Source organism: Sciscionella marina DSM 45152 (assembly GCF_000379465.1).
In the GTDB taxonomy this organism is placed as follows: domain Bacteria; phylum Actinomycetota; class Actinomycetes; order Mycobacteriales; family Pseudonocardiaceae; genus Sciscionella; species Sciscionella marina.
The window spans coordinates 57,672-115,342 of sequence record NZ_KB905387.1; the positions used below are offsets into that span (position 1 = coordinate 57,672).

General features: G+C 67.7%; 37 protein-coding genes and 2 pseudogenes (2 of these 39 cut by a window edge). 16 read left to right on the forward strand and 23 right to left on the reverse strand.

The window, feature by feature from the left end:
* Both A37U_RS0114300 and A37U_RS0114305 read right to left on the reverse strand, forming a co-directional pair.
* On the reverse strand, positions 1 to 284 hold the beginning of the coding sequence (locus A37U_RS0114300; RefSeq protein ID WP_020497331.1) for an N-acetylglucosamine-6-phosphate deacetylase. Its footprint begins 883 nt before the window's first position; 284 of the gene's 1,167 nt are visible here — the first part of the coding sequence; it begins with the start codon at positions 282 to 284; its stop codon lies off the left edge, out of view.
* A 127-nt stretch (positions 285 to 411) separates the two neighbouring features.
* Positions 412 to 1,419, reverse strand: coding sequence for a LacI family DNA-binding transcriptional regulator (locus tag A37U_RS0114305; protein ID WP_020497332.1), 1,008 nt, complete (start codon positions 1,417 to 1,419; stop codon positions 412 to 414).
* A gap of 271 nt (positions 1,420 to 1,690) precedes the next feature.
* Here A37U_RS0114305 and A37U_RS0114310 point away from each other — a divergent pair, with 271 nt between their 5' ends.
* Genes A37U_RS0114310 through A37U_RS43720 form a run of 3 tightly spaced genes read left to right on the forward strand, consistent with a single transcriptional unit; the run spans position 1,691 to position 5,243 of the window.
* Positions 1,691 to 3,220: a sodium:solute symporter family protein gene (locus A37U_RS0114310; protein WP_240437586.1), complete on the forward strand. Its 1,530-nt coding sequence runs from the start codon at positions 1,691 to 1,693 to the stop codon at positions 3,218 to 3,220.
* Positions 3,217 to 4,464 carry an AGE family epimerase/isomerase gene (locus A37U_RS0114315; RefSeq protein ID WP_020497334.1) on the forward strand — a complete coding sequence of 416 codons (1,248 nt, stop codon included), beginning with the start codon at positions 3,217 to 3,219 and terminating at the stop codon, positions 4,462 to 4,464. The genes A37U_RS0114310 and A37U_RS0114315 overlap by 4 nt, the downstream gene beginning before the upstream one ends.
* Positions 4,461 to 5,243 carry a 6-phosphogluconolactonase gene (locus A37U_RS43720; protein WP_020497335.1) on the forward strand — a complete coding sequence of 261 codons (783 nt, stop codon included), beginning with the start codon at positions 4,461 to 4,463 and terminating at the stop codon, positions 5,241 to 5,243. The genes A37U_RS0114315 and A37U_RS43720 overlap by 4 nt, the downstream gene beginning before the upstream one ends.
* Here the strand turns inward: A37U_RS43720 and A37U_RS54870 are convergent.
* From A37U_RS54870 to A37U_RS43725, 4 genes and pseudogenes are all read right to left on the reverse strand, one after another.
* Positions 5,163 to 5,531, reverse strand: coding sequence for an oxidoreductase (locus A37U_RS54870; RefSeq protein WP_205622928.1), 369 nt, complete (start codon positions 5,529 to 5,531; stop codon positions 5,163 to 5,165). The genes A37U_RS43720 and A37U_RS54870 overlap by 81 nt on opposite strands.
* A gap of 17 nt (positions 5,532 to 5,548) precedes the next feature.
* Positions 5,549 to 6,073: pseudogene (locus A37U_RS54875) on the reverse strand (oxidoreductase); the annotation flags it as partial.
* Positions 6,033 to 6,548: a nuclear transport factor 2 family protein gene (locus tag A37U_RS0114325; RefSeq protein ID WP_020497336.1), complete on the reverse strand. Its 516-nt coding sequence runs from the start codon at positions 6,546 to 6,548 to the stop codon at positions 6,033 to 6,035. The pseudogene A37U_RS54875 and the gene A37U_RS0114325, both read right to left, overlap by 41 nt.
* 105 nt (positions 6,549 to 6,653) lie before the next feature.
* Positions 6,654 to 7,490 (reverse strand): IclR family transcriptional regulator domain-containing protein, encoded by an 837-nt coding sequence (locus tag A37U_RS43725; RefSeq protein ID WP_020497337.1) that lies wholly within the window; start codon positions 7,488 to 7,490, stop codon positions 6,654 to 6,656.
* Here A37U_RS43725 and A37U_RS0114335 point away from each other — a divergent pair.
* The gene (locus tag A37U_RS0114335; protein WP_338055013.1) at positions 7,440 to 8,843 is read left to right on the forward strand and encodes an NADH:flavin oxidoreductase; all 1,404 of its coding nucleotides are present in this window, start codon (positions 7,440 to 7,442) and stop codon (positions 8,841 to 8,843) included. The two genes, A37U_RS43725 and A37U_RS0114335, sit on opposite strands and share 51 nt — an antisense overlap.
* Positions 8,844 to 8,992: 149 nt before the next feature.
* Here A37U_RS0114335 and A37U_RS48325 read toward each other — a convergent pair whose 3' ends face one another.
* The 4 genes from A37U_RS48325 to A37U_RS0114350 all read right to left on the reverse strand — a co-directional run bounded on the left by A37U_RS48325 (position 8,993) and on the right by A37U_RS0114350 (position 11,633).
* Positions 8,993 to 9,436, reverse strand: coding sequence for an FAD-dependent oxidoreductase (locus tag A37U_RS48325; protein WP_020497339.1), 444 nt, complete (start codon positions 9,434 to 9,436; stop codon positions 8,993 to 8,995).
* A complete protein-coding gene (locus tag A37U_RS52585; RefSeq protein WP_169526872.1) occupies positions 9,382 to 9,717 on the reverse strand; it encodes a hypothetical protein in 336 nt (111 codons plus the stop codon). The genes A37U_RS48325 and A37U_RS52585 overlap by 55 nt, the downstream gene beginning before the upstream one ends.
* 25 nt (positions 9,718 to 9,742) lie before the next feature.
* Entirely contained in the window at positions 9,743 to 9,979 is a 237-nt protein-coding gene (locus A37U_RS48330) for a hypothetical protein (protein WP_020497340.1), read from the reverse strand.
* A gap of 682 nt (positions 9,980 to 10,661) precedes the next feature.
* Positions 10,662 to 11,633, reverse strand: coding sequence for an amidohydrolase family protein (locus A37U_RS0114350; RefSeq protein WP_020497341.1), 972 nt, complete (start codon positions 11,631 to 11,633; stop codon positions 10,662 to 10,664).
* Between the two features lie 180 nt (positions 11,634 to 11,813).
* Between A37U_RS0114350 and A37U_RS0114355 the strand changes: the two genes are divergently transcribed.
* Positions 11,814 to 12,248 carry a MarR family winged helix-turn-helix transcriptional regulator gene (locus tag A37U_RS0114355; RefSeq protein WP_157182828.1) on the forward strand — a complete coding sequence of 145 codons (435 nt, stop codon included), beginning with the start codon at positions 11,814 to 11,816 and terminating at the stop codon, positions 12,246 to 12,248.
* A 409-nt stretch (positions 12,249 to 12,657) separates the two neighbouring features.
* Here A37U_RS0114355 and A37U_RS43735 read toward each other — a convergent pair whose 3' ends face one another.
* The 5 genes from A37U_RS43735 to A37U_RS52915 form a co-directional block, all read right to left on the reverse strand.
* Positions 12,658 to 12,900 (reverse strand): transposase, encoded by a 243-nt coding sequence (locus A37U_RS43735; protein ID WP_205622930.1) that lies wholly within the window; start codon positions 12,898 to 12,900, stop codon positions 12,658 to 12,660.
* 454 nt (positions 12,901 to 13,354) lie between these two features.
* The gene (locus A37U_RS0114365) at positions 13,355 to 14,707 is read right to left on the reverse strand and encodes an FAD-binding oxidoreductase (RefSeq protein ID WP_020497344.1); all 1,353 of its coding nucleotides are present in this window, start codon (positions 14,705 to 14,707) and stop codon (positions 13,355 to 13,357) included.
* 85 nt (positions 14,708 to 14,792) lie between these two features.
* Entirely contained in the window at positions 14,793 to 15,341 is a 549-nt protein-coding gene (aroQ, locus tag A37U_RS0114370; RefSeq protein WP_205622935.1) for a gamma subclass chorismate mutase AroQ, read from the reverse strand.
* A gap of 790 nt (positions 15,342 to 16,131) precedes the next feature.
* Entirely contained in the window at positions 16,132 to 16,347 is a 216-nt protein-coding gene (locus tag A37U_RS52910; RefSeq protein WP_205622931.1) for a hypothetical protein, read from the reverse strand.
* Positions 16,348 to 16,439: 92 nt separating this feature from the next.
* Positions 16,440 to 16,802 carry a hypothetical protein gene (locus A37U_RS52915; protein ID WP_205622932.1) on the reverse strand — a complete coding sequence of 121 codons (363 nt, stop codon included), beginning with the start codon at positions 16,800 to 16,802 and terminating at the stop codon, positions 16,440 to 16,442.
* Between the two features lie 965 nt (positions 16,803 to 17,767).
* On the opposite strand from A37U_RS52915, the gene A37U_RS0114385 reads away from it, so the two are divergent.
* Positions 17,768 to 19,561: a helix-turn-helix domain-containing protein gene (locus A37U_RS0114385; protein WP_020497348.1), complete on the forward strand. Its 1,794-nt coding sequence runs from the start codon at positions 17,768 to 17,770 to the stop codon at positions 19,559 to 19,561.
* A 489-nt stretch (positions 19,562 to 20,050) separates the two neighbouring features.
* The gene (locus tag A37U_RS0114390) at positions 20,051 to 21,115 is read left to right on the forward strand and encodes a glycosyltransferase (RefSeq protein ID WP_205622933.1); all 1,065 of its coding nucleotides are present in this window, start codon (positions 20,051 to 20,053) and stop codon (positions 21,113 to 21,115) included.
* 330 nt (positions 21,116 to 21,445) lie between these two features.
* On the opposite strand, the gene A37U_RS48335 is transcribed toward A37U_RS0114390, so the two are convergent.
* The 5 genes from A37U_RS48335 to A37U_RS0114420 form a co-directional block, all read right to left on the reverse strand.
* Complete coding sequence (locus tag A37U_RS48335) at positions 21,446 to 21,706, reverse strand: hypothetical protein (protein ID WP_020497350.1); 261 nt, start codon at positions 21,704 to 21,706, stop codon at positions 21,446 to 21,448.
* Positions 21,707 to 22,130: 424 nt separating this feature from the next.
* Positions 22,131 to 22,985 (reverse strand): ABC transporter permease, encoded by an 855-nt coding sequence (locus tag A37U_RS0114405; protein ID WP_020497352.1) that lies wholly within the window; start codon positions 22,983 to 22,985, stop codon positions 22,131 to 22,133.
* A 10-nt stretch (positions 22,986 to 22,995) separates the two neighbouring features.
* On the reverse strand, positions 22,996 to 23,976 hold the full coding sequence (locus A37U_RS0114410) for a daunorubicin resistance protein DrrA family ABC transporter ATP-binding protein (protein WP_020497353.1): 981 nt from the start codon (positions 23,974 to 23,976) through the stop codon (positions 22,996 to 22,998).
* Positions 23,973 to 25,121, reverse strand: a complete 1,149-nt coding sequence (locus A37U_RS0114415; protein WP_020497354.1) for a glycosyltransferase — start codon at positions 25,119 to 25,121, stop codon at positions 23,973 to 23,975. Before A37U_RS0114415 ends, A37U_RS0114410 begins: the two co-directional genes overlap by 4 nt.
* A gap of 173 nt (positions 25,122 to 25,294) precedes the next feature.
* The gene (locus tag A37U_RS0114420) at positions 25,295 to 26,074 is read right to left on the reverse strand and encodes a thioesterase II family protein (RefSeq protein ID WP_020497355.1); all 780 of its coding nucleotides are present in this window, start codon (positions 26,072 to 26,074) and stop codon (positions 25,295 to 25,297) included.
* Positions 26,075 to 26,339: 265 nt separating this feature from the next.
* Between A37U_RS0114420 and A37U_RS0114425 the strand changes: the two genes are divergently transcribed.
* The 9 genes from A37U_RS0114425 to A37U_RS43760 all read left to right on the forward strand — a co-directional run bounded on the left by A37U_RS0114425 (position 26,340) and on the right by A37U_RS43760 (position 36,792).
* The gene (locus A37U_RS0114425; protein ID WP_157182830.1) at positions 26,340 to 26,552 is read left to right on the forward strand and encodes a DUF5988 family protein; all 213 of its coding nucleotides are present in this window, start codon (positions 26,340 to 26,342) and stop codon (positions 26,550 to 26,552) included.
* Positions 26,553 to 26,716: 164 nt separating this feature from the next.
* Positions 26,717 to 28,405 carry a flavin monoamine oxidase family protein gene (locus tag A37U_RS0114430; RefSeq protein WP_020497357.1) on the forward strand — a complete coding sequence of 563 codons (1,689 nt, stop codon included), beginning with the start codon at positions 26,717 to 26,719 and terminating at the stop codon, positions 28,403 to 28,405.
* Positions 28,406 to 28,553: 148 nt separating this feature from the next.
* Positions 28,554 to 28,814, forward strand: a complete 261-nt coding sequence (locus A37U_RS43750; protein WP_020497358.1) for a hypothetical protein — start codon at positions 28,554 to 28,556, stop codon at positions 28,812 to 28,814.
* A 17-nt stretch (positions 28,815 to 28,831) separates the two neighbouring features.
* Positions 28,832 to 28,981 carry a hypothetical protein gene (locus A37U_RS51510; RefSeq protein WP_020497359.1) on the forward strand — a complete coding sequence of 50 codons (150 nt, stop codon included), beginning with the start codon at positions 28,832 to 28,834 and terminating at the stop codon, positions 28,979 to 28,981.
* Positions 28,982 to 28,986: 5 nt separating this feature from the next.
* Positions 28,987 to 30,162 carry a sensor histidine kinase gene (locus A37U_RS43755; protein ID WP_020497360.1) on the forward strand — a complete coding sequence of 392 codons (1,176 nt, stop codon included), beginning with the start codon at positions 28,987 to 28,989 and terminating at the stop codon, positions 30,160 to 30,162.
* An 8-nt stretch (positions 30,163 to 30,170) separates the two neighbouring features.
* Positions 30,171 to 30,839 carry a response regulator gene (locus tag A37U_RS0114450; RefSeq protein WP_020497361.1) on the forward strand — a complete coding sequence of 223 codons (669 nt, stop codon included), beginning with the start codon at positions 30,171 to 30,173 and terminating at the stop codon, positions 30,837 to 30,839.
* Between the two features lie 235 nt (positions 30,840 to 31,074).
* Entirely contained in the window at positions 31,075 to 31,797 is a 723-nt protein-coding gene (locus A37U_RS0114455; RefSeq protein ID WP_026197226.1) for a PIG-L deacetylase family protein, read from the forward strand.
* Positions 31,798 to 31,887: 90 nt separating this feature from the next.
* On the forward strand, positions 31,888 to 33,135 hold the full coding sequence (locus A37U_RS0114460) for a nucleotide sugar dehydrogenase (RefSeq protein WP_020497363.1): 1,248 nt from the start codon (positions 31,888 to 31,890) through the stop codon (positions 33,133 to 33,135).
* A gap of 924 nt (positions 33,136 to 34,059) precedes the next feature.
* A complete protein-coding gene (locus A37U_RS43760; RefSeq protein ID WP_169526874.1) occupies positions 34,060 to 36,792 on the forward strand; it encodes an AAA family ATPase in 2,733 nt (910 codons plus the stop codon).
* Between the two features lie 155 nt (positions 36,793 to 36,947).
* Here A37U_RS43760 and A37U_RS0114470 read toward each other — a convergent pair.
* The 3 genes and pseudogenes from A37U_RS0114470 to A37U_RS0114480 form a co-directional block, all read right to left on the reverse strand.
* Positions 36,948 to 43,025, reverse strand: a pseudogene (locus tag A37U_RS0114470) (type I polyketide synthase); the annotation flags it as partial.
* Between the two features lie 5 nt (positions 43,026 to 43,030).
* Positions 43,031 to 53,710: a type I polyketide synthase gene (locus A37U_RS0114475; protein ID WP_020497365.1), complete on the reverse strand. Its 10,680-nt coding sequence runs from the start codon at positions 53,708 to 53,710 to the stop codon at positions 43,031 to 43,033.
* Positions 53,711 to 53,734: 24 nt separating this feature from the next.
* On the reverse strand, positions 53,735 to 57,671 hold the 3' portion of the coding sequence (locus A37U_RS0114480; RefSeq protein WP_476707423.1) for a type I polyketide synthase. Its footprint extends 1,520 nt past the window's final position; only the last 3,937 of its 5,457 coding nucleotides appear in the window; the start codon falls outside the window, past its right edge; the stop codon is at positions 53,735 to 53,737.

Here is a 57,671-nt window from a genome sequence, read left to right on the forward strand (position 1 = left end):
AGAGTCTGCTCCTCGGAGGCGGTGACCACGGTCGGCGCGAACGTGGTGACCCCGGCCGCGCGCAGCGATCCGGTCATCGCCAGCACCGTCTCGGCGTCCACGTCGCGGGCGTTGACGTCGTGGCCCGCATAGCCGTTGACCTGGAGATCGACCAATCCGGGAGTAAGCCAACAGTCTTCGTCACCATCGTGGTCGTACTCGACCGATTCGATGACACCCTCGGCGAAGCGGACGCGCACCGCTCGTCCCGATTCCGGTTCCAGTCCGCTGATCTCCGTGCTCATCCTGCCTCCCGGAGAGATCGGTGATACGGACGACGTCCGCCCGCGCACGTGGCCACACGATGACATGAAAAGCTTTTCAATGCAATGCACGCCGTCCCCGAGTTCCTCGGGCGTGACAGGGCTCTCCTCAGGCCGGGCGCGGTGCCGCGTGGCCTCGCGGGCGACGTCGAACCGCCGGGCCGGTGGAGTCGCGGATCACCAGATTTCCCTGGTAGGACTGCTGACGAACCTCGGTTGCGCCCCCGAGCAGCACCTCGACCGCCGCGCGGCCGAGCCGTGCACAGGGTGCCTTGACCGTGGTCAGCGCCGGACGCGCCATCCCCACCGGCAACACGTCGTCGCAGCCGATCACCGAGACCTGCCCCGGTACATCGATCCCGAGCTCGTGCAGCCGGGACAGCACACCCAGCGCCATCTGATCGTCGAACGCGATCACCGCGCTCGCTCCGGAGGCGAGCACCTCGTCCGCGGCGACCGTTCCCGCGTCGTAACTCGGTGAGAAGGGGCCGCGCACCTCGACACGGAGCCCGAGCCGATCCGCCTGTCTGCGAAGAAAGGACATCCGCCGCTCGTTGGACCAGGACGTGGCCGGTCCGGAAAGGTAGTCGAACCGGGAATGCCCCAGCTCGGCCAAGTGCTCCACGGCTTCCAACATGCCCGGTCCCGTATCGACGACCACCGAGGGAAGCTGCGGCTTCTCGCCGTTGACCAGCACGACAGCGCACTGCGCCGCCAGCTCCGCGACCTCGTCATCGCGGAGTTCGGTTGCGCACAGCACCAGCCCGTCGACCTGCTTGGCCATCTCCCTGGCGACCGTGAGCTCGCGCCGCGGATCCAGTTCGGTGGTGGCAAGAAAGACCGAGAGATCGGCGGCAGCCGCGCGATCGGTCGCCCCCTTGACCACCGGGGGATAAAACGGGTTCACGATGTCCGGAAGCAGGATTCCGATGTTGCCGGTTTTCCCGGTCACCAAGCCCTTTGCCGCCCGGTTCGGGGTGTAACCCAGCCGCTCGGCCGCGGCCAGCACCGCGCCGCGTGTGCGCTCGCTGAGCAGATCCGGCTTGCCGAACGCGCGGGAAACCGTGGCCGGTGACACCCCGGCCAGCTTCGCCACCTCGATGATCGTCGCGGCCATGACGCTCGTCCCGTTCTCTCCGTCTACCTATGCCGCACCACCTTACGGGCGGTGTGCGCGGGATGAGTCCAGCGGAGCGAACCTCGGAATTCGGCGCTTGACTTTGGCGAAACCCGTATGCAAACCTTTTCAATGCTGCCGCACCGCCTCGTACACCTGGCGTTCGCGGCATCCGCACCCCGCCGGTTCGACGCGCGGAGCAGCCCGGCCCCTCATCCCGTTGCCACCGCGAACCGGTCACCATCTGCCCGATCCCGCCGGGAAACCGATCATGGAGTGGAAAATGGTCATCGCCGACTGGTCCGTCCTGACCGTTTATTTCGGTGTCATGCTGGTCATCGGTTGGTGGTCGCGCCGTCGCGTGCATTCGGCGGAGGACTTCTTCACTGCCGGCGGCGCGATGCCGTGGTGGCTTTCGGGCATCTCCCACCACATGTCGGGTTACTCATCAGCGGTGTTCGTCGCCTACGCCGGCCTCGCCTACACCACCGGTTTCGCGGTCTACGTGTGGTGGGCGCTGAGCATCACCTTCGCCTGCGCGATCGGGGCGTTCGTTTTCGCGCCGCGCTGGCCGCGGATCCGCCAACGGCTCGGCGTCATCTCACCGCTCGAGTACCTGACGATCCGGTACAATCTGCCTGCCCAACAGATTCTGGCCTGGTCGGGCGCGGCATTGAAGGTCTTCGACGTCGCCGCGAAATGGGCCGCCAGCTCGGTACTGCTCAACGCATTCACCGGAATCTCCGTTCCGGCGGGCATTCTGCTCGTCGGCGGGGTCACGCTGATCTACTCGACGGTGGGCGGGCTCTGGGCGGACGCGTTGACCGACTTCGGGCAGTTCGTGATTCAACTGATCGCCGCACTCGCCATGCTGGTGGCGGTGTTGGACGAACTCGGCGGGCTCTCGGCGGTGAGTACCGTCTGGGACCGGCTGCCACCTACGCACTCCGCGCCCTTCGCCGGGAGCCTGACCGCCCCGTTCTTCCTCGCCTACTGCCTGATCAATCTCCTGTCCTACAACGGGGGAACCTGGAATCTCGCGCAGCGCTTCATCGCCGCGCCCACCTCGTCAGCCGCCCGCAAGTCGATGGTGCTTTCCGGAGTGCTCTACCTGGTGTGGCCGCTGGTGCTGTTCTTCCCGATGTGGGCGGCGCCGGTCCTGCTCCCCGGTCTGGACAAGCCGGAGCAGTCCTACGCACAACTGGTCACCCACTTGCTGCCGCCGGGGCTCGTCGGTCTGGTGCTCGCCGGTATGTTCGCCCACACCATGGCGATGAGTTCCTCGGATGCGAACGCGATCTCCTCGGTGGTCGTTCGCGACATCGTTCCCGCGTTGCGTGGTTCCCGCGGCCGGCTCGTCGGGCGGACAGAACTGCTCGCGGGGCGCGCGGCGACGTTCCTGTTCATCGCCGCTTCGCTGGCCATCGCGCTGTCGGCGGGTTCGTTCGGCGGCGTACTCGGCCTGCTGGTGCTGTGGTTCGGCGCGCTGGTCGGCCCCATCGCGGTGCCCATGCTGCTCGGTATGCTCCCCCTGTTCCGCAGGTGCGGTCCCGCGGCGGCGCTGGTGTCGTGGACCGCCGGGATCGTGGTGTTCGCACTCACCAGGTATGCCTTCGCCGATGCACTCGCCGCACTGTCGAAGGGAACCGCCCAGTCGATCACCGTGGCGGGCCCGGTCGTCGCTTCGGTACTCGTCTACTGCGCATGTGGGTGGTTGTTTCCCTGGCGGGACAACGATTCCGATGAACTGGTCGATGCCATCCGCGCAGATTCTCCCGTCACGGCGGTGGTGTCACGATGACGCCACGTGCCCGCGCCCTGCTTGAGACGAGCATTCTCCCGTGGTGGGAGGACAACGGCGCCGACGACGAACTCGGCGGGGTACGCACCTGCTTCTCCAACGACGGGACGCTTCTCACCACCGACAAGTACACCTGGTCGCAAGGGCGGTGGGCATGGCTGTGCGCCCACATCGCCCGTGACGGCCGCGCGGGGATGCTCAGCCTCGATCCGGAGCCGTGGGCTCGGCGCTCTCGCGCCACCAGTAGGTTCCTCGTCGAGCATGTGCTGCTCGACGGTCCGGTGACTGCGTTTCGTGCGGCGGCGGACGGATCCGCTCCCACGGGTGCGGGCAGCAGCGTCCTGGCGGACTTGTTCGCGGCGCTCGGGCTGATCGGCGGCGCCGCCGTGGCGGAAGGGCAGTCGGAGCGCGCCCTGTGGACGGATACGGCGACGGCACTGCTGTGTCACGCCGAGCGGCGGATCGTCGACCGGGTCGCCCCTTCCGAGCCATACCCTGTTCGTCCCGGCTTCGCCGCCGCAGCCCCGCTGATGCTGTTGCTCAACGTCGGGACCGAACTCCACGAGATCACCGGATGCCGCGACAGTGCTGCCGTCGTCGACAGGGCGCTGACCGGATTTCTCGGCGACGCACAGCACACGGGCCTGTGGCAACGCGATCGTTGGTGGGAGCTACGGCCCGACCGGGCCGAGGACCGTGACACCCTGCTCGCCCGGCACGTCACTCCAGGGCACCTGCTCGAAGCGCTCTGGATGGCCGTGCACGCGGCGCGAGCGCGGGGGGACCGGGCACTGCCCGAGTGGCTCCCGGATCTGGCGGTGCGATGCCTGGAACTCGGCTGGGACAACTCGTACGGCGGAGTGTTCCGCTACGTCGACGGCCACCCCGCGCGCACCCCGCACCGTCCGGTCGGCCGTCTTTTCGGCGACGATCATTACGAAACGCTGGTTCAGCAGTCCTGGGACGTCAAGCTGTGGTGGGTGCACGTCGAGGCCCTCTACGCCACGCGGCTACTCGCGCTGTGTTCCGGGCGCCGTGACCTGGCCGAGTGGTACCGGCGTATTCGCGACTACACCCTCGCGACCTTTCCCAGCCCGGATGGGCAGGAGTGGCTTCAGGTCCGGGATCGACAAGGGCTTCCGCTGGATCAGGTGGTCGCACTTCCGGTCAAGGATCCGTTCCACATCGCACGAGCACTGCTGTTACTCAACCGTATCGACGCACACCTCAAGGAAACCGGATGAACTCGTTCACCATCGACGACAGCGCTCTCGAAACCACGGTGTGCACCACCGCGGCCGAAGCGGGCTCGGCGGCAGGAACGAAGGCTGCACATCTGCTCCGCCACCTGCTCGGCACCCAACCGGTCGCCCGCGTCGCCTTCGCGGCGGCCCCGTCGCAGGACTTCTGCCTCCGGCAACTGCGCACCACCGAGGGAATCGACTGGGACCGCGTCGTCGCGTTCCAGCTCGACGACTACGTCGGCCTCCGCCCTGGGGCTCCGGGAACGTTCGCCGAGTACCTCGACAACCACCTGTTCGGCTTCGTGCGCCCTGGCACGGTGCACCGGATGCGGCTCGACGGCGACCCACGCTCCGGAGAACGGCACTACGCGGACCTCGTCGCCGAACGGCCTCTCGATCTCGTCCTGCTGGGCATCGGGGAAAACGGCCATCTCGCGTTCAACGATCCCCCGCATGCCCAGCGACACGATCCGCAACCGACCCGCCTGGTCACCCTCGACGAGACCTCCCGAGTACAGCAGGTCAACGACGGCTGTTTCCCGACCCTCGAAAGCGTTCCGCCCGAGGCGTTGACCTTGACCCTGCCGAGCCTGCTGTCCGCGCGTTCGCTGGTCTGCACGGTCGTGGGCGAACGGAAGAAACCCGCCATCGAGCGAACGCTGTTCGGCCCGATCTCCACCGAATGCCCGGCTTCCTACCTACGCGAGCACCCCGCAGCCCACCTCTATCTCGACGCCGGATCCGCGCCATCGGATCACCCACCGTCCACAGTGGACTAATTTCTGCGCGGATGTATCCTGTTCTTGTGCTCGATCACCGCACCGCGCGGTCAACGTCGCACTCGTCGCCACGGATGGTATCTGCGCACGAGTAAGTCGCCTCTGTGCGAACGAGCAGCGGTGGAAGATGGGCAGGCAGGGCCCGATCTTGCCGCGGGTCGCGCGGACGACTTCGACGGGGAAGCGGGTACGTCGCCGCAGATCGCCGCCCCAGTCGTCGGTGCGCCGATTGGTTTCCTTCCACAAGAAGGCGTCGATGAGGTAATCGTGTCCGGCGTGGCTCGCCACGCCTCGAACCCGATGCCGACGGCATGGCGAGCCGCACGCGCGTAAGCGCCGATGACTTCCTGAATGCCCCGCTCGGTCGTCGCCGCGGTCGGAACACTCGCCCGTGCGAGGTAGTCCTCGGGGTACCCGGTGCGCCCCACCTGGCCCGACAGGCCGGACGGCCGCATCGGCACGAGTGCCGAGTCGACAGGTGCCATTGCCCCCCACAACGGCCCGACGTGCCACAGCTGCGGGATGACCCGGCCGGCGGCATGAACCTCGTCGGCGACGGTGCGCCAGCCGGCCAATGCCCTGTCATCGTGCAGGCGCGGTAGGGACGGACTGTCTGCCGCGGTCGGGTGGTCGATCGCGGCCCTCCCGGTGACGATCAGACCAGTGCCGCGCGCCGCCTGTAGCAGGCAGCAACATCCGCGCCGGGCGAGTGCTCCCTGGCCATCGGGGACACGACGATTCGATTCGGCAACTGCCGTGAGCGGATTCCCTGCGGCGTGAACAGGGTGCTCACAGTGGGGCCAGATAGTCGAAGAAGCGTTCGGTCTGATCGACCCGCAGCCGGGTCAGCTTGCGATAGCTGATCAGCCAGCGGCCGTTCGTTTTCCGGTACTCCTCGTGGTAGTGGCCATAACCGTGGAGGTGTTCCTCGTGGTCACCGTTTTTCCACCACAGCTTGTCCTCCATCGCCCAGATTCCCCGCGCCGTGGTGTCCGAGGTGAGTTCGATCTCCGGGGTGTGACCGTGGTGCACGGTCGTCACTGCCGTCGGCCCGCCGAGCACGGCGCTGATCGCGCGGGTCAGCTTCTCCTTGCCTACCACGCGATTGGAGGTGTTCTCGGTCCGGGGCTGTTTGTCGTCCGGCAGCCCGCTCCAAGTCTCGGACACGACATCGTCGGCGTGGAGCCTCGGATAGACCTCCCACTGTTTGGTGTCCAAGCAGTGTAGCCGAGCCGCGAAGGTGCGCTTGATCTCCTCGATCGCCGACAGTTGCTCGGCCACGGTGAGACTGAGTTCGGATGGCATAGCCATAAGCTGGCAGCCCCGGCGAGCCGCCGCAACGACCGCGTCCGGTGATCGGACCTGCCCCAGTTCAGGACCACGACATCGCAGGGTCTTCGGACACTCCTGTCACACGGATCGATGATTCGTCGGTCCTGGGGCCGACTGTGCCGAGGTGAGATACTGCGCGATGGCGGCGGCCGCTATCTGAACGGGCGCCGCATAGCGCTGATCGAACCGCAGGCGGTCCGCCGGCCCGGTCACCGACACGCCCACAGCTGTACCGCCCAGATCCCCGACCTGAACACCGATGCAGCCGAATCCGGCACCACATTCGACGAAGACAGTTTCCGGCTGGGGCCGGGCACCTCGGGAAGGCGCACCGTGGGCGCCAGGGGGTCGTCGAGCAGCAGCAAGCAGCGCCTTCCCGATCGCCGACGACTGGGCAGGGATACATGCTCCGGCCCAGGTAGCGGCAACCCCGGCCCAGTCCGGAGACACTCCGACCTTCTCGAGATAGCGGACCTTGTCGCCTTCGAGCGCGCCGAGGTGCACGACACACCCGGTAACGCGATGCAGTTCCCGGAGCAGAGGCGCCACCACCAAATCGAACTTGCTGCGATACAGGGCGAGCGCTCCGAGTTCGGCGAGGGCATCGCCCAGCTCGTACTCGGCGCCACGACGCCGGAGCCAGCCGATCCGAACCAGGTGGTCGAGCATGCGAAGGGTGCTGGTGCGCGGGATACCCGTTCCGCGGGAGACGTCGGTCAGGGTCAGCCGCGGGCGATCACGGAAGAGATCCATCACGAGCGAGAGTCGACCGAGAGTCGATGGAGGAGTGACGCTGCGCGGTTCGTCCTTGATTGAGATCGCCACCTCTTCGACAGTCGCGGACGGCCACGGGTGCCCGCGGCCGTGGACACGACTCAGCAAAACCTTCTCCGAGGTCTCCGCGCCAGCGGCCATCCCGGTCAGTGGGAAACCACGCCTGAGCGTTCGACCTGGCCCGATGCCGCTGAGCGGAAACGATCCTGGTTTCCGTCGGCACGGCGCCGGAAGGATCACCGGAACTCACACAGCGCCCGGCCCGGGGCGTGGGCCGAGGTGTCCTCCCGGAGGTTGACGAACATGACACAGGTTGATCCGTTTGCCCCTGCCACCCTTGGCCCGGTGACGCTTCGCAACCGGTTCGTCAAGGCTGCCACCTCGGAAGGTCGTTCGCCGGAGGGACTGGTCACCGATGACCTCATCGACTTCCACGTGAACTTTGCCCGCGGCGGCGTCGGCATGACCACAGTCGCCTACTGTTGCGTGACGCCGGAGGGAGCGAGCGCACCCGGGCAGCTCGTGATGAACCGCGCTACGCTCCCAGGGCTGCGGAAGCTGACCGACGCGGTCCACGACGCCGGCAGCGCGATCTCGGCGCAGCTCGGACACGCCGGGGTCGTCGCGTCGAAACGGATCACGGGTGTCACCGCCCTCGGGCCGAGCCGCTTCCTCAACCCGTCGACATTCGCTCTGTGCCGGGCAATCACGCGATCGCAGATCGGGCAGGTGATCGATCAGTTCAGCGAGGCGGCACAGGTTGCCGTCGACGCCGGTTTCGACGCGGTCGAGCTCCACTTCGGTCATCTGTATCTGCCGAGTTCGTTCCTGAGCCCGTGGATCAACCGGCGTAAGGACGAATACGGCGGCAGCATCGAGAATCGCACCCGGCTTGCCGTCGAGATCGCACAGCGCGTGCGCGAGGTCGTGGGACAGCGGATAGCGGTGACCGCCAAGCTGAGCATGGACGACGGCATCCGCGGCAGCATCAGGCTCGACGAGTCGATCCAGGCCGCGCGGATCCTCGACCGGGATCGCCGCCTCGACGCCATCGAACTCACCCAGGGCTCGTCAGTCCTGCACCAGATGTACCTGTTCCGCGGCGACATACCGGTCCACGAATTCGCGTCGGTTATGAAGCAGCCGTTCAGGACCGGCATCAAACTATTCGGGAAGAAGATCCTCGGCGAGTACCCCTATCGGGACCTGTACATGCTCGAGTCGGCGCGACAGTTCGTCCCGGCGGTCGCGAACACGAGACTGATCCTGCTCGGCGGGATCAATAGTCTCGATCACGTCCGCACGGGATTGGCCGAGGGGTTCGACTTCGTGGCGATGGGCCGCGCTCTGCTGCGCGAACCCGACCTGATCAAGCGGATGCAGTCCGACAACTCCGCACGCGGCCGCTGCAACCACAACAACAAATGCATGTTCACCGTTTACGGCCGAACACATTGCGTGCTCGACCCGGTCCAGGCGCTCGAGTCCAGATGATTCCCGGTCCGGTACGGCTCGCAGCGCCCCGGCTGAAGCGGGCCGCCTAAGGGATGTCTCGTAACCCGGTGCGGGATTGGCCTGTCCGGTAGTTGATCACGGTGTGGTGCAGGTGATCTCGGCGTCGGGGCCGGAGTGGATTGCCCCGTTCACGGGGTTGGAACCGGGTGGGTCGACGAGCGTTGGATCATGGTCACGTCGGCCCCTGCTGACGCCAGGGCCGCACTCACATCGTGCGCAGAAACACCGGAACCAACGACGACCACCCTCGTGCCTCCCACACCCTCGGAGTCCACGAATTGTGAAGAGTGCAACTGGTCACCCTGGAACAGCCCTTGCCCCGGGAAGTCGGGCAGTTGCGGCTTTTCGCCGAACGCCCCGTTGACCAGGACCAGGTGGTGTGGGTGGAGCTCCGCCGTCTCGCCGTCTCGCCGTCTCGCCGTCTCGCCGTCTCGTTCAACGGAGACCGTCCATGCCTCGACGGCGGGGTCGTACGTCGCGGACGTCGCAGGGGCTGAGCCCCAGAAGTTGAGCCTCATCAACCGCGTATAGGTCTCCAGCCACTCTGCGTACTGCTCCTTGGGCAGGAACACCGGCCAGTCCTGGGGAAGTCGAGATACGGGAACCGGTTCTCCCAGATCGGATTGTGCAGCACCAACGTCTTGTAGCGCTTGCGCCAACCGTCGCCCGGGCGTTCGTTCTTGTCGACGATCAGGGTCGGCACGGCGAGCTGACGCAGCCGAGCGGCCAGCATGATGCCGCCCTGCCCACCGCCGAGGATCAGTACGTACGGCTGTCTGTCCGAGCCGAAATCCTCGCCGTGCCCGGGGCCCGCTCCGTCTCCGACGGCATGGGAGGGGCGGAGTTGACCCAAAGCCTCCTCGTGGCCCTTCGAACTGCTAATCGCGGTCCTCAACCGTCCAGATCCGCCCATTCCTGATCCTGACGTAGCCATGGCCTCGAGCAACCGCGGTGCCAAAGCGAATAAGCCCTTCCACGACGCCATCGGAGTCCTGCGAAAGCTCGGCGTTGCCACCGACCCCATCATCGGGGCGGACACGGTCCAGCCGCTCCTCCAGCATGGCTTGGATCTCCGGCTTGCCCTCAGGCGTCTTGATATTCCAGGTGAAAGTCACCAGGTCGCGCCAGTAGCAGTCGGCGTCGAACAGCTCGAGCGCGGCTTCGACGTCACCAAAGCGTAATTTCCGCTACAGTGCCGAGAGGATTTCTTCAATTTGGGCAGTCGGGTTCGCGCTCATCATCTCTTCTTGATCACCTCATTGTGGTTGAAGACAAGACCGCGCAGACCCGAGCGGTTGCCGCAGCCCCATCCGGTTATGCGTCGAGGCTGGCGACGACCTTCGGCGGCTTCATTCAGGAGCAGAATTGATCACCGCTCGCGTGGGGCAATCAACGACTCCCGCTGTCGAAAGCCCGTCACTGTCGTCTTGTTGGGACCGCGCATGAAGTATCTATCGGCGAACCCTTGGCCGCGAATACTAATGCGATGGCTATCCCATAGGGCACAACTACATGCGGGGTCGTATTCGTAGATCCAGCCATTCACGACCAGCGAGTCTTCCCCGGCGAACGCGGCGTCGCAGGCCCGCTATTGCGGGCCGTCGGGAAGGTGGTTGACCTGGGAGCGGCCGCGGCTGACGGTCTGGAGCCGGGTGGTGCGGGGAATGCACAGTTCCTCGTAACGCTGGAGCGCGCGGCATCGCCGAGGAGCGTCGCGCCGCCTTCGGATCAGCGAGCCGGTGGTACGCGTCCGTCTTTCACAAAGATGGCTGTGCGGGAATCATCCGGAGATCAGCACTACGAGTTGAGCCGTAGTATGCGTTCGGCATTACCATGCGCGATTCGTGCTTTATCAGCCATGGCAAGGGGCGCGGCACGCAGGAACTCGACTGCTTGACCGGTCGACTCATACGGGTAGTCGATCGAGAACATGACATTATCGATACCGATCATCTGTATCGCGTCCATCAACGCCGGGCTCGAGAAGACCCCGGATGTCGTGATCGCGATGTTCGTGCCGAAGTACTCAGAAGGGAGTTTCTTGAGCGGGGGCTGATACTCGGGCTCGAGATCGCGGTAGCGGGTATCGATACGAAACAACTGAGCGGGCAGGAATTCCCCCATGTGCCCCAGGATGATCCGGACACCGGGAAACCGGTCGAAAACCCCACCGAAGATCAGCCGCAGCGCATGTCCACCAGTCCGGTGGTTCCAGCCCCAGGTGGCGTGATCCAGACCCGAATGTCCTTGCAGGACAGTCCAATCGTCCGACGGCACAGGATTCGGGTGAACATAGAGCGGGACTCCGAGATCCTGCAACGCCTCCCAGAACGGCACATACTGCGGTTCGTCCAGGAAATGCCCCAGTGTGTGATCGTTGACCAGAGCCCCGCACAAGCCAAGCTCCGTCACAGCACGCCGCAGCTCGACGGCTGCCTGATGCGGATCCTGCAGCGCAACAGCGGCCAAACCCTGAAACCTACCCGGATACTCACCGACCACCGTGGCGAGGAAATCATTCGCCACGCGAGCATCAGCGACCGCGATCCGCGAATCCGGCTGCCCCTGGACCCCGGGCGCGGTCAGCGACAGCACCTGCATATCGACACCGTGCTCGTCCATCTCCGGGAGCCTGTACTCGGTGAAATCGACCAGCCTCCGCCGCCAGTCAGCCAGCACCTCGGACTTCACCGGAATATGCCCCATCGGTGTACCCTCGGTCGACAATTCGTCGCACCAAAACGCTTCCTCCAAAGCGATCAACTTCATAAGACTACCTTTCATCGTAGATGGGTCGCCGACCAGTGATCCTCACCGGAAAACCCACTGACATCACCGTCGGTGCGCCCGAAACCCTCGGGCCACTCGACGGGATCCTCCTGCGGCACGCCGCATCAGCCATGCCATAGACTATTAAGTAACCTAATGGTTGGCTGCTACAGTAGCACGGTGCCAACGAAAGACAAACCCTCCGAAGAACCACTCGCCAAACTACTGTGGAAAGCACACACTTGGTTTCGCGGTGCCGTGACAGCAGGCCTCGAAAACGACACCGGCGAAGTAAGCCCGGCGAACGTGACGCTGCTGAGTCAGCTTGACCCAGACGGCATGCCGATGTCCGAGCTCGCCCGGCTGATCGGCATAAGCACCCCGGCAATCCATCAAATGGTCCACCGCCTGGTCACCCTCGGACTCCTCGAAGTCACACCAGACCCACACTCAGCACGATCGAAACTGGTCGTACTGACACAGAAAGGCCTCACCCGCCGCCGAGAAGCCCTGAAACTGCTCGCCGACCTGGAAACCGAACTGGCCGACCGCATCGGACAACGACGCGTAACAATGCTACGTGACGCACTCGAACAGAACTGGGGCGAACCCTGACAAACACACCCGACCGCCCACAGACACTCAAGAACACGGCCATGAAGACGTGCTCATGACCCACGATCATCGACTGGCCACGCCCGAGCACACCCACAGACCATCGATCCCGACGCCAACCGAACGAAATCGGCCCCAAGACCGCCCGCGAGTCCCTCACCGAGAAGGCATCTGTCGCGATCACCGGCCACTCGCAGGAAAACTCGATGAAGCCGCCCGGCGATCGCAGGATCCACTACCGACCATCGCCAGCGAGCACCCGTCCACCTCGCCTCGGACGAATCCGCCCACACCACAGGCATCGTGCTACGCACCGACGGCGGAATCGGAGAACTCGCCTATTAGTGTGTCACGGATTTGAAGTTGTTGGACGGTTGGCCTTGGCCAGGATCTGGTCGGCGGTCTTTGTTCACACGAACGGATGGGCGCGGTCGTGCCAGCCGTCGATGAAGGCGCGGATCTTGGTGTTGAGGTCTTTGACGGACTTGAACACGCCTCGCCGGATTGCTTGTCGTTCGACGATGCCGAACCAGACTTCGACGAGGTTCATCCAGGAGGCGTGGGTCGGGGTGAAGTGCACCGTGAACCGCGGGTGGCTGGCCAGCCAGGTCTTGACGGCGGGGTGCTTGTGCGCGGCGTAGTTGTCCATCACCAGGTGCAGCGCGACCGAGCGGCTGGTCCAGCGGCACGAACGGCAGGTAGTGCACGCGGTCGCCGGACTGCGGGGCGGCGAAGACCGGGATTGCGCACCGAAAGCCCGACCGTCGCGAGCACGTTGACGTCCTGGCCGGTCACCGCCGAGACAGTCGCGGCGAGCTGCTCCGGGTCGGAGAAGATGTGCCCAGAGTGGCCAGCACCGTCGGCTTGCCGGGCCCGGCGAAGGCGGGCGGGTGAACTGCACCGGCTCCCGGCGGCGGCAGAACGTGCCCGTACGCGGGGGTGGCACTGAACAACAGAAGCATACAACTTCCTCTCACCAAAGGAAATCTGATCAACTGTAGTGCGCGTTCAGGGCTTCGTCGATTCGAAGTCGCCCCCGGCCTCCCCTACGAACCGGCCCTGCACGACGAGTCCCGCGTCGGTTGGCCACGCGGAATCGTGACGAGTCAATCCGATGTGGTCGGCAGCGGAATCGCGGTGAACACCCCTTCGGGGTCGTACTGGGCCTTGAGTTGTACGAGCCGCTCGGTGTTGATTCCGTAGGCATCCTGCACACGGTGATCACCTGGCGCCATGAGGTTCGCCCAGCCACCGGGAACCGCGTGGGTCCCGAGCTGTTTTTCGGTGTCGTGTACCCACGCCGATTCGATCGCGCCGTCACCGTCCGGCCAGGCCCCGATGATCTCGACCACCAGATGTTCGTCCCGGTACGGGTACGCGGTTTCAGTGGCGGGCACGCGCGTGGCCGCGCCGTGCGAATGATGCACGTTCAGACAACAGGTGGCCGGCATCGCTTCGGCTGCTGCGATGAACGAATCAATAGCCGCATCGGTCAGCCCGGGAAGGGTCCTCGAACTGAGCTGATAGTTGCCGCCATACGGGAACAGCTCATCCAGCGAATGGACGGCATCGGCGAGCGCATGGTCGCCGACATCATCGATCATCGGTTCACCGAGTGCCCGCACCGCGTCCATTTGCTCGACACCAAGGACGGGATCACCCGACCAGGTCGGGCTGGTGAAAACGACCTTGCCGGCCGGTGTGGTCATGGCACCGAACATCACATCAAGCGAATCGCTGGCCGAGGCCACGAGGTCTCGCCAGCCGCGCAGCACCGATCGTGCCTGGTCCATCGGGAACGCGATCATTCCCGTGGTCACGACCGCCAGCGGATGCAAGCGCGTGCGAAGTTCCGTCACGATCCCGAAGTTCGCCCCACCGCCGCGGAGCGCCCAGAACAGCTCCGGCTCATGATACGAATCGGCAGTGACGACCCGGCCATCTGCGAGAACCACCTCGGCAGAGAGCAGATTGTCGACACCGAGCCCGACAACACCGATCAAGGTTCCGTAACCACCGCCGAGTGTCAGCCCAGCGAACCCCACCGAGCCGACAGTGCCGACGGCGGCCGCACCACCGTACGGGCGTGCCGCGTCGAGGACATCGCTGACCGTGGCACCACCGGCGACACAGGCGACCCTGCCCTCAATGCGGACCTGACGCATCCCGCGCAGATCGATGAGCACGCCACCGTCCACGATGGCACTGCCCGTCCAATCATGACCGCCACCCAGCACCGAGACCGGCACACCTACCGCACCGACCGCGCGCACGACAGCCTGAACATCGGCGACCCCACGGCAACGCACCAACACCGCGGGCAGCCCGTTCACCCGGGCATTCCACAGGTGGCACTGCGCGGCGACTTCGGTCGGTTCGGTGACGATTGCCGCTACCGGCAACCGCTCGTGCAGGAGCTTCACAACAGTGTCGATCCCGGGATGCACAGCGGAAGACATGGTGGCTTTACTCCTTTGTATCGCGTTTTTCGTACCGGTTCCGTTTCCCGCTCTCAGGGTTGATTCCGGCCAGACTGCCCGCGCTTCAGAAGCTGCACACCGTCGACGTCGCCCCATGCAGCGCCCGCGTGTGCAACCAATCCAAGCCATAGCCGACGATGGCCTTCGCCTCGGCCGGTGCAAGCAAGACCTCACAACCCAGGGCGGGGCGACGCAGTTTCACGGTCGCCGCAAGCTGGTCGATGAACTCGACGGTGATCCGGTCCAGTTCTGGCCGCACCTCTTTCCCCAAATCGGGCCGCCGAGTCGGAGCCAGCTCGGGATGCCGTGTCCACAGGTCGTAAAGCCCACGCTGAACGACCTTGCTCTGCTCGATCTGAACACGGAAAAACTCGACCGTCCGCTTCCTGTCGATTCCCGCTTTCTCGGCACGCGCGGCCGCATCATCAAGCACCTGCCGTTCACGCTCCGGGTCCTCAATCGGCGTACTCGTACCGAACTTGGCGGCAGCCACCTTGTCCGCCAACAGGATCCGCTCCGCCACAAGCCCAACCAGCGGTGTGAACCCGGCATGCCCGGAAGGCGCGACCGTCACCGTTGGGGCCGTCGCGCCAGCAGCCGACGGCACCACCACAACCGCCAACCCACACACCGCCACAACACTAACCAAACCCTTCCGAACAATAGTCGCGAGCACAAAAACCTACCTTTCAAAAAAGAGCCACTGTCTTAGAATCATCTGGAGATCAGCACTACACGTTGAACCACAGCACGCGTTCGGCGTCACCGTTCGCGACTCGCGCTTTATCAGCCATGGCAAGGAGCGCGGCACGCAGGAACTCGACCGCTCGCAATTTCCGGCGGTGGCTCTCGAAAGCCAGTCGACAAGAAACGATGTGCCCCGCGTGAACAAGCGCCTCAGGAGAGACGGAACTGAGGGCCCGTCGCTGATCGCCGTCGCCCACCACGTCCGATAGCGGTATCGCAGGCAGAGTTCACTGACGAGCGCGATCGACTCCTCTCGGTTGTCCCGGGGCCGAGCTGCACTGCCAGGAAGGCCGGAGGCCGGTCGCGTAAGCGATCCTCTGAAGATCCACCTACTTTCCTCCTCACCGGTTGCCGGAACCGCCCCGGATCCTGCACCGACGTTCCCGATGGGTGGAGCCCGTCCGAGAGACAGCGCGCCTCTGGACCCGGCACTCCGTCGTGCATCGGTCCCTGGCATCACTATGCCGCAGACGACAGGCTCACGCCTGCGTCGCCGTCACCACAGATTTTTCGCGATGAATGTCTCTGGCGACATTGCCCCGTCCCACCCCTCGATGAGATGATCACGTCTTTTGGGCCCTCGCAGCGTGATCTGCGGGTTGCCGGTCTCAGCTGTCCCCGAGCGGCCCCCGGAACCGCGCTGATCCGACCGGCCCTCAGATCGCCAGCGGCGTGCCGGAGGGCTTGGCTGCCAATTGGCGAAGCCCGGCCTCGACCGGTTCGCCGAACGCGCTCCGCATGACCCTCGCGAGGCCCGGATACCGAGTCCTGCTGCCTTCTCTGATGTTCCGCTCAGCGCGTGCGGAATGCTCGCCCACCACGTTCTCCAACCACGACATCGTCCCGGCAGCGCCCTGCGTGATACCACCCATCAGACAGTGGGTCGAGCCGCCCTCCTCTTCGGTGAAGACGTAGTCTCGCAATAGCTCGGGGCGTCCGCGAAGAACCCGAGCATCCGGCTGGCCTATCCCGTGATGTTGTGACCACCTGTGAACCCGGCGAATTCCGATTCGCCGAAGATGCTCAGAAAGGGACGGTCGAAACGTTCGACATGCTCGAACAGCGTGTACTCATTCCAGATGTCGAGAAAGCTGGACGGCCTGCCGAGTCCGAGTGCCCACTGCCCGTGGTCGAAAGTCCACGCAGTGCCTGGGTTCGACTTCGCGGTCTCAGTGAACGCGGCATCGAACGCATCACCACTCAACTCGGTCAACGACCGCAGCCACACCCCCGTCCACGGCTCGAAGACCGACGGCAGGAACGAGTTCGCAATACAAGCCCGGATGCGACTGTCGAAAGCGAACGCCCCGGGGGGCGAGGTAACCACCGAGGGAATAGCCCACGAGCGCGATCCGCTCCGAGTCAACCTCCGGTAGCGCGCAAGCGAAGTCCAAGGCGGCCGAGACCGGATCTCTCGTAGTCCGGGATCATGATCAGTCCCAGGCTGTCGTACAGCGCGCCCCACTGTCCCGGTCCCTCGAAATCGAGACAGTTCCAACCGTGTTCCTGCGCCGCCAACCCAATCCACGTCGCCACCTCCTCGGCGGTGGAATCGAACCCGCCGATCGCAAGCAGAGTCGGCCGGTCACCGGCCCCCGCGGAGAAAAATAGCCAGGCAGCCTGGCATCCTCGAACGGAATGCTCACAGTCCGAACAGGTACCCGGCGCAGTTCCATCGCACGACCGAAGCAATCCTGGCTAACCCGCCAATATTCCGCACGTCGCGGATCCGAGGTCAAAACATAAAAAATCGAGGCACGGTAAAGGTTGCTCGCACGCATGAACGCACGTGAAGCGCTCGCGGACAAGGATTCGCTTCGCGGTCTTGCTGAAACTACCCAACCCACTCTCGGTGTCACCCTCCTTGATCCGATACGGTCGTCCCGAAAATCGATCTTCGACTTACGGTCCTTTCTCGACACTGCTACTGGGTGCGATGCGCTAGTCGAGCGGATTACGGTCCGGCCAAGGGACATCCGGTCATAGGCGGAAACACCTGATCGGAAGGCGCGGCGTCACCGGCATGTCGCACTCCGAGACCAGCACGACCGCCGTTGGCTCCGCCTACTACAACGCCTCGTGCGCCAACGCCTGGGGCCGACACCGACGATTCGAGCGAACAAGCCCGCTAGTGGCGGTCTGCTGAACGCCACTGCGTTCTGGCATCGTGCGAGGGCGTCATCAGGAACCGGCCAAGGTCATATCACGAAGGTCTCAGGACCAAGGACGTCTGCACAATGTCGACGGAGCCATGGATTGTGCTGATCCCCTGTCGCGGGCCACACTCATCAGGTGAACGTCGCCAACGAACCAGACCTCACAAAGTGGGTCGGACAGCTTGGATCGCTGACCGCGGCGGTCAACGCCGGCTATGACTTGAAGGCCCTACTGGACCTGGTCGGTGCGGCCGCCCGTGACCTGCTGGGGCTGGACGTGTGCGCCGTCATGATGCCCTCCGCCGACGGGGAAAGCCTGGAAATCGTGGGAGCGAGCGGAATCCCAGACGAGTACGTCGAACGCGTGAACACTCATCATCGCATCCGGATCGAGGCGGACGCCAGCTCAGGAGCGCCAGCGAGCAGGGCCTTCCTCGGCGGCGTCCCGTGCAGCGCAAGTGATGTACACGAGGAGCCGGACTCGGAGTGGACCCGCACCGCCACAATGCAGGGCTACCGCTCGATCCTGGCGGTGCCCCTCACCACATCGGAGGGTGTGCTGGGCACGCTGGGCAGCTATCGCAGCGTCGCTCACCGGTTCGCCACCGACGAGGTCGAGCAGATGAAGCTGCTCGCCGAACACGCCGCGATCGCAGTGACGTCTTGTCGCATCCGAGATGACCTGCGGGCACAACACAAGCTCATCGTCCGGTCCGAGGAAATCCACGGCAAGCTGCTCGATGCGGCGGTACGATCCGGCGGCTTCAAGGGCATCGCAACCACATTGCGCGGTCTTCTCGAATGTAGCGTCGTCATCCGGGACACGAACGGGGAAACGCTTGCCAAGTCGGAAGGTGCTTCGCCCCCGTCCGCACGCGACGCCATCTCCAGCTCAGTGGCCGTTCCAACACGCCGAGTACCCCGGACACTCGGCGAACGCGAACTGGTGCACGACGACGGCCAGCACGTCATCGTCAACGTCCTCCTCGACGGTGCGGTGGTCGCGACCGCGTTGCTGCTGCACATGTCGGCGGAACTGGACGCGCTCGGGGTTCGTGCCGCCGAGCACGCGTCCGTGGTGCTCTCGCTCGAGATGTTGCGACAGCGCACGGCCGCCCAGGCCGAGCAGGGGGTACGCGGCGAGTTGCTGGCGGACCTGATCTCGGGGGCCGACCTCGCCTCGCCGCAGATTCGCGAGCGGGCGAGTTTACTGGGCCACGACCTTCACAAGCCCCACCGGCTGCTGGTCGCGGCCGCGTGCGAAACTCCAGGAAACACAGCGGTCCGCGCCACGAGCAACGGGGTTCCGCACAACGAACGAGCGATTCAACGTGCCGCGTCCGCGGCAGTCCGCTCAAGCTCACACGCGCGCCCGCGTCCGCTGATAGCGGCGGTGCGTGATCTGGTGGTTGCCCTGTGGCCGACGAGCCTCGATGCCCCATCGGGAGAAGAGACGCTGCGACGTGCGGTGGTCGGACACGCCGGGTCCAGTGCACTCGTGATGAAATCGGAGATCGAGGACAGCGTCCAGGAGACGTACACAGCCATCGTGGGTGCACTACGGCTGGCCATCGCTGAAGGCATGACCACAGGCACGGTAGCTCTCGACGATCTGGGGGCCGCTGCGCTGCTGTTGAAATACGCGGATCCCGCGCACCTCAGGAGGTACGCCGAACGGACCCTTGGCGCCGTCACACGCTACGACACCAGCCATGACGCCAAACTCCTTCATACGTTGCGCACCTATCTCGACTGCGATCTTGACCGGACTGCCACGGCCAAGCTGCTGACACTGCACACCAACACCGTCAGCCAGAGGTTGCGACGGATCGAGACGCTCAGCGGCCTCAATCTGCGCTCGCCGCGGCAGGTCATCGAAGCCAGGACCTCGCTGCTGCTGATGGACATCGTCGGAGACAGCTCGCCCTGAAGGATGTCTCGTGACGGTGTGTCCGGTTGGCCGGTCTACTGATTTCGGTGCGGATGTTGCGGTGCAGCACCTGCACAACACGCTCCGCACCAACCGAGAGCAACACCCGACAAGCACCGACCACAACACGAGTCACGAGATGCCCCTTGTCACAGTTGTTGTGTGAATTGGATTTGCATTACTCGGCCTCTGCCGTTTCGACTCGCCCAGACAAGTAAGGCCGGTATGTGCCGAGTTCCCCATCGCGGCCAAAGGGCTTTGGCGCGCCCACCTACCTGATCTCGGTGCGACGCTGAACCTTGGCAACCGGAGTCGACGCGGTATCATCGGCAACATTTCCCGGACCGTCGCTGAGCCGCCGCGCCCGCGCGTCAGGGATACAAACGGAGCGAGGAGACCATGAGGTTCCTATTCAGCGCGACACCTGCCTACGGCCATATCCTCCCCTTGGTGGACTTGATGAGGGCCGCCACCCAGGAGGGGCACACCGTGGCCTTGCTGACCGGTGGTGGTATCCAGTCGGACATCACGCCAGAGTTGCCGACCGACGTCGAGTTTCTCGCGGCGGGTGCCATGCCTGCCGAGTTCTCCGGCGACGCGGCGCGTCGAACCGGGCTGGATATGTTCCAGCCGACGCCTGGGCTCATCGGGGAAATCTTCGGTGGCTCGCGCCTGGATCTCGGCGCTGCCGACGCAATCGAAGTGGCGCGGATGTGGGGCCCGGATTTGGTCGTGGCCGAGGCTTTCGACTCGATCGGTCCGATGGTCGCCGCGGCGCTGGGACTGGCCTGGCACCAGGTTGGCATCGGTCCTGGGGTACCGGTCGCGGTCACCGACGAGATCGACCGCCTCGCTGCACACCGTTACCTCCAGGTCGGGCTCGTGCCTGTCGCGGCGTCGAGTTATCTCGACCCATGTCCGTCGTTGTTGCAGGATCCGGATTGGACAAGCAGGTATCCGGTGCACCCACTGCGGGCACAAGCTCACCGGCGTTCCGGCGACGTAGAGTTCGACCTGGCGCCGTTCACTGATCGGTCGAATCCGACCGTACTGGTCACCCTCGGCACGATCTTCTCCGATCCGGACACGCTCGCCGCCGCCGTCGCTGCGGTGGCCGGTCCGCATGTCAACGTGATCGCGACAATCGGATCCTCGATGCGTGCGGGGTCGGCAAGTGCGCCGACGGCCGGAACAACAGAGATCAACGGCGGCGAAGTGCGTTACGTACCGTTCATACCGCTGGCATTTCTGCTCGATCGCGCCGATCTTCTGGTTGGTTGCGGCGGAGCGGGTACGGTTCTCGGTTCGATCGTCAACGGCGTGCCGATGGTGCTGTGGCCGCTGGGCGCCGAGCAGCCGATCAACGCTGCGCGCGCCGCGGCCGCCGGAGTGTCGATCACCGTCGAGTCGGCTCAGGAGCTTCCGGTGGCGGTCAAGCAAGCGCTGGCAGACGAGCGCTACCGTCGCCTAGCGCACACGGCTGCCGCCGAGAACGCGAGACGCCCGAGCGCCACGGACGCGATCCGGCACATCGCCAGTCGGGGAATCGTCTAACGATCAGGTGGTGAACGTCTTATCCACTACCTCCGTCAACACGCACTCGCTACGGTCGTACAGCCCCGGTCGGAACAACCGCTGCCACCCGTTCACCTGGACCAAAGCCGCCGACCAAGCCCGTACCACACCACCTGTCAACGAACCTCCGGCGCGCTACACCAGCGGCGCTGTTCGTCTGTCCTGAGCGCCTGCCTACTTTCGGGCATGCCTCAATGGAAAGATCGGTTCAGGAGCGCCGTTCGGCGCAGAGCTGAGGTGAAACGCCGCCGTTGTCGGCCACTGTCTGTGAGGCCGAACCCAGGAGCGTGAGCCCGTCCATTCCACTGATCACGAGACGCTCGCGGTGCAACCGGACTTGCTGACGCAGCGCTCGACGAGAGTGCGACCGCGACAGCGGAGGCGTTGCTCATCGCCGAAGCCGATCGGGCGGCCCTGGTTCTTGCGGCGGTGGCGGATCTGGTCGAGCGCGCCGATGAGCAAGCGCGTCGGCTGCACCTTCTCGACCGCCCGCGCCCACACGCCCTGCTCGGCCCAGCGACTGAAGTTCTTGTGGATCGTGTTCCCATTTCCCGAACCGCTCCAGAACATCCCGCCATTGCCTCCACCACCGTGCGAGGTTCCACCGGAGGCAGACCGGTCACTCTCGGCGCCCGGAACAACGGGCCGATCACGGCCCGGACTTCATTCGAAATCTCAGTTCGAGACAGGCATCAAGACTCGCTCACTCGCCGCGAATCACCCTTGGGCAACACGCACCAGGGCTCTTCGTCTGATGTACCGGCCAGCTTCGCTACCACCGCAGCAACCGACCGGGCGAGCATTGGCCATGCCCGCCCGGGCTGTTCAGCGGTTGTTCTTGCGTTCCTTTTCCAGTGACCGCTCCCGGTCACGCCGGTCACGCTCGACACCGCTCTTCTTGCCACCGGTCACCGCGCCGGCCAGCCTGGATAACAAACCCATCGTTCTCCTCCAGTCGTTCGATCTTATTTCGAGCCTACCAAAATCGGCACGCTCAGTGCTTGGTTCGATACAGCCGCATGGTCAGCGGGGCGAACACACCGACCAGTCCCGCGCACCAGAGCAGCACCACGCCGGTCTGCCCGGACGTCAGGGTGCCCTGCATCGCGGCGCGCACTGCAGCGGTCAGGTGGGTGATGGGATTGCAGCCCACCACGGATTCCAGCCAGCCGGGCATGGTCTTGGGGTCGACGAAGATGTTGCTGGCGAAGGTAAGTGGGAGCATCACGAACATGCTGAGGCTGGTGACCGACTGCGGGGTGCGCAGCAGCAGCCCGAGCATCGTCCACAGCCAGCCGAGACTGAACGAGAAGATCAGCACCAGCGCGACCCCGGCGAGCACGCCGAGGAATCCACCTTCGGGACGGAAGCCCAGGATCAGGCTCAGCACCAGCACGATGACCGCGCCGAGCAGGTACCGGACGGCGTCCCCGATCAGCGCGCCGACCAGCACCGCGGGCTGCCAAATGGACAGTGAACGGAACCGGTCGAACACTCCGGAGACAACATCGCTGTTCAACGAGCTCCCGGTGGTCATCGTGATCATCACGATGGTCTGCACCAGGATGCCCGGTTGCAGGAACTGGACGTATTCGGTCGTGGATCCGGCGATCGCACCGCCGAACAGGAACGTGAACATCAGCGTGAGCATGATCGGGAACGCGGTCACGTCGATCATCTGCTCGGGCAGATGCTTGATTCTGAGTAGCGTGCGCCAGCCGAACACCAGCGATGTGGTCAGCGGTCCGGGCCGCGGTGGGCGAGGCCGCGCGGTCAGTACCGTGCGCAGCTGCGCCAGGGCTGGGTCATCCGCGTCCGGCCGGCCGAGGGTCGGCGACCTGTTGTCCATCATGGCTCCTTCAGGCAGCCTGGTCCACTGCCGGTTTTCCGGTCAGGCTAAGGAAAACCTCGTCCAGGCTCGGGTAGGCGAGTCCAAAGGTGGCCACACCGATGTCCGCCTGGGACAGCCGCTGCAGCGCGGCGCACGCCTGGTCGGCCGCGGATGCGCCGTGCTCGGCGATGTGCACGGTCAGCGTTCCCGGCTCGGCGCCGGGATGCACCGCAACGCCGACACCGGCCAGCAACCGTTGCGCCGCCTCACGTTCGGCCGGATCGGCGAGGTGCACATGCACCGCGCCCGTGCCCACCGACGCTTTCAGTTCCACCGAACTGCCCTGGGCGATCACCTTGCCGTGATCGATCACCGCGATCCGATCGGCGAGCTGGTCGGCCTCATCCAGATACTGCGTGGTGAGCAGCACCGTGGTACCCCCGTTCACCAGGGCACGGACGATGTTCCACACCTGCTTACGGCTGCGCGGATCCAGTCCGGTCGTGGGTTCGTCGAGGAACATCAGCTCCGGGGCGACCACCAGTCCCGCGGCGATATCGATCCGGCGCCGCATCCCGCCCGAATAGGTCTTGACCGGCCGCGAGCCCGCTTCGGTGAGTTCGAAAACCGTGAGCAGTTCCTCGGCGCGGTCCTGGGCATCGCGCCCGCGGAACCCGAAGAGCCGGGCCAGCAGCACCAGATTCTCCCGTCCGGTGAGGTCCTGGTCCACCGAGGCGAACTGACCGGTGAGGCTGATCCGGCCGCGCACCTTGCCGGGCTCGGTGAGCAGATCGTGCCCGAGCACCCGCGCGGTCCCGCTGTCCGGGCGCAGCAGAGTGGAGAGCATCCGCACCGTGGTGGTCTTTCCCGCCCCGTTCGGACCGAGGATCGCGTACACCTCGCCGGTGCGCACCGCGAGATCCACGCCGTCCACCGCTGTAGCCGGACCGAAGGCCTTGCTCAGCCCGGTGGCCTCGATGACGAATTCACCGCAGGATCGCTGGTTCATGTCGACGCGGCCACCACGTGCTCGAGGTGCTCGACGACGCCGTCCACCCCGGGCAGGGCGAGCATTTCCCGATGCGCCCGGCGCATTTCCGCGCGCACCTGAGTATCGGCGAGCAGCGCAGTGACGGTTTCCGCGATAGCTTCCCCAGATTCCTCGGGCACTTTCCTGCCAAGACTCATCCGCTCGGCACGGTCCGCGTGGTATTCCTGATCGCCCATCAGCGGCAGCCCGGCCATCGGTACCCCGGCACCGACCGCTTCCCGGGTGCTGTTGTAACCGCAGTGGGTCAGGAATGCCTGCGCGCACTGCAACAGCAGCGGCTGCGGGATCCAGTCGTAGAGGTGCACGTTGTCCCCGACCGGAACCTCGACAGGATAACCACCGGTCGCGACAACCGCATGACAGTCCACTTCGGACAGACCGCGAACGATAGCGGCCAGCGGGGTCGCTGCTTCCGGTGAATGTTCATCGGCTTCCACGCCCTGTTCACGGATGGTCTTGACCATGCCGAGCGTGGTGCCGATCGAGGCGATCACCAGTGGCTTGTCCCCGGAGAGCCGCGCGACCTCATCGGGAAGCGCTAAATTGCGCTTGATGTCCAGGGGCTGGCGATAGGCGAATGCCTGCGGCGGCGCGTAGTCGGCGAAGGAATACCGGTGCGGCATGCAGTCGATCCGGCCATTGCGATAAATCGCGTTGCGGTCGGCGCTCTCCGGCAGTCCGACCTCGGCGCGGCGCCGGTTCAGCAATTCCAGCAGCCCGTCGGGATCAAGCGTGTTGCCCGCCCCGGACGGCACGGAAAGCAGCGGCACGTCAAGCGCCTCGGAAATGAGCGCGCCCGCCAACTCGGAACCGTCGCGCAACACGAGATCCGGAGCAAACTCTCGGGCGATCGGAATCGTCTTCTCGAAGGCGGCCGTGACATGTTCGCCCCCACCGAACGCGATCATATCCAGCCGCTCGTCCGGCGCTCCGCCATTATGTTCCGCGGAGTATTCCCGAATATTCAGGATGATCTCGCCGAGATCGGGCATGGTGACCTGAACTTCGACCGGTTCCCCGTCGAAAACGGCCACCAGGTAGCTCGAGGTAGCCACCAGGATCTGGTGCCCCGCCTCGGCAAGCCCCCGCGCGATCGGGAGCATCGCCCTTGCATGCGAGGGCGAGCCGGTAACAGTACATAAAACTCGCACGGTCTGCACCTTCCGTTGTGAATCGCCGACGAATTCCAGGTGATCTCGCCGGGACGTTTTTCGCGGCACGGCAAGGGATGCGATACCGCCGAGGCTAGGCCCGCCGCGCCGGAAGCAACAACCCCTTAGCCACCCCTAGGCCGAGTCACCCCTACCGCGGGCCGCGCCCAGTCGAGCCGCTCGGCAAGCAGATCGACGATCGCGGGCAGGTGATGACCGAGGTAGAAGTGCCCGCCCCGGAACCGATGCAGCTCGAAGCGGTCGATGCTGTGCCGTTCCCAGGCGGCAACCTCGTCTTCGGTGACCCTGGGATCCTCGGTGCCGGTCAGCGCGATGATCGGCACCTCGAGTGCCGCGCCGAGAGGTGGGCGGTAGGTCTCGATCGCGCGGTAGTCGCTGCGAATCGCCGGCAACACCATGCGCACCAGCTCGTCATCGCCGAACAGGGCCGCGTCCGTGCCGGCAAGCGCCCGAACCTCCCGGATCAGCTGTTCATCGCCGAGCAGATGCTTCTCCCCGGGCCGCTGCACGGATGGAGCGGCACGCCCGGAGACGACAACGGCGGTCACCCTGCCCGGCATCCGCAGGGCGACCTCGAAGGCGAGGGTGGCGCCCATGCTGTGCCCGAACAAGACCAGCGGTTGCCCGTCCACACCGGTCAGCGCCTCGGCGATCCGATCGGCCAGCTGCTCGATGGTTTCCACGAACGGTTCGCTGCGCCGATCCTGACGGCCGGGGTACTGCACGGCGAGCACTTCCGCTGGGCCGGTTTCCCGCTCCGCGAAGGCTTTCGACAGCGGAAAGAAGAAGCTGGCGGACCCACCGGCGTGCGGGAAGCACACCAGCCGAGGACCGTCCTGCGCCCGGCGATGGAACATCCGGAGCCAGTCGCTCTGCTCGTCCAAAACGCTCCCCTCCTCGACGTTACGAGAAGAGGATTCCAGTTCGCCGACACCACGGACAACCCCTACCGGCACCCGAAGAACCCCTGTTCACAGTGTTGTCCGAATAGGAGGTGCACAGCTTGACATGGCAATATCATCGCGGCATCGTAAGGAGACGTAAGACACATTAATTCGGTACCTGGTCTCTCATTCAACCACAGCAACCAGAGTAACCGGATCCGATTCGGTAATTCGGATGACACACGCGAACATACGGAGAATGATCATGTCCGAAATCAAGGTCAAACTGTACGGTGGCCCTGCCGAGCTGATCAGTCAGCACGGCGAGTGCACGGTCAAGGACATCAACGACACCGCCAAGGTCAGTTACGGCGCCGGTTACGAGCATTTCGCCCATGGCGGGGAGTTCACCACCAGCAGCGACGGAGCCAGGGTTCCGGTGTTCACCTGGTGTGGACGCACCAAGGTCGCTGAGTAACAGGCACCGCGCATTACCGAATTAGGGGTATCCAAGGGTTTCCGGATCGCCTCGCGCTCGAATATTTTCACCCTCGGGCACGAGGTCCACGTCTCCATTTCCGGCCACTTTCGAATCGTGCTCGGCAACCGAATCTCCGGCTCGCGGAAAGGCACGAGACGATCATGACAACCTTCCATCCCGAACGCTCGGAGAACGGGGCAATTTCCGCGCCGCTGACCATGTTCGGACCGGATTTCCCGTTCCCCTACGACGATTGGCTCGCTCACCCCGGCGGCCTTGGGCGGGTTCCCGCCGAGGCGCACGGCACCGAGGTCGCCGTGATCGGCGGCGGTATCGCAGGCATGGTGGCCGCGCACGAACTGCTCCGGCTGGGCCTGCGGCCGGTCGTCTACGAAGCGGAACAGGACCTCGGGGGCCGGATGTGCTCCCCCTCCTTCGACGGTCACCCGGAGGCGATCGCCGAACTCGGCGCCATGCGCTTTCCTACCGCCGCCACCACGCTGTTCCACTACATCCGCGAGGCGGGACTGGAAACGAAGCCGTTCCCGAATCCGCTCAGCCCTTCGGCCCCGAGCACGGTGATCGACTTGGAGGGCCGGGAGCACTGGGCGCGCACCGCGGCCGAGCTGCCCTCGATCTACCAGCAGGTCTCCGATGCCTGGGACAAGGCGCTGCAGGAGAACGCGGAACGCTCGGCGATCGAGGACGCCATCCGCCGCCGGGATGTGCGCAGCATGAAGGCGATCTGGAATGGCCTTGTCGCGCGCCTCGACGATCAGTCCTTCTACGAGTTCCTGGCGAACGCGCCGTCGTTTTCCGCCTTCCGCTACCGCGAGATCTTCGGTCAGGTGGGATTCGGTACCGGCGGCTGGGACACCGACTTCCCCAATTCGATCCTGGAGATCCTGCGCGTGGTGTTCGGCCGCGCGGACGACGATCACCACACGATCGTCGGCGGCAGCCGGCAACTCCCCGAAGGACTCTGGAGGCACCGGCACCACGATCTGGCGTACTGGCCGGACGGTACTTCGCTCGCCGCGCTGCACGAGGGCCACCCGCGCCCCGCGGTATCGCACATCGACCGCTGCGGCACCGGGATCACGGTGCGGGACATCGGCGGTGGCAGCCGAGTGTATCCGGCCGCGATCTTCACCCCGAACGTGCGGCTGCTGCTCACCAAGGTGCGCACCGATGAGCGGCTGCTCCCCCGGCAATGCTGGACCGCGGTGGAGCGCACCCACTACATGGGCGCTTCCAAGGTATTCGTGCTCACCGATCGCCCGTTCTGGCAGGACAAGGACCCGGTCACCGGGCGGGACATGCTCAGCATGACCTTGACCGATCGGGCACCGCGCAGCGTGTACCTGCTCGATGACGGCCCAGACCGGCCCGGGGTGATCTGCCTGTCTTACACCTGGAACGACGACTCGCTCAAACAGCTCCCGCTCACCGACGAGGAGCGGATGGACAGCATCCTGCCCGCGCTGGAACGCATCTATCCCGGGGCCCCTATCCGCGAGCACGTGATCGGCAAGCCGATCACCGTGACGTGGGAACGGGAACCGAACTTCAACGGTGCCTTCAAGGCCAATCTGCCCGGCCACTACCGCTACCAGCGGCGGCTGTACACGCACTTCATGCAGCAGGACCTGAACGCGGACCAGCGCGGATTCTTCCTCGCCGGTGATGACGTCTCATGGACCGGAGGATTCGCCGAGGGCGCGGTGACCACGGCGCTCAACGCGGTGTGGGGCGTACTGCGGCAGTTCGGCGGCACCACCTGCGCGGGCAACCCGGGACCGGGTGACCTCTTCGCCGATTTGGCCCCGGTCGAATTGCCGATGGACTGAGAGCTCCACCTCCACCCGGATCTCCACCGCGTGGAGGTGCTACTCCACCCGGTCCGGGCAATAGTGTGTTCGGTATCGGGTCGGCTCGGGCCGGGGAACGCAAAGGCTCGTCGCGAGTGCGGCGGCAGTTATACGGAGGTGACCTTCCATGGGTGAAGTAGTCGGATTCATGCTACTTCGATTCGCCATGATCGGTGGCGGCATCATCGTGTTGCTCCTGATTCTGGGTGGAGTCGTGCTCATGCTGAAAAAGACCGGCCGATTCGAGCAGGCCAAGAAGATGGTCGAGCCCGCCGTGCGCAGCAAGCTGAGCAAGAGCAACGGTTACAAGAGCGCCCTTGGCAGCAAGGCGCTGGATTACCTGAGCGAGCGCGAGAAGAGCGGCCACCAGGGCAAGGACTCCGAGTAACCCCGAGGGGGTACGGAATGAACACGGCAACCACGATCGCCAACATCGGCCTCGGCCATGTCATGAGCGTCATGCTCAGGCAATACCCGGTCATCGGCGGAGTCGCGCTGCTCGCGGTCGCCCTCCTGGGCACCAGCCTTTTCCTGGTGTCGCGGGAGAAGAGCTGACGGCCATGGGCAGATGTGGCGACGAGGACACCGAACTGGGACTGGCGGAGCGGATCGCGCCAGGATGGCTTGTCGTCCAGGTCTTCGGCACCCTGCTGCTGCTCGTCGCCCTGCTCACCGCGTCGGCCTCGGCGCTGGTCTGGGTGATCTGCGCGGCCGGTTTTCTGTGCTGGTTGTTCTTCGCGGTTTTCGACCGGACGCTGCCACGGCCCGCGACCGTGACCCTCGCCCTGGCCTCTGTGCTGCCCACGCTGGTGACCGGGCTCAGCGCGGACGGCACCGCGATCCTGATGGCCGGGGTACCGCTGGGGATTTTCGCGGCACTGCCCTGGGTCAGCGCCAATCTCATCATCGTCTTCGCCGGTTTGCACATCGCGGTGGAAGTGGCCAGTTGCGCGATCGCCGACAAATCCTGGGTGACGATGCTCGGCTACGCGGTCGTACTGCTGGTCTCGACGCTGTTCGGCTTGAATCGCCGTCAGTATCAGGTTCAGGCACTGCAGACGGAACTGCTGCTCGAACAAACCCACCTGAAAAACGATGAACACGCGAAAGCCGCTGCACTGCGCGAGCGTGCCCGCATCGCACGGGAGATCCACGACGTCCTGGCCCATTCGCTCGGCGCGCTGAGCGTGCAGCTCGACGTCGCCGAGGGGCTGCTGAGTGTGAAAGACGACCACGCGGGGGCCCTGGAGCGGTTGCGCCGATCCCGGCGGCTGGCCAACGAAGGGCTGGCCGAGGCTCGCCGTGCGGTGGCTGCGCTACGTGGCAACGCCCCGCCGCTTTCGGTTTCCCTACAGCGAATGGCCGCCGAACACCAACGCGATCATGGGGTGCAGGTCACTTACCAGACGAACGGAACCCCACGCCCGATCAGCCCGGGGGCCACGATCTCCTTGCTGCGCGCCGCGCGCGAAGCGCTGACCAACGCCGCGAAGCACGCGCCTGGCTCCCCGGTGACCGTGCTTGTCGAATACGCGCCGACCAAGCTCGTGCTGCGCGTCTCCAACGAAGAGATGCCCAGTTCCCCCGCACCGGAGGAATCCGGGGCACAGCCACCCGGCTACGGACTCGTCGGGATGGGGGAACGACTCGCGCTGGTGAGCGGGACCCTGGTGGCCGGGCAACCCGCGGGCCCGGGCCGCGCAGGCTGGCTGGTGACCGCTGAGGTGCCGGAATGAGGAACACGATGATCCGGGTGATTGTGGCCGATGACCAGCAGATCATCCGGGAGGGCCTGGTCGCGGTGCTCGATCTGATGGACGACATCGAGGTCGTCGGCAGCGTCTGCAACGGCGAGGAAGTCCTGGCCATGATCGCCGAGGCCGCCCCCGACGCGGTGCTGATGGACCTGCGCATGCCGGTACTCGACGGCATCGAATGCACAAAACGCATCACCGCCGAGCACCCCGGGATCACGGTGCTGGTTCTCACCACCTACGTCGACGACGAATCCATCGCTGCCGCGCTGCACGCCGGGGCCAAGGGATACGTGACCAAGGACGCCGGGCGGGACCAGATCGCGGCCGCGCTACGGGCCACCGCCGCGGGCCAGGCCACCTTCGACACCGCGGTGTCCGAGCGGTTGGTCGCCGCCTTCGCCGCGGGCTGCGCGGACGGGCCCGCCCAGCCGCACGAGCAGAACTGGCCGCGCGCCGGCGGCGCCGAGCTGACCGCACGGGAAGCCCAGGCGCTGGAGTTGATCGCGCAGGGCATGAGCAACGCCGAGATCGCCACCGCGATGCTGATCGGCGAGGCCACGGTGAAAACGCACACCACCAATTTATTCGGGAAATTAGGGGTGCGCAACCGAAGCGAAGCAGTACGCTACTACTACCGGCACGGTCTCGCCGACTGATTCCCGACCACCCCTATTGACCGGGTTTCCGGTCCAGGGGGACACTAGGGGTCGCCGGAGCAGGACAAGGGGTTGCCCGGCCCGCACCGCCTTATTAGCCTTCGACTCAACAGTTCTCGGGATTCTCCGAAATCGGCCGCTCGAGGTTTGTACAGAATCATCGTAATCGCGCACGGAATTCTGCGTCACGGATTCGACGAAGACGCGCGGCCATAAGACGAAAGAGTCGGCGCTGATGATCAACGAGAGTGCACGAAATCCCTTTGGTATGCGGGCGGGTGAACAAGTTCTCCTCGTCGCACCGCACCCGGATGATGAGACCATCGGCCCGGGTGGCACCGCCGCCCGGCTGGCCGCGGCAGGTATCGGCGTGCACGTCCTGTGTGTGACCGTGCGTTCCGCGCGAATGTGGGGCGGACACAGCGATCCGCACACCCGGCTCACCGAATTCGAGGCCGCGTGCAAGGCTCTCGGCGCCACTTCGCAGACGATCGCCTGGGTGGACGAAACCGGCGAGCTCGATATCACCGCCAAACAGCGCGACCTGGTGAACCTTATCGAGACCCACGAGGAATGCTCCCTGTCCTCGGTGCGCCCGGATACGTTGATCATCCCCGCCGCGGGCGGCTACCACCAGGATCACCAGGCGGTATTCCGGGCCGCCTTCGCCGCCGCGCGAATCCACGGCCCCGGGCTGAAACCGACCCCGCGCCTGGTGCTCGGCTACCGCGGAGTCGAGGACCGCTGGTCCGCCGACCGGGAACCGTGGTGGGTACACGTCGACACATCCGCGCACTGGGCGGACAAAGAAGAAGCCCTGCGCGCGTACGGCACCCAAATGCGCCCGGGAAATCAGCCCCGTTCACTGGAACATATTCAGACCATCGACGCGGCAACGGGCGGATCGCATTGCTGGGAATACGGCGAATCCTTTGTCCCGTACCGGATGTCCTGGTAACCACCGGCTCGTCGGCAATCGCCGGAGTCACGAAACCCATACAAGACCGGAACTGCGGTCCAGTCCGATCAGAATCCGAGGATTATCGCCATGGCTGACACCGATCGGCATATCGTCATCGTGGGGATCGGGTACACCGGTCTGCCGTTGGCCGTCGCGCAGGCGCGCCTCGGCCGTCAGGTCACCGGCTTCGATATCAGCACCGAGCGCGTCGATGCGGTGAAGGCACTGCGTTCCCCGGTCGACACCGTCGCGGATACCGAACTGGCCGAGGTGGCCGAGCGGCTCAGCGCCACCCGCGACCCCGCGGTGCTCGGCACGGCCGACATCGTGGTGGTCTGTGCCCCGACCCCGGTCAAAGAGGACGACCAGCCCGACCTGACCCCACTGCGGTCCGCGGTGGCTACCGTGCGGGATCACCTGCGGCCGGGCCAGCTGGTGATCGTGGAATCCACCACCTATCCGGGCACCACCGATGCCTTGCTGTTGCCCATTCTGGAGGAATCGGGCCTGCGGGCCGGGGCGGATTTCGACCTCGCATACTCACCGGAGCGCATAGATCCCGGCAACGCTCGGTTCGACCTGAGCAACACACCCCGGCTGGTCGGCGGGCTCACCGAGCGCTCGCGGGACCGCACCGCCGAATTCTACCGCGGGGTCACCCAGGTGCACCTGACCAAGGGCATGCGTGAGGCGGAGGCGGCCAAGATCTTGGAGAACACCTTCCGCCAGGTGAACATCGCACTGGTCAACGAGTTCGCCCAGCTGTGCCACAGCATGGAGCTGGACGTGTGGGACACGATCCGCGCCGCGGCCACCAAGCCCTACGGTTTCAAGGTGTTCTGGCCGGGTTCCGGAGTCGGCGGGCACTGCATCCCGGCTGATCCGCTCTATCTCGTGCACCACGCCACCACACTCGGGCTGCGGTTCAGGATGGCCGAGACCGCACACCGGGTGAACAAGGGCATGCCGCTGTGGGTGTCCGACCGGGTGTGCAAGCACCTGGAGAACAGCTCGATCGCGGTCACCGGCACCAAAATCCTGGTCCTCGGGGTCACCTATAAGCCGGATGTGGCGGACACCAGGGAAACCCCCGCCGAACCGATCATCGGGCAGTTCGCCGAGCGTGGGGCAGACGTGTCCTTCCACGACCCGTACATCGACGTGTTCGCGGATCTGCAGTGCGTTCCGGACTTGGACGCCGCGATCGTCGAGGCCGATATGGTCGTGCTGCTGCAGCCGCATCAGGAGTACACCCCCGAGGTGCTTGGCAACGCGCGCCGGCTGTTCGACACCACCGGCAGCGCGTCGAGCTCCACCGGCGTGACCAGCCTGTAGCTCCCATCTCCGCAGCGGTACCCGAAGGCCGCCTTGACGATACGTTCGCCGAGGCGGCCTTCGGGTGTGTCCGGATGCCGTCCACGGGTACCTCGAGCCGTCCGGGTCCGCCGTCGCGGGCAGACCGCATCGGCCTGACTCCGAGGCAAATTCGCGGTCCGATCCCCTAAGCAACCCCTATTGCCCACACCTTTTTCGAGATCTGGACGACAATCACCGGCACCCACGAGGGTGGAGAACCCGGGCACCCCCGGTGGATCGGGTGGAGCCCGAATCAAGGCCGAATGGGTGCGGCCACAGGGCCTGACGGTGGACCGAAATTCACTGATAGCAATCCTGCCGTAGCCCGCTGACCTGGTAATCGTCCCGCGACCGCGGAGCAAGGCCGGGTTTCGGGAGCACACCCGGGCCAAGGTTTCAATACTCTGAGTAGTTTCATGTGAGCGACCCGGTACATATCGTTATCGGTTTAGACAGAATGGCGTAAACCCACTCGAACACCACTTCCTTGATCGTTTTGACCGGTTCATGCCGCCGGCTCCACGGAACACGGTTTGCACCTACCGGTGACAGCATTGATACCAAGGGCGAAAAACATGGCTACAGTAACGCTCCGAGAGAAGATTTCCACCCATATAGCGGATTGCGGCCGCAAGCGAACCTGTACTCGGAGACAAGCTCCGGACCATTCATCTGTCGTCGACCCAGTAACGAACAGTAGCGATTTACTCACTGGAGTGCTGCGACCAGGCGCTTGTCATCGCGTTAGCTGCCAGCTACGTTAGCCATTGCCGAAGAAGCTTACGAAGATCGTTACCGCTCCTTCGTCGACCACGATTCACTGATAGTAAGCATGTTCCGCCGAAGAAGGTCACCGAGATGGGGGCACCTCTCCGGTGGGGAAATCACTGGGGTGATACGCGCATGGCTTTGGTTGAACGGGAACAAGTACTAGCCAATTTGATGGAGCTGCTCGACGACAGTCGGCAGGGTAGGGGGACCGTCACCCTGCTGACCGGCGGCATCGCCGGCGGGAAGATCAGCCTGCTGCGCCGGTTCGCCGAGCAGGCGAATGACTCCGGCGCACTGGTGCTCAGTGCCTATGGCGCCGCCGCGGAGGAGGACGTCCCGCTCGGCATCCTCGATCAGCTTTTCGGTTCCCCCTTACTACCCCCGGAAACGGCCGCGCAGGGCAGGCGGATCATCAGCTCCGGTACCCAGGCGGACTCCGGCAACGGCCTGCGCTTCGACGCCCGCGTCGCGCACGGGATCTGTGTGACACTGCTGGAGTTGAGCAGAGAACGGCCGCTGGTCGTGGTGGTCAACGACATGCAGTTCGCGGACCGCGCCTCGATGCGCGCCCTGCTCTACGTCCAGCGCCGCATCGGTGCTTCCCGGATCCTGATGATCCTGGCCGAGTGCGCCAGCGCCCGGCCCGTCCGCTCCCGGCTGCACTCGGAGATCATCCGGCAACCACACGCGCGCCTGCTCCGGGTTCCCCCGCTGTCGGTCAGCGGGGTCGCGAAGGTGCTCGCCGAACAGCTCGGCCCGGACGTGGCCAGCAGGCTCGCCGCGGCGGGCCACCGGCTCACCGGTGGCAATCCCCTGCTCACTCACGCTCTCGCGGACGACTGCGAGACGGCCGGTGGCACCGAGCTGACCGTGGGCATCGCCTACGAGCAGGCGGTGCTGGACTGCCTGCACCGGAGTCCGGCGATCCTGGTACGCATCGCCCACGTGATGGCCGCGCTCGATGGCAAGGGCGACCTCGAGGACCTGGCACAGATCCTGCAACGGGACCAGGGCACCGTGAGCGCGGCGGCCGACATCCTGGAACACAGCGGGCTGATCGAGCACAACCGATACCGTCACCCGCGCGCGGGCGCGGTGGTGCGCCGCGAACTTCCCGAGGGCCGGGCACGGGCACTCAACCTCGATATCGCCCTGCGCCTGCACCAAACGGGCAAGCCGGACACGGTGGTCGCGGATTTCCTGCTCCGCGCCGAGGAGGCCGGCGCGTGGTCGCTTCCGGTGCTGTGGAACGCCGCGCACGAAGCGCTGCGGGAGAACCGCCCGGCGGACGCGGTCGCCTACCTGAGCCTGCCGAAACGGGAGAACATGCCCGCCTTCGATGCCACGGCCTTCACCGCCCGGCTGGCGCAGGTCCACAGCCGGACGAATCCACCGGCCGCGGCGGACCAGCTCGGTCCGCTCGGCGAATCCTTCGAGCGTGGTCAGCTCAACGGCCAGCACACCGCCGACTACCTCCACTCGCTGCTCTGGCACGGCAGGCTCGACCAGGCCTGCACCGTGCTGAGCTCCCCCGCGGCGGCGCACCTCGCGCGCAGCCCGTGGGTGCGGGCGTGGTTCCCCGAGGTGGCACTGGAAAGCGAACGCCGCACGGCCGAAGGCCAGGACGCGCATTCGGTGCAGCCACCGCCGCTTGCGCAGTTCGCAGAGCACCGGGAAAAGACCCTGATCGGCGCCGAGCAGGTGCTGGAGAGCTGCTGGCTGATCGAGGCACCGCAGCTGGAGAAGGTCCTTCCCGCACTGCAAGCGCTGACCACGGCCGGTCAGCCGCACCGGGCAGCTCGCTGGTGCGAGGAGCTGCTCGGCATGCCCGCGGTGCAGTCCGCACCCACCCTGCACGCGGTGATCACCGATGCGCTCGCCGCGATCGCGCTGCGGCTCGGTGATCTTCCCGAAGCCGAACGGTACGCCCGGCAGGCGCTGACCATCCTGCCCGCGCAGAGCTGGGGAACGTTGATCGGCATGCCGGTCGCGCACCTGGTGGACGCGCTGACCAGGATGGCCCGGTATGAGGAGGCCGCCGCCGAGCTCAAGCGCGACCTCCCGAGCAGCATCCGGCAGACCGGATTCTGGTTGCAGTACCTCAACGCCCGCGCCAACCACGACCTTGCCACCGGTCGGCTGCACGCCGCGCTGGAGGACTTCGCCACCGTGCGCAGGCTGGCCCAGCACTGGGGCCTGGACCACCCGGAACTCGTCCCGTGGCGCCTCGGTGCCGCGAAGGCGAACTCCCGGCTCGGGCGCACCGATCGGGCCCGCGCCCTGCTGCGCGAACAACTCGAACTCTGCGGGGAACACGACGTTCGCGCCCATGCCGCCTGCCTGCGCGCCCTCGCGGAGGTCAGCGAATTCAAAGAGCGGATGGCGATGCTCCACACGGCCGCGGACGAACTGCAGAACTGCGACGACCGCTACGAACTCGCACACGTGCTCGCCACGCTCAGCGAAAGCGCCCAGATGCTCGGCGATTACAACCGGGCCCGGACCACGCAACGGCGCGCCGTGCAGCTGGCCAAGGCCTGCGGCGCCGAACCACTGTGGCGCAACCTGACCCCGGCCGGTACCGCACCGATCGCCCCCGAGTACCCGGCCGAGGACACCGCCGTCAACCCGTCCGCGCTCAGCGCCGCCGAGCAGCGGGTGGCCTCTCTTGCCTCGCTCGGGCACACCAACCGCGAGATCTCCCGCAAGCTCTATATCACGGTCAGCACCGTGGAACAGCACCTCACCAGGGTGTACCGGAAGCTGAATATCCAGCGCCGCACCGAATTGCCGAGCGGACACCGGTGGCTCCCTGGCACAAGTGAGAGGGAGCAGCTGCCGCGTCCTCAAGCGGTGTCCTGGTAGCAGCCCGCTGAATCAGCGCATCCGCGCGCGAGCACGGCGCTGGATCGTCATGGCGCGCATCCACCACGCCAACGGCGGACTCACCGCGCCGGACGACCATGATCCGCGCTCGGCGGACCGCATCCTCGAACGATGTCCGGCCGCGGTCCCGACATCTACCGCTGCGCCAGCCAGTCGTGCACCCGCTGCGCGGTCTGCGCCACGTGCTCACGCATCATCGTGAAGTGGTCGCCGGGGGTATCCTCGGTGTCGGCGGCTAGCTCCCAGCTCGTCTGCCAGCCTTCGGTTCCTTCCCACGACGGCAGTGGGTCGGTGGCACGCAGCAGCAGCGTGCGGGTCTGGATCGGTTGCGGTGTCCAGCCGTCGAACACCTGCAGGTAGCCGCCCATGGCGGTGAGCCGGGCATCACTGAGCGAAACCCCGGCCGCACCGGACATTTCGCCGGCCAGTTCGCCTTGCACATCGGCGAGGACATCGGCGTTCTGCAGATAGGTGTCCAGCAGGATCAGTCCACGCGGGGCGGTGCCGTGGTTTTCCAGATACCGCGCCAGTTCGTGCGCGACCGGTCCGCCGGAGGAATGCGCGGCGAGGGCGAACGGCCTGCCTTCGAGATGCGGCAACAGCACTTCGGCCAGGGCCCGCACCAGCGCCGCCACCGACTCGGGCAGTGGCTCGGATGCGTGATAGCCGGGAATGGGAAGTGCGGACACGTCCCGCATATCGCGCAGTGCGGCGGCGAATCTGGCGTATTCCTGCGGTCCGGACATGGCGAGCACCGAGGGCACGCAGATCAGTTCGGTGTCCGCGTTGCCCTTGGCCAGCCGCACCACGTCGATGCCATCCGGCTGTTCCTCCGGCTCGAACCTGGGCCGGAAACGCGCGGCCCGGGCGAGCAGTTCCACGAATTCGCCGAACCGCCCGGTGCGCGCGGCCCGGGCGAGCATCGGGGCGAACAGTCCCGCCGGTTCGCTCGGCTCGGCTTGCGGTGCGGCGGTGTCCCCAGCTCCACACAGTTCTCCGTGCACCGTCTTCGCCACGTCCAGAACGGTGGGATGTTCGAACACCAGGGTGGCGGGCAGCATGAGCCCGGTGGCCCCGTTGATCCGGTTGCGCAATTCGACCCCGGTCAGCGAGTCCACCCCGAGTTCCAGGAACCGGGTGCCCGCATCGATCTCGGCGGCATCCTCGGCGCTGTACCCGAGAACATTCCCGAGGTGCCCGCGGACCAGCTCGACAAGTACCCGCTGTGCCCCGGCCTCGTCCGCTTCCGCGATCCGGGCGCGCAGGCGCTGTGCGGTATCCGCGCCCTCGCGCGCCGTTCGCTTGGCGGGCAACCGAACCAGGCCGCGCAGCATCGGCGGAACGCTGCCCCGGTCGGGCTGGGACCGCAGCACGGCGCCCACATCCAGGCGCATCGGCACGGACAGCGTCCGCCGCCCGGCCAGCGCGGTGTCGAACAGGGCGAGCCCGGCCTCGGTGGACAGTCCGCCCATGGCGTCCTCGGCGACCGCGGCGGTGGATTCCCCGCGCAGCTCCCATAGGCCCCACGCCATCGAGTGCGCGGGCAGCCCCTGTGCCCTGCGGTGTTCGGCGAAGGCATCCAGGAAGACATTGGCCGCGGCGTAGGCGCCCTGCCCCGGATTACCGAAGATCCCCGCCGCGGAGGAGAACAGGACGAACGCGGCAAGCTCGGCCCCGGCAGTCAGCTCGTGCAGCGCCACCGCGGCATCCACCTTCGGCCGCAGCACTCGCTCCAGCCGCTCCGGATCGAGCCCGCTGATCATCCCGTCGTCGAGCACCACCGCGGAATGCAGCACCGCGGTGAGCGGGTGTGCCTCGGGAATCGCGGCCAGCAGCTCGGCGAGCGCGCCCCGGTCGGCGATATCGCAGGCGGCCAGCGTCACCACGGCACCGAGCTCGGTGAGTTCGGCGCGCAGCGCGTCCGCTCCGGGCGCATCCGGCCCGCGCCTGCTGACCAGCAGCAGGCGGCGCGCGCCGTGTTCGGTGACCAGGTGCCGGGCGATCAAGCCTGCCACCGCCCCGGTGCCCCCGGTGATCAGCACGGTGCCTTCGGGATCGAGGCGCGGCCCGGTCTCCTCGACAGCAGTGCTCTTGCCCAATCGCGGAGCGAGCAGGGCCCCCTCGCGCACGGCGAGTTCGGGCTCCTCGGTAGCCAGCGCCATTCCGAGCGCGCGCAGCGAATCCGGGCCGTGGTCGAGGTCGATCAGCCGGAATCGACCGGGTTCCTCCGCCGACGCCGAGCGCAGCAGCCCGCGCGCGGTGGCCGCGGCCAGATCGGGCACCTGTTCGACTTCGGTTGCCGCGAGCGCCCCTCGGGTGAGCAGCACCAGGGTGCTCGCCGCCGGGGCTTCGGCCAGCCAGCGCTGGGTCAGCTCGAGCGCCGAACGCGCCGCCTCGTGCGCGGCCTCGGACACGTCCGCACCCGAGGAATCCACCGTGACCAGCAGGGTGGCGGGCGCTTCGGCCATGGATTCCAGCACCGGGATCCCCAGCGCGGCGCCGACGCCGAACCGGTCCGGCCCGAGCACCGCGATGTCCGCGGCACCGGCCTCCGGTACCGGAACCGGGGTCCAGTCCACCTGGTACAGCGGATCGGCGCCGAGCCCGGCCGGGGACAGCTCCCGGGTGCGCAGCGCGTCCACCGAAACCACCGGCGCACCATCGGGATCGGTGGCCAGCAACCGCAAACCGTTCGCACCACGGGAAAGCCTCACCCGCAGCGCGGTGGACCCGGTGCCCCGCAACCGCACCCCGGTGAAGGCGAACGGCAATCCGGGCCGTCCATTGTGGACGTCCCCGTCGCCGAGCATCCCGCCGAGTAGCGCACCGTGCAGGGCCGCGTCCAACAGCGCCGGGTGCGCCGTGAACCCGCTTTCGGCTCCGTCTGTTTCCACCTCGGCGAAGATCTCCGCACCACGGCGCCAGGCGGACCGCAATCCCTGAAAGGCCGGTCCGTAACCGAGACCCTGCGCGGCAAGGTCCAGGTAGAGGTGTTCGATGTCCACCGGTTCGGCGTCCGCGGGCGGCCACGGTCCGTGCTCGGTCACCGGTCCCCCGGTCGGCGGTTCCTCGGTCGGCGATAGCGATCCGGTGGCGTGCAGGGTCCACGGGCTCGCCTCGTCCTCGGGGCGGGAGTAGATGTCCACCGAACGGCTCTCCGCGACCTCTCCGCCGAGCACCAGGTGCAGCCGCACCGCATGTTCGGCGGGCAGCACAAGCGGGGCGGCCAGGGTGAGGTCGGCGAGGGTTCCGTAGCCGCACTCGGCACCGGCGTGCACCGCCATCTCCACGAACGCGGTCCCGGGTAGCAGCACGGTGTCCATCGCGGCGTGATCGGCAAGCCAGGGATGGGTGCGCAACGAGAGGCGGCCGGTGTAGCGCACCGCGTCCGAGTCCGGAAGCGCGATGGCGGCCCCGAGCAGCGGGTGCCCGGTCCCGGTCAACCCGGCCGCGGTCACGTCCCCGGCGCCCGAGGTGGTGCCGCCGAGCCAGAACCGCTGCCGCTGGAACCGGTAGGTGGGCACCTCGGCGAGCCGGGCACCGGTGCACACCGTCGCCCAGTCCACCGGCGCGCCGTGCACGTGCGCCTCGGCCAGCGCGGCGAACCAGCGCTGCGGGCCGCCGTCCGCGCGGCGCAGCGAGCCGACAACGGCCGCCTCGGAACCGTGCGCTTCGAGGGTCTGCCTTGTCGGCATCGCGATCACCGGGTGCGGGCTGCACTCCACGAAGACCGCGTGCCGATCCTGGGCCAGCGCGGTGATGGCGGGCTGATAGAGCACGGGTTGGCGCAGGTTCTGATACCAGTATTCGGCGTCGAACTCGGCGGTGTCACGCACCGCACCGGTGACGGTGGAATACATCGGGATCGTGGACCGGCGCGGCCGGATCGGGGCCAGCTCACGCACCAGGTCGTCGTGCAGCGCGTCGACCTGGGCCGAATGCGCCGCGGTGTCCAGTCCGGGCACCCGCTTCGCCCACACGCCGTCTTTCTCGCACTGCGCCAGTAATTCGGTCAGCGCCTCCGGATCCCCGGAAACCCCGCAGGAGGATGCGCTGTTCACTGTGGACACCGAAAGCCGATCACCCCAGGGTTCGAGCCGCCGTGCCAGCTGTTCCCGGCCGAGCGAGACGGTGGCCATCGCGCCATGCCCGGAGAGCCGGGCCGAGGCCCTGCTGCGCGCGGCGACGATCAGCGCGGCGTCGGCGAGTTCGAGTCCACCGGCCACGTAGGCCGCGGCCACCTCGCCCTGGGAATGCCCGACGACCGCCGCCGGATGCACCCCGTGCGCCCGCCACAACGCCGCGAGAGAGACCATCATGGTGAACAGCACCGGTTGGATCACGTCGATGCGATCGCACTCGGGTGCACCCGGCTCCGCGCGCAGCACGGCGAGCACCGACCAGTCCAGGTGTGCATCGAAGGCCCGCGCGCAGTCGGCCGCCGCCTCGGCGAACGCGGGCGAGTAAGCCAGCAGTTCGCGAGCCATACCCGGCCACTGCGAACCCTGGCCGGGAAACACGAGGGCCACCTTGGCCTGCGCCGGGGCGGTGCCACACAGCACGAGATCGCTCGGCTGGTCTTCGGTAACGGCGTCCAGGGCGGCGCGCACTTGTTCGGGCGTCGTGCCGAGGATCGCCGCGCGGTGGGCGAGCCCGGCGCGGCCGGTGGCGAGGGTATAGGCCACATCCGCATGCGACAGCTCGGGATTCGCGTCCAGGTGCGCACGCAGGGCACCTGCCTGCGCGCGCAACGCGGAGCCGGTGCGACCGGAAAGCACGAGCGGGAAGGCCGGACTGTCCAGTGCTGGACCGTCCGAGGGCTGTTCTTGCTCCGGTGCCTGCTCCAGAATGACGTGCGCATTGGTGCCACTGATCCCGAAGGAGGACACCGCGGCGCGGCGCGGGTGCTCCGAATCGGGCCAGTCCAGGTTGTCCGGAATCAGGGCCACCGCACCGGAACTCCAGTCCACGTGCGAGGTGGGCTGCTCGGCGTGCAGGGTACGGGGAACCATGCCGCGCTGCAGCGCGAGCACCATCTTGATCACGCCCGCGACCCCGGCAGCAGCCTGAGTATGCCCCACATTCGACTTCACCGAACCCAAATACAGCGGCCGATCCACACCACGACCCCGGCCATACGTCGCCAACAACGCCTGCGCCTCAATGGGGTCACCGAGCGAAGTCCCCGTACCATGCGCCTCGATCACATCCACCTGATCGGCCGGTACCCCCGCGGAATCCAAAGCCTGCCGAATCACCCGCTGCTGCGAAGGACCATTCGGCGCAGTCAAACCATTACTGGCACCATCGGAATTCACCGCCGAACCACACACCACCGCAAGCACCGGATGCCCCGACCGCCGCGCATCCGAAAGCCGCTCCATCAACAGCATCCCGGCACCCTCGGACATCCCGAACCCATCCGCCCCCTCGGCGAACGGTTTGCACCGGCCATCCCGGGACAGCGCACCCTGCTGACTGAAGCTCAGGAACGACTCCGGCTGGGACATCACGGTCGCGCCCCCGGCAAGCGCCAGTGAGCACTCGCCGCTACGCAGCGCCTGCGCGGCCAGGTGCAAGGTCACCAGGGACGAGGAGCATGCGGTGTCCACGCTGACCGAGGGGCCCTCGAAGCCGAAGGTGTAGGAAATCCGCCCGGAGGCGATACTGGACGAGTTGCCCAGTGCCGCGTGTGCCTCGGTCTCCGCGGGAATCTCCGTGGTGCCGCTGGCATAGCTGCTGTTCATCAGCCCGACGAACACCCCGACCTTCGCCCGCCGCAGGGACTGCGGGTCGATGCCGCCGCGTTCCAGTGCCTCCCAGGACGTTTCCAGCAGCAGCCGCTGCTGCGGATCCATACCAAGCGCCTCGTGCGGCGAGATGCCGAACAGTGCGGGGTCGAAATCCGTTGCGCCGTCGAGGAAACCGCCGTTGCAGGTGTACGAGGCGGCCCCGTCGGCGGCCTCCGGGTCGTAGAGCCGATCGAGATCCCAGCCACGGTCGGCGGGGAATTCACCGATCGCGTCGATGCCCTCGGTTACCAAGTGCCACAACGATTCCGGGGAATCCACCCCGCCGGGGAACCGGCAGGCCATCCCGACGATCGCGAGCGGCTCGCGATCGGTCTCCTCGGCCTTGGCCAGCCGCTGCCGGGTCTGATGCAGCTCGGCGGTGACCTGCTTGAGGTAGTGCCGCAGCTTGTCTGCAGTAGCAGTCATCAAGAGATCCCCAGTTCTTTGCCGATGAACTCGAACATTTCCTCGTCGCTTGCCGCGGAGATCCGGCCGGCGACGTCGTCCTCGCCCACCTGCTCGATATCAGAGCCGGCGAGCAGGGCGGTGAGCCGCTCGCGGATCTGCCCGCGCAGCTCTCCGCCGGCCGCGGTGAGCGTGGCCTCCAGCCGGTCCAGCTCGGCCAGCACCGGGTGCATCGCCGCTTCTTCCGGCGCCAGCTCGGTATCCAGGTACTCCACCAACGCGTTCGCCGTGGGGTAGTCGAAGACCAAGGTGGCGGGCAGCCGGATCCCGGTCGCCGCGCCCAGCCGGTTGCGCATGTCCACCGCGGTCAGCGAATCGAAGCCGAGCTCGGTGAACGCCGCGCCCGGGTCGATGTCGGTTCCCGGGGCGAAGCCGAGCACCCTGGCCACCTCGGTGAGCACCAGATCGGTGAGCAACCGGGTGCGCTCGGCGACGGTCATCGGGGCCAGGCGCTGGCGCAGTTCCCCGGCCACGGCCGCCGAGGCGGACGCCGCGGATCGCAGTGCGGTGCTCGGCCGGATCAGCCCGCGCAGCAGGGCCGGGACCTCGGCGGAACGGGACCGCAGCCCGGCGAGGTCGAGCTTCGCGGGCACCAGCACCGCCGCACCATGCGCGCGGGCCGTGTCGAACAGCGCGAGCCCCTCGGTGGCGCTCAGCCCGGCCCCGGAGGCGGCCAGCCGCGCCCGGTCGCTCGTGCCGAGGTCCTCGGTGAGCGTGCTGGTCTGCGCCCACAGTCCCCACGCCATCGAGCATGCGGGCAGCCCGTTCGCCGCGCGATGGCGGGCCAGCGCGTCCAGGAAGGTGTTGGCCGCGGCGTAGTTGGCCTGGCCGGGCGCGCCGAACACGCCACCGGCCGAGGAGAACAGGATGAACTCGGCCAGGTCGTGATCCTTGGTGAGCTCGTGCAGGTTCCACGCCGCGTCCACCTTCGGCGCCAGCACCCGGGCCAGCTGGTCCTGGGTCAGGTTGGTGACCACGGCATCCTCGAGCACCCCTGCGGTGTGCAGCACCGCGGTCAGCGGGTGTGCGGTGGGCAGGTCACCGAGCAGCGCGGCAAGTGCCTCCCGATCGGCGGTGTCGCACGCGGACACGGTCACCGTGGCCCCGAGCGCGGTGAGCTCGGCGCGCAGATCCTGCGCACCGGGTGCCGCGAGCCCGGAGCGGGATGTGAGCAGCAGGTGCCGCGCCCCGGAAGCGACCAGGTGCCGGGCGACGAGCGCACCGAGCACACCGGTGCCGCCAGTGATAAGCACGGTGCCATCCGGATCGAACTCCCGCGGCACGGTGTCCGGTTCCGGGGTCCTGGTCAGCCGGGGAGCCAGCGCGGAACCCTTGCGCAGCACCAGTTCCGGTTCGGCGCTGGACAGGAACGCAGGCAGCGCGCCCAGTGATTCGGCGGTACCGTCCAGGTCGATCAGCGCGAACCGGTCCTCGTGTTCGGACTGCGCGGACCGGGCGAGGCCCCAGACCGGGGCGGTGGCCAGGTCGGCCGCATCCGGCCCGGCGGCCAAGCTGGTGATCAGCACCAGCTTGGCGGCAGTCAATTCCTCGGCGGCCAGCCAGGACTGGATCAGCTCCAGCGCGTCCCCGGTCGCGGATCCATGCGCCGCTCCCGGGGTGGCCAGCACCAGCTCGGGGGCGGGTGTCCCGTCCCGCACCGCCTCGGCGAGGGCGGCGACGTCGGCATACCCGGTGCTGTCCGGGAAGGCGTCCGCCACCGCGTGACGGACAGGGCCGAGCAGCGCAACGGTGCCCGGTGTTGCCGTCGACGGTGCGACCTTCGCCCAGTCCAGCCCGAACAACGTGTCGTTGGCGGCGACCACGGCCGCGCCGAGGGACCCGGGGTCCACCTCCGCGGATTCCAGCGCCTCGATCTCGGCCACCGGAGCCCCGGTCGGATCAGCGAGCCGCACCGCGACGATGTTCTTCGCCGCAGGGGTGAGCTTGGCGCGCACCGTGCTCGCGCCGACCGCGTGCAACCGCACCCCGCCCCACGAGAACGGCAGCCGCATCAGGTCCGGGTTCTCGCTCGGGGTGACGAACTCACCGAGGGACATGGCATGCAGCACCGCGTCCAGCAGGGCCGGATGCACCCCGAAACCTTCGGTGTCCTCGCGCACCGGCTCAGGCAGCGTGACCTCGGCATAGATGTCGGTGCCGTCCCGCCACGCGGCGCGCAGCCCCTGGAACGCCGGGCCGTAGTCGAAGCCGGTCTCGGCGAGCTCAGCGTAGAGTCCGTCCAGCTCGATCGACTCGGCACCGGGCGGTGGCCAGACGGACAGCGCGAAGTCGGCCGCGGGCACGCTCGAGCGCAGCATGCCGGTGGCGTGCTGCTGCCATTCGCCCGCGCTCTGTTCCTCGGCGCTGCGCGAGCGAATGTCCACCCGCCGCGTCCCCGGCTCCCCGGTCTCGGCGACCACCACCTGCAGCGCCACGGTGCCGCGGGCGGGCAGCATCAGCGGGCTCTGCATGGTCAGCTCGTCCAGGTGCGGGTGTCCAGTGTGCGCCCCGGCGTACAGCGCGAGCTCCAGCAGCGCCGTGCCGGGAAGCAGCGGATCCCCGTGCACCGCGTGATCGGCCAGCCAGGGGTGCTCGTGCAGCGAGAGCCGTCCGGTGAACAGGTGCAGGCCGCTGTCGGGCACATCGGTGGTTCCGGTCAGGATCGGGTGCGTGGTGTGGTCGAGCCCGAGCCGCGCGCCCGTGGCCGCCGGAGGACCGGGGGTCAGCCAGTACGACTGGTGCTGGAACGCATAGGTGGGCAGGGCAAGCTTGCGCGCGCCGTGACGCTGGTAGAACGCCGACCAATCCACCCTGCCGCCGTGCGCCGCGAGCTCGGCAGCGGAGGTGAGGAACCGCCGCTGACCGCCGTCCCTGGCCAGGGTGGTCAGCACCGGGACCGCGCGCTGCTCGACGGTGGCCGCCGCGTCGGCGAGCGGTCCGCTGAGCATCGGGTGCGGGCTGACCTCGACCAGATGCGTGAAGCCCTGTTCGAGGGTGGCGAGCACGGTGGGATAGAAGCGCACCGGGTTCTTCGTGTTCGCGAACCAGTACTCACCGGTGAGCATTGCGGTATCGATCGCCTCGCCGAGCATCGAGGAGTAGAACGGCAGCTCGGTGCTGACCGGGCTGATCGAGGTCAACGCGGTGGTGATCTCCTGCTCACAGGACAACACGCTCGGGTGGTGTGAGGCGAAGGTGACGTCGACCCGCCGGTAGTGCACCTCCTCGCGTTCGCAGACCGCGCCCAGTTCGTCCAGCGACGCACCGTCCCCGGCCACGATCACCTGGGACGGGCCGTTGTACACCGCGACCGTCAGCTTCGGCTGCCACGGTTCGAGCAGCTCGGCGGCCCGCTCCGGGGGCACCAGCAGCGAGGCCATCCCGCCGGTGCCTTCCAGCGCGCGCAGCGCCTTGGCGCGCAGGGCGACCACTCTGGCGCTGTCCGCAAGGGACAGCGCCCCGGCCACGGTGGCCGCGGCGATCTCACCCTGGGAATGGCCGATCACCCCGGCGGGCTCCACCCCGTAGTCGCGCCACAACTCGGCAAGGGAAACCATCATCGCCCACAGCGCGGGCTGCACCACGTCCACTCGCTGGAGCGCGGATTCGTCGTCGAGCACGTCGAATACGGACCAGTCCACGAACTCGGAAAGCGCCGCATCGCAGTCGCGCAGCCGGGCGGCGAACGCCGGTTCCCGCTCGGCGAGCTCACGGCCCATCCCGAGCCACTGACCGCCCTGGCCGGGGAACACCATCAACACCCGAGGGGTCCCCGAACCGGTGCCGGTCACCACGTTCTGGTCGGCGCCCTCGGCCAGTTCGGTCAGTCCGGCGAGCAGTTCGTCCCGGTCCTCGGCGAGCACCGCGCCCCGGCTGGCGAAGGCGCTGCGCCCGGACACCAGCGAGTGACCGAGGTCCACCAGCCGCAGCTTCGGATCGGCGAGCACCCGTTCGTGCAGCCGCCGGGCCTGGTCCCGTAGCGCTTGCGGAGTTTTCCCGGACAGCAGCGCCGCGACGATCGGGGCATCCTCGGCGGCCTCGTCCGCGGCCGTGCTTTCCGGGGCCTGTTCCAGGACCACGTGCGCGTTCGTTCCGCTGATCCCGAAGGAGGACACCGCGGCGCGGCGCGGAGCTCCGGTTTCCGGCCAGGCCAGGGATTCCTGCAGCAGCCGCACGCCTCCGTCCGCCCAGTCCACCTTGCCGCTGGGCTCATGCGCGTGCAGCGTCTTCGGCAGCACACCGGCCCGCAACGCCTGCACTGTCTTGATCAGCCCGCCGATTCCCGCCGCACCCTGTGCGTGGCCGATATTGGACTTCAGCGAGCCGAGCCACAGCGGCCGGTCCCCGGGACGGTCGGCGCCGTACGTGGCCTGCAGCGCCTGCACCTCGATCGGGTCGCCGAGCGGGGTTCCGGTGCCATGCGCTTCCACGGTATCCACCTCGGCACCAGTGAGCCCGGCATTGGCCAGCGCTTGCCGGATCACCCGCTGCTGGGAGGGGCCGTTCGGCGCGGAGATCCCGTTCGAGGCCCCATCCTGGTTCACCGCCGAGCCCCGGACAAGCGCCAGCACCGGGTGCCCGAGCCGGCGCGCCTCGGAGAGCCGTTCCAGCACCACGACCCCGGCTCCCTCGGCCGCGCCGAACCCGTCGGCGTGCTCGGAGAACGCCTTGCAGCGCCCGTCCACCGCAAGGGCGCGCTGGCGGCTGAAGAACACGAAGGCGTCCGGGGTCGGCGTGACGTGCACCCCGGCGGCAAGCGCGAGCGAGCACTCGCCCGCGCTCAGCGCCCGCGCGGCCAGATGCAGGGCGACCAGCGAGGAAGAACAGGCTGTGTCGATGCTCATCGAGGGGCCTTCGAAACCGAAGGTGTAGGAAACCCGGCCGGACACCACGCTGCCCGCCGCCCCGGTGCTCAGGTGGCCTTCGACCTCGTCGGGGATATCGCCGATACCGGTGCCGTAGGTGGCTCCCATGACCCCGGCAAACACCCCGGTCGGACTGCCGCGCAGCCCGACCGGATCGATACCCGCCGCCTCGATGGCCTCCCACGAAGTCTCGAGCAGCAGCCGCTGTTGCGGGTCGGTGGCCAGCGCCTCGCGCGGCGAGATACCGAAGAACTCGGCGTCGAAATCCCCCGCGTCGTACAGGAAACCGCCACGGGTGGTGTAGCACTTACCCGAGCGGTCGGGGTCCGGGTCGTACATCCCGGCGATGTCCCAACCGCGGTTGTCCGGGAACTCACCGATCGCATCGGCGCCGTCCAAAACCAGCTGCCACAGCCCTTCCGGGGTGCGGACCTCGCCGGGGAACCGACAGGCCATCGAGACCACGGCGATCGGATCGTCCGCGGCAGCCGTGGGTTGCGCGGACCGAGCCATGGGCGCGGTATCCGCGCCGAACAGCTGCTCGGCCAGGTGCGCGGCCAGCACCCTCGGGTTCGGGTAGTCGAAGATCAGCGTGGCGGGCAACCGCAGTCCGGTCGCCGCATCCAGTGCATTGCGCAGCTCCACCGCGGTCAGCGAATCGAACCCGAGCTCGCTGAACGCGCTGTGCTCCTCGATATCGGCGCCGGATTCATGCCCGAGGACCACGGCGACCTGGGCGCGCACCAGTTCGGCGAGCGCGGGAATCCGCTCACCGGGTTCGAGCCCGGCAAAGTCCCCGGACGGCGTGGCCGCCTGACTGGCTGCCCCGGTTGCGCGGCGCAGCGGAGTGCGCACCTGCCCGCGCAGCAGCGGAGGCAGTTCGGGGGCGGCCCGCAGCGCGGCACGGTCCAGGCGCATCGGCACCAGCAGCGCCCGGTCACTGGCGCAGCCGAGGTCGAACAGCCGCAGGCCCTCGGTGACCTCGAGTTCGGTGACCCCGGATCGCGCGATGCGCTCGTGCTCGGCTTCGCTGAGGTTCGCGGTCATACCACCGGTGCGCGCCCAGGAGCCCCACGCCAGCGAATGCGCGGGCACCCCGGCGGCCCGGCGATGCTGGGCGAGCGCGTCCAGAAAGGCGTTCGCCGCGGCGTAGTTGGCCTGGCCGGGGTTGCCGAACACCCCGGAGGCCGAGGAGAACAGCACGAACTGCTCCACGTCCGCGCTCAGTTCGTGCAGGTGCGCGGCCGCGTCCACCTTGGGCGCGAGCACCCGGTGCAGCTGCTCGGGCGAGAGTCCGGTGACCAGTCCGTCCTCGAGCACTCCCGCGGTGTGCACCAGACCGGTGATCGGGTAGCGGGACAGCACATCCGCCAGTGCGGCGCGGTCGGTGACATCGGCGGCGACCAGGTCCACGCGCGCCCCGAGCCCGCTCAGTTCGGCGCGCAGTTCCCCGGCACCGGAGGCAGCCGGGCCGCGGCGGGAGAGCAACACCAGGTGCCGCACCCCGTACTCGGCGACCAGGTGCCTGGCCACCGCAGCGCCGAGCTCGCCGGTGCCCCCGGTGATCAGCACCGTACTGTCCGCGGAAAAGCCCGCATCGTCCGATTCGGACACGGTGGCCGGCATGAGGCGCGGAGCGAACAGCTGCTCCCCGCGCACCGCGAGCTGGGGCTCCCCGGTGGCCACCGCGGCCAATGGGCCGACCGGCGCGGCATCGGTGTCCAGCAGTACGAACCGGTCCGGGTTCTCCGATTGCGCGGACCGCAGCAAACCCCACACCGGGGCGTGCACCAGGTCCGGCACGGCATCCTCCGCGGTCACCGCCACCGCGCCCCGGGTGACCAGCACCAGGGTGCTGTGGTCCAGCCGGGGGTCGGTCAGCCATGAGCGCACCAGAGTCAGCGCCCGCTCCGCCGCCGCGTGCGCGTCCGGGACGAGCTCACCGGAACCGTTGTGGCACAACGACGCGAACACCACATCCGGTGGTTGCTCCGCTCCGGCAACGGCCGAGACATCCAGATAGCGCACCGCCTCCGGCAGCGTCTCGTGCAGGCCGATCTGGTCCGCGCCGAGCACCCCGATCCGCTCCGGTCGCGGGGCGGGTGCCGGATCGAGTGCGGCCCAGTCGATCTGGAACAGCGAGTCCGGGCGCGTACCGGAGCGGGGCGCCTCGACGACGATCGCTCGGGTGCACAGCGATTCGGCGGCCAGCACCGGTTCCCCGGCGCCGTCGAACACCGCCACCGCCAGCGCGCCCGCCTCGCCGCGGGTCAGCCGGACCCGCAGCTCGGTGGCACCGGTGGCATACAGGGCAACGGTGTGCCAGGCGAACGGCAGTTCGGCGGTGGCCGCGCCCTCGTTGTCCGCGAACAGGCCGATCCCGTGCAGCGCGGCGTCCAGCAGCGCGGGATGCAGGCCGAAGGTGCCCGCGTCCTCATGGTGATCCTCAGGCAGGGCGACCTCGGTGCACACCTCGTCACCGTGACGCCAGGCCGCGCGAACGGAAGCGAACGCGGGCCCGTAGTCCAGCCCGGCATCCGCGAGTTCGGCATACAGCTCGGTCACCTCGACGGGCGTGGCATCCCGCGGTGGCCAGGACTCCAGCGTGGCGGGTGGCGTGGCCACGTTCGCGGCGAGCCGGCCGGTGGCGTGCAGCTGCCAGGGCTGTTCGTCCTCGTCCTGTTCCGCCCGCGAATGCACGGTCAGTTCGCGACGGCCCGCCTCGTCCGCGGGACCGGCGAAGACCTGCAATCGCACCGCGCCGTCCGCGGGCAGCACCAGCGGGGCCGCCAGGGTCAGCTCGGCCAGTTGCCCGGCACCCACGTGCGCACCGACGTGCAGGGCGATGTCCACATAGGCCGTTGCGGGCAGCAGGACATTGCCCGCCACCACATGTTCGGCGAGCCACGGCGTGGTCGCGGTGGACAGCCGCCCGGTGAACAGGAAGCCGTCTCCGCCCGCGATTCCGGTCGCCGCGCCGAGCAGCGGATGCCCAGCGCTGCCAAGGCCCGCGGTGGCCACATTCGCGCCCGAGTCCTGCGCGTCCAGCCAGTACCGCTTGTGCTGGAAGGCGTACGTGGGCAGCTCGGCGGTCGCGCGGGCGGGCAGCCACGCGCTCAGGCCCGGGGTGGCAGCGGTCCGGGTGTGCAGGACGGCCAGCGCGGCGAGCACGCTGCGTTCCTCGGGCTTCCCGGGGTGTAGCAGCGCGGCCGTGGCGTGCTCCCCGGCCCCGAGGGTGTGCCCGGCGAGCGTGGTGAGCGTGGTGTCCGGGCCGACCTCCAGGTAACCGGTCACCCCGAGTCCGGCCAGTGTGGCGACGGCGGGCCCGAACCGCACCGCCTCGCGGATGTGGCGGGCCCAGTAGTCCGGATCGGTGAGCTGCTCCGCGGTGGCGAGCTGCCCGGTCACATTGGACACGATCGGGATGCGCGGCTCGTGGAAGCTCAGGGTGGCGGCATACTCCCGGAACCGGGCCAGGATCGCCTCGGTGTGCGGGGAATGGAAGGCGTGGGAGACCTTGAGCGTCTTGGTTTTGTGCCCGCGCGCCGCCCAGGCTTCGGCGATCGCGTGCACGGCGTCGTGGTCCCCGGAGATCACCAGCGAATCGGAGCTGTTCACCGCCGCGATCGACACCGCATCCCGGTGCTCGGCCAGCAGCGGTTCGATCTCCTCGGTGCTCGCGGCCAGGGTGATCATCGCCCCGGTGGCCGGGAGACCCTGCATGAGCCGGGCGCGGGTCACCACCAGACCGGCCGCGTCGGGCAGCGAGAGCACCCCGGCAAGGTGCGCGGCGGTGAGTTCGCCGATCGAGTGGCCGACCAGGAAATCCGGGCGGACACCGAAGGATTCCAGCAGCCGGTAGAGGGCGACCTCGATCGCGAACAGCGCGGGCTGGGTGTGCTCGGTCTGATACAGCCGCCCGGCCTCAGCGCTGCCCGGTTCCGCGAATACCAGCGACTTGACCGGCGTGCTGGTGTGCTCGTCCAGCGCGGCACAGGTTTCGTCGAAGGCCGTGGCGAACACGGCGAACGCGTCGTAGAGTTCCCGGCCCATCCCCGGGCGCTGCGAGCCCTGGCCGGAGAACAGCACGGCGAGGCCGCCCTCGGCGGCGACCCCGGTGAACACGTCCGGGGAGGCGTTTCCCTCGGCCAGCGCGGCGAGTCCCGCGTGCGGGTGCTGTCCGGTTTCGGCGAGCAGCACCGCGCGGTGTTCGAGCCGGGCGCGGCCGGTGGCCAGGGTGGCGGCCACCGCGCTCGGCTCGGCATCCGGATTCGCCCGCAGGTGCTCGGCGAGCGCGCGTGCCTGGGCGCGCAGCGCCGCCGCGGTCTTCCCGGACAGCGTCCACGGGGTGTGCGCGTGCACCGGTTCGACAGGTTCGGCCGGTTCGGGTGCGGGCGGCTCCTCCACGATCACGTGCGCGTTGGTTCCGCTGATACCGAAGGAGGAAATGCCCGCACGGCGCGGTTGTTCGCCGCGGGGCCACGCGCGGTCCTCGGTGAGCAGTTCCACCGCACCGGAGGACCAGTCCACTGTGGACGATGGCGCGTCCACGTGCAGGGTTGCGGGCATCCGGCCGTGTCGCATCGCCAGCACCATCTTGATGATCCCGCCGACCCCGGCCGCGGCCTGAGTGTGCCCGAGGTTCGATTTCAGCGAGCCGAGATAGAGCGGGCGAGCGGCGGCGCGCTGCTTGCCGTAGGTGGCCAGCAGGGCCTGTGCCTCGATCGGGTCACCGAGTGAGGTCCCGGTGCCGTGTCCCTCGACCAGGTCGACCTGATCGGCGGAAAGGCCCGCGGAATCCAGCGCCGTCCCGATCACCCGCTGCTGCGAGGGGCCGTTCGGGGCGGTGAGCCCGCTGCTCGCGCCGTCCTGGTTGACCGCGGAACCGCGGATCACCGCGAGCACCGGGTGCCCATTGCGCTGGGCATCGGAAAGCTTCTCCAGCAACAGCATCCCGGCGCCCTCGGAGAGCCCGGTGCCATCGGCGGCGTCCGCGAATGCCTTGCAGCGCCCGTCTTTCGCCAGCGCGCGCTGGCGGCTGAACTGGATGAACGGCTCGGGAATGGCCATCACCGCGACCCCGCCGGCCAGGGCGAGCGAGCATTCCCCGCCGCGCAGCGCCTGGAGCGCGAGATGCAGGGTCACCAGGGACGAGGAACACGCGGTGTCCGCGGTCAGCGCGGGACCTTCCAGACCGAAGGTGTAGGAGATCCGCCCGGAGGCGACCGCACCGGAGTTCCCGTTGCCGAGGAAGTTCTCCAGTTCCTCGGCAACCCGGCCGAGCCGGGTGTGGTAATCGTGGTACATCACCCCGGCGAATGCCCCGGTTTTGCTGCCACGCAAGGACATCGGGTCGATCCCGGCCCGCTCGAACGCCTCCCAGGACGTCTCCAGCAGCAACCGCTGCTGCGGGTCCATGGCCAGTGCCTCGCGCGGCGAGATGCCGAACACCGCCGGGTCGAAATCGGCCACGTCATCCAGGAATCCGCCGCTACGGATGTAGCTGGTCGCCGGGCGGGTCATGGTGGGGTCGTAGAGCTCGGAAAGATCCCAGCCGCGGTCGGCGGGGAACTCGCCGACCGCGTCCACGCCCTCGGCCACGATCCGCCAGAGCTGTTCGGGAGTGCGCACCCCGCCGGGGAACCGGCAGCCCATCCCGACGATCGCGATGGGCTCGGTGCTGGCCTCCTCGACCTCGCGCAGCCTGCGGCGGGTCTCCCGCAGATCCGCGGTGGCCCGCTTCAGGTACTCGAGGTACTTGTCTTCATTCGCCACGGGTGTGCTCCTTGCCGCGCCGGATCACGAGCTTTCCAGTTCGTTGTCCAGCAGATCGAAAAGTTCTTCCGCGCTCGCCGCCTCCAGCTCGGACCGCGCGGGATCCTCGCCGGAGAACCGCGCCACGGTGCCGGCGGCGAGCGCACGCAGCCGGGTGGCGGCCTGCTTTCCCTGCTCCGCGTCCACCGCGGCGAGCAGGCCCTCGAGCCGGTCCAGGGCGGTGCGCACTGCCTCGCTCGCCTCGTCCTGCGGGCTCGGCAGTTCGGTGTCCAGGAATTTCGCCAGCGCGGTCGGGTTCGGGTAGTCGAAGATCAGCGTGGCGGGCAGCCGCAGTCCGGTGGCCGCGTCCAGGGTATTGCGCAGCTCCACCGCGGTCAGCGAATCGAACCCGAGGTCGAGGAAACCGTGTTCGGCGCCGATGTCGTTGGGCCCGCTGTGCCCGAGCGCGAGTGCGGCCTTGGTGCGCACCAGATCCAGCAGCACCCGTTGCCGGTCCTGCTCGGAGAGCCCGGCAAGCTGGTGCGTGACGGTCTGCTCGGGTGCAGCGGTGCTGGCGCGCGCGGGCGCCCGGACCAGACCGCGCAGCAAGGCGGGCACCCCGTCCACCCCGGCGCGCGCCCGGATGGTGGGCAGATCCAGCCGCATCGGGGCCAGCAGGGCAATGTCCGTGCGCACGGACAGGTCCAGCAGGGCGAGACCGTCCACAGTAGACAGAGCAAGCACCCCGGAGCGGTTGATCCGGCTGCGCCCGGTCTCGTCAAGGGCGCTCGTCATGCCCCCTCCGCCTGCTTCCCAGGAACCCCAGGCCAGCGAATGCGCGGGCAGCCCGGCGGCTTTTCGGCGCTGGGCAAGGGCATCCAGATAGGCGTTCGCCGCCGCGTAGTTCGCCTGGCCGGGGCTGCCGAGCACCCCGGAGGCCGAGGAGAACAGCACGAAACGGTCCAGGTCCCCGGCGAGGTCGTGCAGGTTGCGCGCCGCGTCAACCTTGGCGGCGAGCACCCGGTGCAGCCGTTCGGCGGTCAGCGTGCTCACCAGGCCGTCGTCCAGCACGCCCGCGGTGTGCACCACCGAGGTACACGGATGGGTGCGGACCAGGTTCGCTACGGCGTCCCGGTCGGTGAGGTCGCAGGCCAGAATGTGCACCTCGGCACCGAGCTCGGTCAGCTCAGCGTGTAGTTCCGCCGCACCCGGTGCGTCGGGACCACGACGGGAAACGAGTACCAGGTCTCGTACCCCGGTGCCGGCCAGCTGGCGGGCCACCAGCGAACCGAGCCCGCCGGTGCCCCCGGTGACCAGAACCCTTCCCTCGGCGGGGAACGCCTCGACGTCTTCTCGCGGCAGGGCGGCCTTGGCAAGCCGTGGCGCGAGCGCGGTGTCCCCACGCAGCGCGACCTGGGGTTCGCCCGCGGCCAGCGCGGCCAGCGCCGGTTCCACCGCGGCGCCATCGGTGTCGATGAGCGCGAACCGGCCGGGGTGCTCGGACTGCGCGGCGCGCACCAGGCCCCACACCGGGGCGTGCGCGAGATCGGTGACCTGGTCCCCCTCGGCCGCGGCGAGCGCCCCGGTGCTGACGAACACCAGCGTCGAATCGGCGAGCCGCTCGGCGGCAAGGCAGGACTGGATCAGGTGCATGGCCTGCTCCGCGGCCGCGTGCGCCGCCTCGCTCCCACTGCCCGGCACCGGTAGCGAGCTGAACACCAGCTCGGGGGCGGGCAGCTCGCCGTCCAGTTCGGCGAGCAGGGCGGGTAGATCGGCGAAGGAACCCAGCTCGGCGAAGGCCTGCGCGGGGTCATCCTCGGCGGTGGCCAGGGCGACCCGGCTGCGCGAAACCTCCACTCCGGAGACCGGCACCCAGTCGATGCCGAAGAACGCGTCCTTGGCCGGTCCGCCGTTGGCCCCGGCGAGCAGTTCGGGCGCCAGGGGCCGGGACACCAGGGATTCCGCCGTGGCGACCGGGCTTCCGTGCGAATCGGCGACCGCGACGGTGATGCCGCGGGTTCCGGTGGCGGCCAGCCGCACGCGCAGCGCCTCGGCACCCGCGAGGTGACGGCGCACCCCGGTCCAGGAAAACGGCAGTCCGGCATCGGCGGCCTCGGAAAGCAGCCCGGGAATACCGACCGCCGGGTGCAGTGCCGCGTCCAGCAGCGCCGGGTGCAGGCCGAACGCGGCGGCCTCGGCGCGTACCTGCTCGGGCAGCGCGACCTCGGCGAACAGTTCGGTGGACCCGTCCTGCTCCCGGCGCCAGGCCGCGTGCAGTCCGCGGAAGGCCGGCCCGTAGGTGAGCCCGCTTTCCGCGATGCGGTCGTAGATTCCGTCCAGGGTGATCGATTCGGCGCCCTCGGGCGGCCACGGCTCGGCAAAACACTGCTCGGACAGTGGTTCCGGCGCGCTCAGGAAACCGCTCGCGTGCCCGGTCCACTCCCCGTCCTCAGCACCGGGGCGAGAATCCAGCCGCAGCGGGCGGCGACCGGACTCATCGGGCACTCCGACGTGCAGCCGCACCGCGACCGCGCCGGTTTCCGGGAGGACGAGCGGCGCGGCCAGGGTGAGCTCGGCCAGTTCCGGGCAGTCCAGGAGCTCGCCCGCGTGCACGGCCATATCCACGTACGCGGTCGCGGGCAGGATCACCGTGCCCATGGCCACGTGGTCGGCCAGCCACGGGTGGCTGTGCAGCGAGAGCCGCCCGGTGCACACCAGCGCACCATCGGGAAGGGCGAGCGTGGCCCCGAGCAGCGGATGCTCCCCGGCGACCTGGCCGAAGGCGTGCGCATCGGACACGGCTTCGCCGACTCCGAGCCAGAAGTGCTTGCGCTGGAAGGGATAGGTGGGCAGCTCCACGCGCCGCGCGCCCGGGAAGTAGCCGCCGAGGTCCACCGCGGTCCCGGTGGCGTGCAGCCGCGCGCACCCGGCGAGCACGGCGTGCGGCTCGTCGAAGTTCTTGCGCAGCAAAGCGATCGCCACCGCATCCGGGCACTGCTCGCCGACCAGCGCGGAGAGTGCGCCATCCGGGCCGAGCTCGAGGAAGGTGCGCACCCCGGATTCGTGCATGGTGGCGATCCCGTCGGCGAACCGCACCGCCTCGCGCACGTGCTGCACCCAGTACTCGGGATCGGTGAGCTCGGCCTGGCCCCCGGTCAGATTGGAGACTACGGGGATGCGCGGTTCGGCGAAAGAGAGCTCGCCGACCACGGCGCGGAACTGCGCCAGCATCGGCTCCATGAGCGGGGAATGAAAAGCGTGCGAGACGGGCAGCTGCTTGGTTTTCCTTCCGGTGGCACGGAATCGCTCGGCGAGCGCGCACACCGCCCCCGCATTCCCGGACACCACAACGGATTCCGGTCCGTTGATCGCGGCGATCGAGACGTCCTCGGCCAGCAGCGGAACCACCTCGGCCTCGGTGGCCTGCACCGCGATCATCGCCCCACCCTCGGGAAGGGCCTGCATCAGCGCACCCCGCGCGGTGACCAGCCGGGCAGCGTCGGCGAGCGAGAGCACCCCGGCGACATGCACGGCGGCCAGCTCCCCAATGGAGTGCCCGGCAAGGAAATCCGGGCGGATACCGAGCGATTCCACCAGCCGGTAGAGCGCCACCTCGATGGCGAACAGCGCGGGCTGGGTGTTCCCGGTCCGATTGAGCGCCTCGGCGTCGGTATCCCAGAGCACCGCGCGCAGCGCGGGATCGAGTTCGGCGAGCACCTCGTCAAGGGCGGCGGCGAACACCGGCGAGTGCGCGTAGAGCTCGCGGCCCATCCCGATCCGCTGCGCGCCCTGGCCGGAGAACAGGAAGGCCAGCTTGCCGTCCAGCACCGAACCGGTGAACACCTCGGCATCGGCGGCACCGTTGGCGAGCGCGGAAAGCCCGCGTTCGGCGCTGTCCCGGCCGGCGCCGAGCACCACGGCCCGGTGTTCGTGACCCGCGCGGCTCTGCGCAAGGGAGAATCCGAGGTCGACCAGCCTGGTG

Excerpts from the sequence above, each read along its gene's own strand:
- A37U_RS0114305 (WP_020497332.1), bottom strand. The coding sequence starts at position 1,419 with ATGGCCGCGACGATCATCGAGGTGGCGAAGCTGGCCGGGGTGTCACCG.
- A37U_RS0114310 (WP_240437586.1), top strand. The coding sequence starts at position 1,691 with ATGGAGTGGAAAATGGTCATCGCCGACTGGTCCGTCCTGACCGTTTAT.
- A37U_RS0114315 (WP_020497334.1), top strand. The coding sequence starts at position 3,217 with ATGACGCCACGTGCCCGCGCCCTGCTTGAGACGAGCATTCTCCCGTGG.
- A37U_RS43720 (WP_020497335.1), top strand. The coding sequence starts at position 4,461 with ATGAACTCGTTCACCATCGACGACAGCGCTCTCGAAACCACGGTGTGC.
- A37U_RS0114325 (WP_020497336.1), bottom strand. The coding sequence starts at position 6,548 with ATGCCATCCGAACTCAGTCTCACCGTGGCCGAGCAACTGTCGGCGATC.
- A37U_RS43725 (WP_020497337.1), bottom strand. The coding sequence starts at position 7,490 with ATGGCCGCTGGCGCGGAGACCTCGGAGAAGGTTTTGCTGAGTCGTGTC.
- A37U_RS0114350 (WP_020497341.1), bottom strand. The coding sequence starts at position 11,633 with ATGAAGTTGATCGCTTTGGAGGAAGCGTTTTGGTGCGACGAATTGTCG.
- A37U_RS0114365 (WP_020497344.1), bottom strand. The coding sequence starts at position 14,707 with ATGTCTTCCGCTGTGCATCCCGGGATCGACACTGTTGTGAAGCTCCTG.
- A37U_RS52910 (WP_205622931.1), bottom strand. The coding sequence starts at position 16,347 with ATGGGTGGTATCACGCAGGGCGCTGCCGGGACGATGTCGTGGTTGGAG.
- A37U_RS48335 (WP_020497350.1), bottom strand. The coding sequence starts at position 21,706 with ATGTTCTGGAGCGGTTCGGGAAATGGGAACACGATCCACAAGAACTTC.
- A37U_RS0114405 (WP_020497352.1), bottom strand. The coding sequence starts at position 22,985 with ATGGACAACAGGTCGCCGACCCTCGGCCGGCCGGACGCGGATGACCCA.
- A37U_RS0114410 (WP_020497353.1), bottom strand. The coding sequence starts at position 23,976 with ATGAACCAGCGATCCTGCGGTGAATTCGTCATCGAGGCCACCGGGCTG.
- A37U_RS0114415 (WP_020497354.1), bottom strand. The coding sequence starts at position 25,121 with ATGCTCCCGATCGCGCGGGGGCTTGCCGAGGCGGGGCACCAGATCCTG.
- A37U_RS0114425 (WP_157182830.1), top strand. The coding sequence starts at position 26,340 with ATGTCCGAAATCAAGGTCAAACTGTACGGTGGCCCTGCCGAGCTGATC.
- A37U_RS0114430 (WP_020497357.1), top strand. The coding sequence starts at position 26,717 with ATGACAACCTTCCATCCCGAACGCTCGGAGAACGGGGCAATTTCCGCG.
- A37U_RS43750 (WP_020497358.1), top strand. The coding sequence starts at position 28,554 with ATGGGTGAAGTAGTCGGATTCATGCTACTTCGATTCGCCATGATCGGT.
- A37U_RS51510 (WP_020497359.1), top strand. The coding sequence starts at position 28,832 with ATGAACACGGCAACCACGATCGCCAACATCGGCCTCGGCCATGTCATG.
- A37U_RS43755 (WP_020497360.1), top strand. The coding sequence starts at position 28,987 with ATGGGCAGATGTGGCGACGAGGACACCGAACTGGGACTGGCGGAGCGG.
- A37U_RS0114450 (WP_020497361.1), top strand. The coding sequence starts at position 30,171 with ATGATCCGGGTGATTGTGGCCGATGACCAGCAGATCATCCGGGAGGGC.
- A37U_RS0114455 (WP_026197226.1), top strand. The coding sequence starts at position 31,075 with ATGATCAACGAGAGTGCACGAAATCCCTTTGGTATGCGGGCGGGTGAA.
- A37U_RS0114460 (WP_020497363.1), top strand. The coding sequence starts at position 31,888 with ATGGCTGACACCGATCGGCATATCGTCATCGTGGGGATCGGGTACACC.
- A37U_RS43760 (WP_169526874.1), top strand. The coding sequence starts at position 34,060 with ATGGCTTTGGTTGAACGGGAACAAGTACTAGCCAATTTGATGGAGCTG.